Source organism: Sphingobacterium thermophilum (assembly GCF_039541675.1).
Taxonomy (GTDB): domain Bacteria; phylum Bacteroidota; class Bacteroidia; order Sphingobacteriales; family Sphingobacteriaceae; genus Sphingobacterium; species Sphingobacterium thermophilum.
The window spans coordinates 461,961-519,631 of record NZ_BAABGR010000006.1; the positions used below are offsets into that span (position 1 = coordinate 461,961).

Sequence of the window (57,671 nt, forward strand, 5' to 3'; positions counted from 1 at the left end):
ATACAGTTCAGGCTGAGGATGCCAATATAGCCTTTACGAATACCAGACCAGGCGGCACTTTATTGATGAAGAAATGGGATATGGGGCTTAATTTCCAACAGAGAGGAGAAGAGTTTACTCATTTAGTTCAAGCAACTATGAGCACCTCTAATTCCAGTGGAATAGAATATATCACAGAGTTTGTTAGTGGGTTAGAGTCGGATGGGTATTATGTACTATACAAGTCTGTTCGCTCAAAATATGCTAACACCTTAGTGTTAGGTCAATATGAATTGCAGAAAAATCATGGGTTAGCATACAATTGGAAAACAACCATTTATGCTGCATTAGAGAAGATGGCAAACAAATACCTAATTCCAGAATCTACCATGGAAACCGATAATTTGAAGTATGGAATAGGAATACATAAGTTATTTGACCTGTCATCTACTAGACGAGTGCAGCTGACTATTGGATTACAGGCTTTAAGAAAACAAAATCTTGCAGGAAAATACGATTATAATGGTGCAGATGCCGAAGAGCTTACGGTTAAAGACTTAGAAGAACGCAATTTTCAATACCTGATAAGTGAATCTACAACATATGAAGTACCGATGACTTATTCACAGCAGCTTAAAAGAGGAAGAGATACTGAAATGTTTATCAAGCTCATAGGCTATTACACCAATACCGAAAACTTTCACTTCAACAATAGAAAAAGCTTTAGAATAAGTATAGGTACTACTTTCTAAAAATCCGAGAAGGTAATAAATGGACCGAACATATTTTAGGGTTGAGCATATTTTCTTTTTTAATAATATGGGAGATGAAATTATATAAGAAGACACTATTTTTAATATTTATTGGTAGCTCGATATTTGGGCATGTTGCTCTTGGCCAGCAGATTACATATCCTACGCGGCAGATAAAAGACCGTTCATTTGCTATTATTGTAGATAATAGAACTTATGCTCAGTGCAAGGAGGAACTGACGCTGTATCGTCAGGTTGTAGAAAAGGAAGGGTTGCCTACTTTTATCGTATCAGGCAACTGGTCTTCACCAGAACAGGTTAAAATAGAAATCTTCAAGCTTTATAAAATCCATAAATTGGAAGGGATAGTACTTATAGGAGATATTCCTATAGTCATGGTTCGTAAGGGACAGCATCTTGCTACAGCATTTAAGATGCACGAAAAGCTTGATATAAGAGAATCATCCATTCCTTCAGATCGCTTTTACGATGATTTTGATCTTACTTTCGATTTTATAAAAAAGGATGAGAAAGATTCACTTTTATTTTATTACAATTTGGGAATAAATTCGGCCAATAAGATTCAAAGTGAAATATATTCGGCGAGAATTAAACCTATTGCTGCAGAAGGGAAAAATTCTTATCAACAAATAAGCCATTATCTTAAAAAGGTAATTACGGCCCACACGGAAAATAATAGAATTAGTAACGTGTTAACTTATTTGGGGGACGGAACATTATCAAATTCTCTTGCAGCATGGACACCTGAGTTATATCGTCTGGAAGAACAGTTCCCAAATACATTTAAAAGTGGTAAACAGGCCCAGTCCTTCAGATTCGACAGCTGGAACTATCCAAAAGATGAATTGATAAACCAGTTTAGAAGAAAAGATTTAGATATAGCCTTTATTCATGAGCACGGAATGCCGGAGCACATGTTTATCTCCGGCGATATTCCTTCACAATATTTGGAGGAGCATTTCCAAGCTTTGCAATACAGCTTAAAAAAATTGGCAGGAAGACTGATCAATGACAGTAAAGCCCAAGGGAAATTTTATGATACTTATGTGTCTAAGTATAACTTAGCACCATCTATTTTAGACGGCTATGATAGTAGAGATTTCAAGGAACAGGATTCTTTACGAAATAACCGTCAAGGTATAGTTGTGACCGAAGTGGATGAAATTAAGCCAAATGTTAGATTAACAATTTTTGATGCTTGCTACAATGGAGATTTTCGTGAGAAAGATTATATAGCCGGTCGCTTTATCTTCTCGCAAGGAAAGGCCTTGGTTGCATTAGCAAATAGTGTAAGTATATTACAGGATGTAAATACCACACATCTTATAGGTACACTTGGTATGGGAGTTTCTGTGGGTAAATGGGCGCAGCAAAATTATGTATTGGAATCCCATCTTATTGGAGATCCTACTTTTACCTTTGCTAAAAATAGTGGGGAAGATTGGAGTTGGGTATTTAGAGAAAAGAATAATAGGAAATTAGTTGCCGCCTTGCGAAAAGCTCAGAAAGCGGATGCAAGAAATATTATTTTTACTCAGCTATATAAAAATAACTTTGCTGGATTGCCGAAACTTTTGGCTAAAGAGTATCATCAATCCAATTATGTAACAACACGATATACATGTTTGCATTTGGCAAATCTTATAGGAGGTGATTTTCAACTTAATATGTTAAAAAGGTCCTGCAAAGATAGTGATGAGTTTATCCGTCGTCACAGTATCAATACTATGTCAAAAGTAGGACATCCTTCTTTGCTTCCATATATCTTAGAGGCTTATATTGAAAACCAGCAAGCATCTAGAGTTCTGTTTAGTATCAAGATGTCCTTATATTCTTTTAATCAAAAACTTATTAAGGAAGAAGCAGAAAAGGTTTTTGCACAGGCTCCTGTCGTTGACAAAACAAAATTTAAGGAAAAATTTTATGACGATCAGTTTCAGGGATTTTATCAAAATTTGGATTCTATAATTTTCGACAGTAAGAATTCATTACGTACTTTGGCGATATCTTCATTAAAAAATGTCAATTATCATCCTTCGGTAGATAAGTATCTAACCATGGTTAAAGATAATAAGGAGGATGTTACAATGCGTATAGCTATGTTGCAATCGTTGGCCTGGTTTGGGCAATCCTACCGTAAGATGGAAATCTTACAAGCATGTGAAGAAATAGCTAATGCTACCGATATTCCTGAAGAAGTAAAAACTCAAGCTTTACGAACTCTTAATATATTAAAATAATGAGTAAAATATTAAAAATAATAGCGCTATTTATTTCCTTAACATCATGGGTATACGCCCAAGTGAAAATCGAAAAGCCTACCGTTATTTCCAAAAACAAAGCCTTCGCAATTTTTATTGACATCGAAACTTACAAACATACTAGGGATGCTGTGAAAGCTTATCGAGATATAGTAGAAAAAGATGGACTTCCAACTTATATTGTTTCCGGTGATTTCAAAAAGCCGGAAGAAGTGAAGAATGAAATCCTCAAACTTTACAATGCAAAACAGTCTCTTGAAGGTGTAGTATTTATCGGAGAGATTCCCATCGTTATGATTCGCAATGCTCAGCATATGACTACAGCTTTCAAGATGAATGAAGATAAATTTCCTATTTATGAGTCCTCGGTACCTTCGGATCGTTTTTATGATGACCTTAATCTTACCTTTGATTATATCAAACAAGACGATCGTGAGCCTATTATTCATTATTATAAGCTTAGAGAAGACTCTCCACAGCACTTAAATCCTTCCATATATTCGGCTCGTATACGGTATCCTAAAGGACGTGGAGGAAACGTTTATCAAGCTATAAGTGATTATTTGTATAAAGTAGTTCGGACACCTCGTGATAATATCTTAGATTACTTTGTGGCTTTCACAGGTTCAGCATACAATTCAGAATGTTTAGTTGCATGGAAAGATGATGTCAAGGCGTATAGGGAGGATTTTCCTTACCTTGGAAAGACCAATACGCATTTCAAACACCTCAACTTTCGAATGGATGATTTTATGAAATTCAAACTTTTCGATGAGATGCAACGGCCGGAAGTTGATCTTCTGTTGATGCGTAAACATGGAACTCCAACACGCGAGCTTATAAACAATGAACCTAGCGGATTTTCGATAGAAACCCGTATTGAAGCAATACGTCGTGAACTTTACAATAATCTACGTAAAGCTATAAAAGCAAAGAAAAATGTGGATTCACTTAAAAAAGTATACCAAAAAAAATATCAGCTTACGGAAAAATTCTTCGATAGATTAAACGATATGGAGCTGGCAAAGCAGGATAGCGCTGTGAATGCAAACAACTCCATCCACACGGCAGATCTTAGAAAAATAAAAACAAATCCACTTTATGTAATTCTGGATGCCTGCTATAACGGCTCTTATCATGAGGATGATTATATTGCAGGAAATTATATTTTTAATGAAGGAAATACTATTGCAGCACAAGGAAATACACGTAACGTGTTGCAAGACAAATGGACGATGAACCTTGTCGGTTTGTTATCGTACGGTGTGCGTCTAGGTTTAGTGCATAATATGAATGTAACTTTGGAAAACCACCTTATTGGTGATCCAACATTCCATTTTGGCACAAAAGAGAATGAAAAACTTAACATTCAGCTTACCAAAAATAACAATTTGAATTACTGGAAATCTTTATTAAAAAAGGAGGACCCTATCTATCAGTCTGTTGCTTTACGAAAGATTGCTGAAAAGGAAAAAAATTTTTCTTCTACCTTGTTGCAATATTTTCTTACCTCAAGCTACAGAACCGTACGTATGCAAGCGTTGAAACTATTGTCAAAGTATGCCAACGCTGACTTTAAAGAAGCTGTAAAAAAAGGACTTAGTGATGAATATGAAATGATTGCACGTCAGTCAGCAATATATGCTGGAAGTATAGGTGATTCTGACTTGTTAGAAGCACTTGCTGAAGCCTGGGTGCATGATAAATCACGACAACGTGTGCAATATAATATAGAATCAAGCTTGCGAGTGTTTGATAAGTCAAAAGTAGAGACAGTGTTTATCGAAAGTTTGCAAAAAAGTAATAGAATAGACAAAGAAAAAGAAATTGCAGATCTGTTACTGTCTTTTCGCAAAAAGGGATATTACGAATTAGGTTTCGAAAAGATTATGGACAGAAATACTTCCTTAGAAGAGCGTATTGATAATATCAGAGTAATCCGAAATTATAATTTTCATCAGCATGTGGATAGCTATTTGGCGCTACTTCATGATTCCACTGAACCATTACAGGTTAGAGTATGTATGGCAGAAGCGTTAGGATGGTTTAGGTTTTCGGTTATGAGACCTTTGATTATTGAAAGTTTGACCAAATTAAGTCAATCTCCTTCAATTGAAAAAGAGCTTAAAGATGAAATTATACAATCCTTGATTAGATTGCAAGGATATAATGCTTTAGTGTCATTGTCCCCTAGAGCCTGATAGCCTTATCAGGCTTTTTCTGTTTAATTGGTGGTGTTTATATGATGTATGTTAAAGGTTTAAAACATAAAAAAAAGCCCGACCATGGTCGGGCTTTGAGTACCTAGGGCGGGAATCGAACCCGCACTCGCTTTAGGGCGAACAGGATTTTAAGTCCTGCGTGTCTACCAGTTCCACCACCTAGGCGACACTGGAGCGAAAGACGAGATTCGAACTCGCGACCCCAACCTTGGCAAGGTTGTGCTCTACCAACTGAGCTACTTTCGCTTATATTGTCTTTCAAAAGTTAAAGGATATCGCACCCTTCCGTTTTGATGATGCAAATATAGAGCTATAATCCAGTTTTGCCAAATGTTTTTGAAAATAAAAAAGCACTTTTTATTAAGGTACAATACATTTATTTGATTATCAAGGAGAATAAATTTTCTATAAAAATAGCCTACCTTAATAGCAGGCTATTTTATTTTGGTATATTCATTTCTATTGAAGTAAGCCAGCGCGACGCAACAGCGCGTCAACCTGTGGCTCTTTACCACGGAATTGCTTGTACAGTTTCATAGGATGTTCCGTACCTCCTTTGGACAAGATGTTATCCTTGAATTTGGTTGCTACCTCTTTGTTGAAGATGCCGTTCTCTTTAAAATATTCGAAAGCATCGGCATCTAATACTTCGGCCCATTTGTAGCTATAATAGCCGGAAGAATATCCACCGTTAAAGATATGTGAAAAGGAGGTGCTCATGGCAATGTCCTCAACATCCGGATAGAGCTGGGTAGAGGCAAATTGTTCCTTCTCAAAAGCTTTTAGGTCCGTAACGGATGAAGGATCTTTACCATGCCATCCCATGTCGAGAAGTCCAAAACTAAGCTGACGTAGAGTGGCCATGCCTTCCATAAAGGTTGCCGACTCTTTGATTTTTCTTACTAAATCCATAGGGATACTATCCCCAGTTTCGTAGTGTCTTGCAAAAAGTGTCAGAGCCTCTTCTTCATAACACCAATTTTCCATAATCTGACTTGGTAGTTCCACAAAATCCCAATAAACTGAGGTGCCCGAAAGGTTAGGGTAGGTGCTGTTGGCCAGCATGCCGTGCAGGGCATGGCCAAACTCGTGGAATAAGGTGGTAACTTCGTTGAAGGTTAGTAAAGAAGGTTTTGTATCCGTAGGGGGTGTGAAGTTACACACAATAGATACGTGAGGACGTTCGTTGATACCATCTTTGATATATTGAGGTTTGAACGATGTCATCCATGCACCTTGACGTTTACCCTTGCGCGGGAAAAAGTCAGCATAAAACACAGCCACCAAATTTTTGTTTTCGTCTTTAACTTCAAAGGTCCGTACATCGGGATGGTATTTATCGATATTATCAACCTCATTGAACTGTAAGCCGTAGAGTTTGTTGGCTACCATAAACACTCCCGCAAGCACATTTTCCAGTTTAAAGTAAGGTTTCAGCAGTTCGTCATCCAGTTGGAATTTCTGCTGTTTTAGCTTTTCGGAGTAATAGGCTCCGTCCCACTTTTGCAACTGATCTAGGCCGTCTCGTTGTTGGGCAAAGGCTGTTAGCTCTTCAAACTCTTTCCATGCTGCGGGCTTAGCCTTCTCCAGTAAGTCGTTGAGGAAATTCCATACTTTGGTCGGAGATTCAGCCATACGTTCTTCCAAAACAAAATCGGCATGTGTAGCATAACCCAACAGCTGCGCACGCTGATGACGCAATCGGACAATCTCGAGGACTATAGCCTCATTGTTGTTGGCATTGTTCTGAAAACCTTTTCTTCCTGCGGCCAGCGTTATTTCCTTTCGTAGTTCCCTATTATCCGCATATGTGACAAAAGGAATATAGCTAGGATAATCCAAGGTGAAAATCCATCCATCTTTCCCTTCCGCTTTTGCGAGAGCTGCTGCTGCTTCGATAACACTTTCAGGCAATCCGGAAAGATCTTGGATATCCATAATATGGAGACGGTAGGCATTGTTGTCTGCCAGTACATTTTCCCCAAACTTGAGTTTGAGCACCGACAGGCGGGCGTCTATCTCACGGAGCTGAGCCTTTTGCTCTTCATTAAGAAGAGCCCCGTTGCGGGTGAATGTTTTGTAGGATTTCTCCAACAGTGTTTTTTGCTCTTCATTGAGAGGAAGGGAGTCTTTCTGTTCATATACCGCTTTTATGCGGGCAAACAGCTCCGCATTCAGGTTGATGTCGTTGGCTAAGGCAGAAAGTTTAGGTGCTACCTCTTGTGCTATCTTTTCAAGTTCTTCGTTGGTATCCGCAGCGTGGAGATTAAAGAAGATATTACTTATGCGGTCTAAAGTCATTCCCGAGAAGGCTAGAGCTTCTACCGTATTTTCGAACGTTGGCGCTTCAGGATTATTTACGATGGCGTCGATCTCTTTTTTTGTCAAGGCAATACCTTCTTCAAAAGCGGGAAGGTAATCCTTCTCCGTAATCTTGGAAAAAGGTGCAGTATCGTATGCTGTGTTGAATTTTTCTGTGAGTATTCCCATGTAGATAAAGCTATAAATATTTCATAAAATATAAATCACAATTAAGTAAAGAGTATTAAACAAAAAATCCCTAAACAGATACGTTTAGGGATTTTATCGTACGACATCTAAAACTATTGGATTGGTGCAGGAGCTTCCTCATCGAAAAGAGGAAACTCTTTGATGATGTTGTACCAAGAGATAATTTTTTTGATATCCGAAATGTAAACTCTCGATTCATCATGACCTGGAGCTACTTCTCGGAAGAAGTTACGTAACTCTTCGTTGCTAGCAGTTTTAGGGTCAGGGGTGTTACCACCATTGGCTTTAATGGTTTCCAACACATCTAAAAGACGAATTTCATCTTCTTCGCCATAGATGGTGATGTCTTCCAATGTAGCCATTTTGGTAGTGTTTAGATTTACTACCGTCTTAATTTTAGCCTTATCCAAAGATTCCAAGATAAAGCCAGCTCTGTTTTGTCCGATTAATTTGTATAATCCCGGTTTACCGGTTACCGATACTAAAGCTCTTAAGTTCATTATGTTTTATGATGATTAGTCTTCAATAATTTCTACAGCTAATATTCTGTCACCCTGACGGATATCGTCGATGACGTCCACGTTTTCTACCACTTTGCCGAAGCAAGTATGATGACGGTCGAGGTGAGCTGTATTCTGACGGTTGTGGCAGATGAAGAACTGAGAACCTCCGGTATTTCTTCCGGCGTGAGCCATAGACAACACACCACGATCGTGGTATTGGTTGTCGCCATCCAATTCACAGTCGATTTTATAGCCCGGACCACCAGTTCCAGGAATTCCTGTAGCACCCTCACGGCTGTTAGGACATCCTCCTTGGATCACAAAGTCAGGGATAACACGGTGGAAAGCTAGTCCGTCATAAAAACCTTCCTTAGCTAATTTGATAAAGTTGGCTACTGTATTTGGAGCGTCGGCTGTATAAAACTCTACAGTCATGTCGCCTTTTTCTGTCTTAATAATCGCTTTACTCATTACTAAATAAATTTTGTAGGCTACAAATATAGTATTTTTATATAAAGAAAGGTCTTCAAAAGACGGAAGAGCTTAGGAAATGTTGGACGTAGGCCGGGAATTTTGTAAATTCAATTTTACCAATTATTTACTTTTTTTCGTTAGCTTTTCTATGAATAAGTTAGTAATCAGAGAGTGGTCGGCGGCGGACCGCCCACGCGAAAAGCTTATGGAACAAGGGCGACGGGCTTTGACCGATGCTGAGCTGCTGGCGATACTTATAGGTTCCGGCTCTGCGGAGGAAACAGCCGTAGAACTGTGCCGTCGTATCTTGAAAGATGTAAATAACAGCTTGGACCGCTTGTCAAAACTGGAAGTAAAAGATCTTTGTACTTACAAAGGGATAGGTGAGGCGAAAGCTATCACCATCATTGCCGCTTTGGAGCTTGGCAGAAGAAGGAAAGAGGAAGCTTTGACCGAGCGTCCTGTGCTCAACAGCAGTAAGCGTGTGTATGAGTATTTCCGGGCCAAACTGCAAGACCTTCCTCACGAAGAGTTTTGGGTAATATATCTCAACACGGCATGTAAGGTTGTTGAAAGTCAACTTATCGGAAGAGGAGGAAATGACTTTACACCTGTAGATGTACGCGTAATCTTACGATATGCTTTGCAGTGTAATGCACATTCCATGATTCTTGTGCATAATCACCCTTCCGGCTCCTTACAGCCTAGTCAAGCCGATAGAACGTTGACGCGTAAAGTATGTGAGGCCGCCACAGCAATAGATATAAAAGTTAACGATCACCTTATTTTTACGGACACGTCCTATTATAGTTTTCGTGATGAAGGATTGCTTTAAAAGTTGTTGTAACGCTGGTAGATGAGTCTTACTTTCTCTTGTTCATCTCCTCCTTGACGGATAGCCCGTAGACGACTGGGGTGATCTACAATACGCTTTTCGTTTTGGTGGGTTTTCCAGAAATTTATGATACCGAAACGGCCAATCTTGGTGTTGGGAAGCCCCAAGAGTTGGCACGAATAGTCACCCAACAGAAAATGGTTGTAAAAGAGATGTATCTCCCGCATCATTAACCGCATCACCTTATTAGTAGGGTAACCGGCATGTACAGGTTCATCTTTCAGGGCGGCAGCTAGCAGTTTGCTGTCTTCGTCTCCCTCACGCTGTGTCATTGTCCAAAGATATAGGGACTCTATAGCTTGTTCTTCGGTTTCTGGCAGAAGATGCAGTGGTATGCCAAGCAAGTGACCTACATATTTCCAAAAGTGGAAAAGTCCCTCTATTTCCTGATTGGAAGGTTGTATTCCCATACGTCGTAATCCTACCAAAAAGACCATTGAAAAGCCTAGGTTAGTAGCAAGCATATCCCATAAGTTTATCGGAACACCCCATTTGCTGCTATCCCAAGAGGTGTGCTTAAGAATATTGATACGAGAAAAAGAATGAATAGCTCTGGTCAGAAAAATTTGATAGAAACCTTCTGAGGATGGGTGTAGACCATTCTCTTGGGTGATATGTACCCAAAAATTAACGGTATCGGTAAGTCGTTTTACAGCACCTTTTTTCAAGGCTCCTGTATATATCAAAGGCTTGTTAATGGCGGCGGATTCATAACCTCCCATCAGACAATAGTCTCTCAAGACTATAAGGGCAGAAAGACCGGCTCTCCGACATAATTCAGCTCCGTATTGTAGCTTTTTTCTATCCAGCCATAGGGGAGAAAAATCTATTGAAGCAAAGAAGTCATCCCAAATCTGCTTTTGAAATATATCTGTTAACGAGCCTTTAAGATATTCACCTAAAGAGTGGTTACCTTGCTTGAAGCCTATCTTTTCGTGCAGGTCACTGACAAGTCTATCGCCCTGTTCATCCCAGGTAAAAAGATAAGGAATATAACTTTCGGCCTTAGCTATATCGGGTGTATAGCCCAGCTTTTGCAATAAAGCCACACCGGGCCCCTCTTTCCAATAATAAGAAAAGGAAGATTCGTTGATTTTATATCGGTAAGGAGTAGAAGTCATACGCATTAATTATTTAAACTCCAGTCGAAATATATGGTATGTGCTACAAGAATGTCATTATCGATTACAAAATCAAAGTCTAAATAATCCTCTTGACAGGACTTTGTGTCCGAACAGCAATACCTACGTTGTACGATAAAGGTTAGACGAAAAGCACCTTTTCGCTCTCCCTGATTATAGAAGAAGTTCTTCACTTTAAACAGGGTAGCTTGTGGGCCGCCATCTTTATTGCCAAGCCCGTCCAAAATATATTCTTGCAGCTCTTGTCTATGATTGCTATTCAGCAGCTCCGCTAAAAGCTGCTCATTTTTGGAGAGCTCTTGAATATCTATATTCGGGATTTTAATCTTCAATTCGCAGTTGTTCATATGCTATTATTTTATCATAATGCCTGTAATTAGCAACAAATTTTTGGACAAGATTTAAGGTGCTTTCCCGATCCAAAATTATTTCTATTGATTTTATAATTATATAAAATACAAACTGTTGTTCTTTTTCAATTAACTTTTTACTGTAAGTAATTTTATTCTTTTCCTTACTGATGGAAAAATAATTTTTCTTCAACGGCTTTATTGAAATTTGCGGCAAAAGATGATTTAACTCTTCTTCTAATGTAGACAAGCAGGAGTTGATAAAGTTTTGCAACAGAAGAAGTTTTATCTCTTCGCTATTTTTTTGTCTTAATACCATGCCTTCCGGCAGATATATTATGCCATCATGAAAGTAAGCTTGACTAATATGCTTGTATCGTATAGGGTATTTATTGCCGAAAATAGAAAAATAGGAAGAGGACGGATTACTCTTTGTGTAAGATTTTAACTCTTTAGGAAGGATGTTGCGGACATAAGCAGTAAGCATTTCCTGAGTGTAATGCGCTGGCACATCCAGATGGATAGTGTCATTGACAATCTTTCGGATTTTTATTCCTTCTTGCGCACTTTTGGGATAAATCTTATAATTTTTGTCCTCAATTTCTATTAACATACACAAAATAGTTACGTTAAAGTTAGCATGAAATAATTATGTTTGCATAACACACACAAGCTAAAGTTTATAAAGATGAAGAAAATTTTTGTATTGACTGCAACGATGTTGGCTTCCCAGTTCGTTTTTAGTCAGGAGTACAAAGCGATTAATCTGGATTATATGGATCAATCAGTACGTCCTCAGGATGACTTTTACAATTACGTAAATGGGAACTGGATGAAAACGGTAACTATTCCGTCGGATAGGGCGCGTTGGGGTTCTTTCGATGAGTTGCGCGAAAAGACGGATATTGCCGTATTAGAAATTTTAAAATCAACCCTTGAGGGTACACACCCTAAAGGTTCGGATGCTCAAAAGATTGCCGACCTTTATCGCTCGTACGTAGATTTTGAGGCACGTAACAAAGTAGGGTTGCAGCCTATCCAAAAACAACTAGCAGATATCAACAGTATCCGTAACCTTAAAGATCTTGAAACTTACCTCTTGAAGTATGGTAAAGAGGGAGGAAATCCATTCTATGGCGGGTTTGTAAGTGCACATCTCAAAAATTCCAAAATCAATGCCGTATATCTTGGTGGCGGTGGTTTAGGTTTGGGTCGCAATTATTACCAAAAAGAAGATGAGGCAAACAAGAAAACTTTAAATGACTATTCGGAATTTATCAATACTTTATATAGCAAGTTGGACCCTAAAACCAAAGATCTTAAAGGTCCTAAGGTGATCGCATTCGAGAAGGAAATAGCCTCTTACCTGAAAACCGTCGAAGAATCGCGTGATGCCAAGAAACGCTATAACCCTGTTGCTGTAAAAGATCTTAACAAACTCGTTAAGAATGTTGACGTAGCCGGTTATCTACGTAAGATGGGCTTCACCGCTGATACAGTAATTATCGGTGAAATTAAGTATTATGAAAACTTGGACCGCATTCTTAATGAAAAGAATGTTCCTGTAATCAAAGATTACCTTAAATTCCATCTTATCAGCGATGCTTCTTCTTACCTTACAGAAGAGCTTGACAAACTTTCGTTCGAATTTTTCGGTAAAAAGTTAAGAGGACAGCAAGAACAACGCAGCATCGACAAGCGCGGTTTAGAATATGTAAACGGCAATATTGGTGAGCTATTGGGAAAATTATATGTAGAGAAATATTTCCCTGAGGAGGCTAAAGCTGCTTGTGAAGAGTTGGTAAAATACCTTATCAAATCTTTTGAAATACATATCAAAAATTTGGACTGGATGTCCGAGGCTACAAAAGTTAAAGCTTTAGAAAAGCTGTCCAAATTTACTGTAAAAATAGGTTATCCTGACAAGTGGAAGGATTATTCTAAGCTGGAAATAGGCACTTCGTTGTACGAGAACGTCATGAACATTCAAAAATGGCGTTTTGAGGAAAACCTAGCAAAACAGGGACAGCCGGTGGATAAGGAAGTATGGGGTATGACACCACAGACGGTGAATGCCTATTATAGTCCTTTAAACAATGAAATCGTATTCCCTGCGGCGATTCTTCAAGCTCCTTTCTATGATTTCAGAGCGGATGCGGCAGTAAACTTCGGAGGTATAGGTGCCGTTATTGGTCACGAGCTTTCACATGGTTTTGATGACTCTGGCTCCCAATACGATGGCGACGGAAACCTCAACAACTGGTGGACCGACGAAGATAGAAGAAAATTTGAAGCGGCAGCCGATGCATTGGTTGCACAGTTCGAGAAATATGAGCCTGTTCCAGGAGTATTTGTAAATGGTCGTTTTACGTTAGGTGAAAACATCGGCGACTTGGGTGGTAGTTCGGTTGCTTTCGATGCTTTGAAAATGTATTTGCAGGACAAAGGTAACCCAGGATTAATTGACGGATTTACTCCTGAACAAAGATTTTTCCTTTCGTGGGCTACTATCTGGAGAACGAAAACTACCGATGCTTTCGTTATCAATCAGGTGAAGACAGACCCTCACTCTCCGGCACAGTACAGAGCTTTCGCGCCAATCATCAACTTAGATGGTTTCCACGAAGCGTTTGGCACTAAAGAAGGGGACAAACTTTATGTTCCTAAAGAAAAACGAATCAAAATCTGGTAGTCCAATTTTCAACAATAAAAGCAAAGCTCTCCATTTGGAGAGCTTTTTTGGTTTGTATGGATGTTTGATTAAGGATAAGTTGTCACAACTTTACTAATCTTCCAGCCGTTATCCGTCAACTTTAGCGTGACGAGGTCCACTCTCTGGAAATGATTGAAATCCATAGTGACTTTAGCTATACATGACTTTCCTGTCTGATCCAAAATCTGATAGTTTGTAGTACAATTGAACTTCAATCCTTTGTTGCTTTCAATTAGTTTGATGTAATTGCGCTTGTTCAAAACCAATTTATTGGCAACATTCTCATATTCAAAGTCATCAGTAAAAAGGTATTTGTTGAACATATAGTTGCCTGCAGTTACAGCTTCAGCATAGGCAATCATTACATCGGCTGAAGATTTATCTTTCAGAGGGTTAAAGGATCCCTTGGCAAATGAACTTAATGACACAATCATTAATAATGCCGCTGCGATAGATTTGATGATGTTTTTCATAGTTGTAAATAATTTTAATGTCTTTTATTGATGGTTAATTCCTTATTTCCTTTTGTCTACACTCCAAAATTAGGCAGGAGAGCGTCTTTATGAAATGGACATTAGATTAGTGGTGTATAAATCTCGGTAAAAGATTATTCTCTTTCGGTGAATTGATATGGAAAAAGTGGAATATCGGTGAAAGAAAGCACTTATCTATAACAGAAGTAATAAAGAGGGTAATTTTTTAAATCATTTTTAAATAGGCTTTTATTTGTTTTTTGTTATTTATAAAATAACAAACTTGATTTTCAGTTTATACTCGAATTAATTATAAAATAATACTTTTTGCCTAATTTATGCTCAATATTCTTTAATTTTATTACGAATACTTACAATAAAACAGATTTATATATCTACCTAAACTAAAAAAAAACTGTTTGTATACCTTTTGTACGCTATTTCATTGCGTATAGAAATTTTATTGCTGTAAAATTAATATTTATGGTTCAACCTAATTATAAACTAATGAGAAGCAACAATTTTTTTAGTGTATTGTGGCATTTGCTGTTGGTGCTCTTATTGACTAGTAACTGTCAATATGCTTTTGCGCAGCAGCGTCGTATTATGGGTAAGGTGCGTAATACCGATAACGTACCGTTAAGTAAGGTTTCGGTGCTCATTCGTGGTACCAATATTGGTACCCTTACGAACGAAAAAGGGGAATATGAGATTACTATTCCTCAGGAAGGAGTTTTGATATTTAGTAGTATAGGTTATGTATCGCAGGAAATTGCAACTGAAGGTAAGCAAACTATTAATGTCACCTTGGCTTTAGAAAGCAAGAATATTGACGAGGTAGTGGTGACGGGGTATTCACAGATAGACCGGCAGCACGTAGCTTCTTCGGTGGCGCAGCTGGATATGGATAAGACCAAAACTAGACCTATCCATAAGATGGAGGAGGCCTTCAGTGGTACTCTGCCGGGAGTGATGATGATGCGGAGCAGCAACCTGCCGGGAGAAGTGCCGGGAATCGTTAACATTCGGGGGATAAGTACCTTAAAAGATGCTGCGCCCTTAGTTATTGTGGACGGTATGGAGCAATCCATGACGGACCTCGATCCTAACCAGATTAAAAGTATAACGGTGCTGAAGGATGCGGCCTCGGCTTCCTTATATGGTTCTCGTGGGGCTAACGGCGTTATCATCATTGAAACTGAAAGAGGATATACCGGACAGTTTAAGGTGGATGTGAACACGTGGACAGCTTTTGACCGTCCTATCAAGCTGCCAGAGTTTGTCGATGCTGTACGCTACATGCGTCTACATAATGCGACGAGAGAGCATCAAGGACAGACACCTTTGTTTTCCGAAGAAGACATCCGAAAAGCAGAGAGTGGCGAAACACCTTCGGTAAATTGGTTGGATGAAGTTATACAACGTAATGCATATTCCTATAATACTAATGCTAATATTTCGGGGGGAGGTGGTGTAGGAACATTCAACCTAATGTTGGGACATAATAAAGAAAATGGACTCAATGATGTGGAGGGAACGCAGAAATTCTCTGCTCGTTTCAATACAAATATTAATATCGCAGACCGATTTGTGCTGCTTGCTGATTTTTACGCCCACCGTCTACAGGTAAATCGATTGATGGCCAATGATGACGGCCATGGCCTTTATCAGTTGGCGTGGCGAATGAATCCTACCCAACAAATTTACTATGATTCTGATCTTCCGGACCATTATATATTACATAATAATATCAATCCAATAGCGTCTATTGAAAAGGGAGGGATTAAGAATTATATGCATGACCGCAGTACTATCAATCTGCGACCTCGGTACAATATCAACAATAATTTGAGTGTTGAAGGTAATGTGTCTTATATGATTAACAAATCTGCCAATAAATACAAGCGTTCTACTTTTAAATTTTTCGATGGAGATGGCGCACCAAGTACGATATGGTCTAACAGTGTGGGAGCAGAGCAGGGCGTAAGTCAATCTCAGTTGACCGCCCGAGCGTTGATAAACTATACTAGAGGAATACGTCAGGATAAGGATAAATTATATTTTCTGTTGGGCTCTGAGGTGATGAGTCATGTTTATACCGACTACAGAGAAATCAATAAAGCTTCATTCTTCGGTAAGCTAAACTATTCTTTTGACAATAGATACATCCTAGAAGCCACAGGTCGTTACGATGGAAGCAGTAAGTTTGCACCAGGACACAAGTGGGGTTTTTTCCCCTCAGTTGCACTAGCGTGGAATGTGCATAATGAAGCATTCATGGAAGAGGTGAAAAGCTCCGGAGTTCTTACCAACCTTAAGTTTAGGGCTTCTTGGGGTAAAATCGGAAACGAAAACGTGGACCCTTACCTTTGGCAAGAGATTGTAAATAATTGGGGCTGGACCATGCGGGTACCTAATCCGCTGTTTACCTGGGAAAAGCAGAGACAATGGAACTTCGGAGTGGATATAGCAGCACTTCAAGACCGACTATCCTTCACGGCGGAGGTGTACAACAAGTATTCCTATGATCTGATATACGACAACTTCCCCGTACCTCCACTGACAGGTTCTTACTATCTTGAGTCTGCCGTAAATATAGGCGAAGTGGAGAATAAAGGTTGGGAAATTTCAGCAAAATGGTCCGATAAGATTGGAAACGTAGAATACAGCATTGGAGGAATGTTATATGATAATACGAACAAAATTATGAAAGCAGGATACACGGAGGCAGATACGTTGGTTTTCAAAGGAAATCCGGATAAAGTATGGTATAAAGGTATCTCACTGGATAATTACTATGGATTTCAGACAGATGGTTATTTCCAATCGCAAGCCGAAATAGATGCTACCAGTGCCAAGTTCCCAAACACCTTACCGGGAGATATCAAATATGTAGATCAAAATGGAGATGGTATCATCAACGATGCTGACCGTGTGAACCTAGGTGATCCGTATCCACATCTTAACTATTCCTTAAGTCTGGATTTGAAATATAAACGATGGGACTTTTCTTTCTTGGGACAGGGGGTCGGAAAGCGTAAAGTGCGTTTGGTTGGGCAAGAGGCTTTTCCGGTACTTATGGATGGAAGTAGTAACTCACTAGGAGCTCCGCGTACATATTATGATGACAACAGCTGGTCACCTGAGAATCCTAACAGCAGGTTCCCACGTCTGTGGCTTGGAAATACAACTAATGCATACCTGAGTGACCTATGGATGAGCAATGGAGCCTATTTCCGTGTAAAGATGTTACAGATAGGTTATACCTTCCCGATGGTAGGAAAGGCTATAAAAAATGTGCGCCTTTATTTTAATGCGCAGGATGCCTTTACTTTTACCAAATATGAGGGCTTGGAACCCGAAATAGGATGGGATGGAAGTACGCGAAACCGTGGAAATGGTGGTTATCCTAGAATGGCAACGTATAGTTTAGGCTTGAGAGCAACAATTTTATAAACTTAATCATGAGAATTATGAAAATAATAAGATATATCGCTACAGCTTTGATAGCTTTGGTAGGGTTTACTTCCTGCGAGAAATTCCTAGATAAAAGAGATCCCACAGCAACCAGTTTTGAGGAGTTTTATAATACGGAAGAAGATTTACGCCGTGTAGTGTATAGCAGTTACCTTGATGTTTTTACACATGCATCTGACCGTAAACTATTGTTTTATATGATGGATGGACGAAGCGACAACGCTTACGCCCGTAATACCGCAGATCACCACCGTGTGATTGCTGACGGAAGCATGAATAGTAACTCAGCTTTTGCAGAATATTACTGGTCTTTGCATAACAAACATATGGGACGTCTCAACACGTTTATCGACAAAGCCCATATCCCTTACGTAGAAAATGAAGCTGTGAGAGAACGTTATAAAGCGGTATTGGAAGGATTGCGTGTGTGGCATTATTTTAGGCTTACCTTCTATTGGGGAGATGTGCCCTTTGCCTTACAGCCTTTAGACTTAGAGACAGCCATCCAACCGGCGATGCCAAAAGAACAAATATTGGATTCTCTTTTCAAGATTTCCGAAGATATAGCACGCCGTTTACCAGAAAATGAAGGCACAACCAATGCCTATATGTTCAACCGCTACTCCTTTAAAGCCTTGGTGATGCGCTATGCTTTATTCAATCAACGTTATGAATTGGCAGCACGTCTGGCAAAGGAAATTATAGACAGCCACAAATATGAACTTCATCCCGTATATGGAGATTTGTTCAATTATAAGGCAGATAAAACAAACAAAGAGTTTATCATGAAGTTCGATATGGAAAGTCATGATAACTCCGCTACCAACTCATTTAGAGACTTGGCTCCTCAGTATCGCTCTGGGAACGGCCAATCCTATGTGGTTCCTACCAAGGCGCTTGTAGACTCATACTGGACTTTACAAGGAAGACCTATTGATCAATGTCCTTTGTATACTAAGGAGGAATATGAACTGAATCCCAAGCTAAACCGCGATCCTCGATATGCTATGAGCATTATGGGACACGGCGACTTATTTTATGGAGAAGAAATCAATATTTACAATCCGGATAATCCCATGTATCATGAAAATTTAAGGGCGAGTCGTTCAGGATATTGGTTTAGAAAGTTTGTGGATGAGGCCGATGCTTTCCGAAGTGGAGGAAATATGCATTTTCCTCTTTTGCGGTATGCAGAGGTACTCCTTACTTATGCGGAAGCTAAAATCATGCTCAATGATATCGACGATTTAGCCAAACAGTGTATTAATGATATTCGCAGACGTGCCGGCCTAGATATGACGGTGGCAGATGTGACCTTGGAAAACCGTACACAACAGGAGTGGCTCAAGCTGCTGCAAAACGAAAGAAGGATAGAATTGGCTGGAGAAGGCTTACGCTATGAAGATATCATACGTTGGAGAATAGCCGAAGAGGTGTTGAACCAGCCCGCTTTGGGACACACCCGAATGGTAAATGGACAGAAGGTGACTTTAAAAATTGAAGATCGCAAATTTTTGCCTCATCAATACTTATGGCCTTTCCACGAAAGTACATTGAAGGTAGAACCTGGCTTAAGGCAAAATCCTGGCTATTAAAAAAATAAAAGCTCTCCGTATAGAAATGCCCCAAATAAGTGTCTAACTTTTTGGGGGCAGTCCAGTATGGAGAGCTTTTTGATTTATGTTGATGTTTGATTAAGGATAAGTTGTAACGACTTCACTGATTTTCCATCCTTCCTCTGTAAATTTTAAGGTGATAATATCTACTCTTTGGAAGGTTTCGAAGTCCATAGTAACCTTAGCTACGCAGGACTTTCCTGTCTGATCCAAGATCTGATAATTAGTAGTGCAATCGAATTTCAGCCCTTTGTTGCTTTCGATAAGCTTCATGTATTTCTTTTTATCGAAGGTTTGCTGATTAGCTGTGTTCTCATAGGTAAAATCTTCTGTGAAAAGATATTTGTTCAGAAGACTATTACCTTCCACTACGGCTTCGGCGTAAGCTACCATTATATCAGCAGTAGATTTACCCATCAAAGGGTTTGCGTTGACTTTGGCAAAAGAGCTTAATGAAACTATCATTAATAAAGCTGTTGCGATAGATTTGATTGTAGTTTTCATGGTTCTAATTTTTAATGTCTTATGATTTAATTAATTGTTTTCCTTTTGTTTACATTCCAAAATTAGGATGAAATTGAGGGCTGAGAAATAACGTTTAGATGAAGAACAGAGATAATTCGGTGAACAATTATTTTGGGTCGGTAAATAAAGGCAAAAAAAAATCCTAACCGGCAAATGGCTAGGATTTATAAGGAGTCTTGTGTAGCTATGGCTTATCTATTTCTTTACCAAAATGATAACTTGCAAATCTACCTGCATCTTTTGCATGTACGAGGGCCGCTTCTTCCTGTCCCCAAGGCCATCCACCAAACTGCGTTCTTCTATATTCTCTAAAAGATTCTTCCAATTCTTGTTCTGTATTCATTACAAAAGGTCCATACGCAGCTACAGGTTCATTAATAGGCTCTCCTTCCAACAGAAGTAACTTTGCATCTCCATTTGTAATGTTTTTGATCACAATATCTTCACCGCCTTGAAGGTCTAGAAGATAACCTGCGTCGATGGATTGTTCTTCAATTTTTATAGCAGCATTGCCTTCATAGTAGAAAAGAAAGCGGTTCAAAGAAGCTGAAGACGCTTTTATGGTATAGGAGGCACCGGCATCGATGGTTATTAGAGCTACGCCTACACGATGATTAGGGTCTTTAGCCCAAGAGTAGGGTAGGCTTCCTAATGATTTAACACCTTCATATTCGCCTAGGATGACTTTAATACGTACATCACCAGTTGGTTTTGCAATAGGGATTTGTTCGTGCCAAAGCATTTTGTATTGGGGCTCGGTCATTTTGCTTGCTGCAGGAAGGTTCATCCAGATTTGAAACAAACGTAGGTGATTAGGTTTATCTTCATGTATCAAAGGAAACATCTCACCATGCAAGACGCCTGAACCGGCACTCATCAGTTGTACATCTCCTTCGCCGTAGCGTCCTTTGGAACCTTTGGAATCAAAGTGATCAGCATATCCTTCCTCTACAATTGTAATGATTTCAAATCCTCTATGCGGATGGAAAGGAAAGCCTGGAATGGACCTTCCATGATACATACGCCAAGGTAGATTATTATCAAAGTCATTACCTAGATTATGTCCTTCCAAAGAAGCTTTGGGACCAAATTTTCCATTTCCTTCGGGATACAAATCATAATGATAAGCGCCAAAAATAAAGGGATCACCAATATTCATACGCCCTGCGACTTTTTGGATGTTTTTAATTTTCATTTATAAGCCTTTCTTCTTATTATAAATTATCAAAGTCTATGCCGACATATAGCTCTAGCCGAGGAGCCCCTATTCAAGTCATGTTTAAATCGTTTTTCGTGATGAGCTTTATTAAATAGGAGATTAGATGTTATTGGGAACCAGTAATGCAACGTGCTAGAAAATAGGATATGGTATTAAATTACAAGTTTATTACAGCTATAGATTGGATGCTCATCAAAATCGAGTAAATATTGAAATAATAGATATAGTAGTTCCTAATGTACCTATAGAAACTAAAATTCTAACTTATTAATAATCGCAAAAAGGTTCTTTCGGTAATGTAAAGAACCTTTTTACGATGAAGGGTTATGAAATATTATCCCTCCTTTTTATTCAAGAAAACAAATTTACCGTCAAATACGTCTAACTCAATCACTGAATCGGACGTTACTTTTCCTGACAGGATTTCTTTAGAAAGCTCATTCAGGATACGTTTCTGAATGACACGTTTTAGAGGACGAGCACCATATACCGGATCGTAACCCAATTGAGCCAACCAATCTAGAGCATCCTCTGTCGCTGTTAGCATAATATTTTGTTCGGCGAGTTGTTGTACAACTTTGTTGAACTGCATCTTCACAATTTCCGCTATTTCGTTTCGGCTTAGCGGAGTGAACATGATGATCTCATCAATGCGGTTCAAGAACTCTGGCCGTATAGACTTTTGAAGGAGTTCAAAAACTTCTTCCTTAGTCTTCGCAATGATTTCATCTTTGTTGAACTCTGTCAACAGCGAGAAATTTTCTTGGATGATATGTGAACCGGTGTTGGAGGTCATGATGATGATAGTGTTTTTAAAGTTCACCGTGCGACCTTTGTTGTCTGTAAGATGTCCGTCGTCCAGCACCTGCAACAAGATGTTGAAAACATCAGGATGTGCTTTTTCGATTTCATCCAACAGAACTACAGAATAAGGTCGACGACGTACGGCTTCTGTGAGCTGACCACCTTCATCGTAACCTACATAACCTGGAGGCGCACCGATAAGTCGTGACACGGAATGACGCTCCTGATATTCCGACATATCTATCCTTACCAGGGCTTGTTCATCGTCGAACAGGAACTCTGCCAAAGCTTTTGCCAGCTCAGTCTTACCGACCCCGGTCGTTCCGAGGAAGATAAACGAACCTATAGGACGTTTGGCGTCACTTAATCCGGCACGGGATCTTCGTATGGCATCCGATATGGCTTCTATGGCTTCTTCCTGACCGGCTACACGTTTGTGAAGCTCTTTTTCAAGGTTCAACAGTTTTTCGCGTTCGGACTGCACCATTTTGCTTACAGGGATACCAGTCCAACGGGATACCACGTCTGCAATATCTTCTGCCGTAACCTCTTCTTTAAGCATACGGGAGCTTTTCTGCATCTCATTCAGTTGTGCTTTGAGCTTCTCTACCGTATCTTGGGCTTCTTTGATTTTGCCGTAGCGCAGTTCGGCCACACGACCGTAGTCACCCTGACGTTCCGCTTGTTCGGCTTCTATTTTATAGTTCTCAATATTTTGAACTTCTTGGTTTACACGGTCTACGAGTTCTTTTTCAGCCTGCCATGCTGCTTTCAAGGCGTCGCGCTCTGCGGAAAGATTGGCTATGGTTTCGGAAAGCTCTGCAACCTTTTTCTCATCATTTTCTCGTTTGATGGCTTCGCGCTCGATTTCCAGTTGCATGATGCGACGGTCTAGTTCGTCCACCGCTTCCGGTACGGAATCCATCTCCAGACGTAGTTTGGAGGCAGCTTCGTCCACAAGGTCTATAGCTTTATCTGGCAAGAAGCGGTCGGTGATGTAGCGTTGCGACAATTCCACGGCCGCGATAATTGCTTCATCTAGGATACGTACCTTGTGGTGGGTTTCATAACGTTCCTTCAAACCACGAAGGATAGAGATGGCATCCTGGGTGTCCGGCTCTTCTACCATGACCTTTTGGAAACGACGCTCCAAAGCTTTGTCTTTCTCGAAGTATTTTTGATACTCGTTGAGTGTCGTAGCTCCGATAGCACGTAATTCTCCACGTGCTAGGGCCGGTTTGAGAATGTTGGCAGCATCCATGGCGCCTTCACCACCGCCGGCACCTACTAAGGTGTGGATCTCGTCGATAAAAAGGATAATTTCCCCATCGGAATCAACCACTTCTTTTACGACAGCCTTAAGTCGCTCTTCGAATTCACCCTTGTATTTTGCTCCGGCGATAAGAGCTCCCATATCTAGCGAATAAACAGTTTTTGTCTTAAGATTTTCAGGAGCGTCGCCTTTGATAATACGATGTGCTATACCTTCGGCAATGGCGGTCTTACCAACACCTGGCTCGCCGACAAGGATAGGGTTATTTTTAGTACGTCGCGAAAGAATTTGCATCACACGACGGATTTCCTCATCACGACCTATCACAGGATCCAGCTTTCCGGATTCCGCAAATTCATTTAGATTACGTGCGTACTTATTCAAAGCGTTGTATGTCGCTTCGGCATTAGGGTCTGTAACTCTGTTTTTTCCTCTCAATTCTTTTATTGCTATTTTTAAATCTTTCTCATTTACTCCTTGATCTTTCAGTAGGTTGCCTACTTTATCCGAAGAAGCCTGCAATCCTAACAACAGATGTTCTATAGAAACATATTCATCGTTGAATTCTTTGAGGTAGCTCTGCGCTTTTTGTAGCACTGCGATGGTGTTGTTGCTCAAATAGATTTGGCTTCCTGTAACTTTAGGTAGGGAATCTACAATTTTGTTGACCTCAGTAGTTAGATAGCTGAGGTTGACGTTAAGCTTTTTGAGGAGATGAGAAATGACGTGCTCATCTACTTCAAGTAAAGCTTTAAGTATATGTGCCGGCTCAATGGCTTGCTGTTGATTTCCTGCAGCAATTTCTGAGGCCTTTTGTATGGTCTCCTGAGCCTTGATTGTATAATTGTTAAAGTTCATAAGCTAATCGATTTACACTCATTTAGTAACAAATTGAATGCCTGAGGGGTAGAAGAGCAGAAAAGCTGAAAAAATGTCTGTTTTGAATAAAAACAACTGTCTTTTTTGCAGTTTTAAAGGAAGGAATAAGAAATATTGACAAAAAATAAAGCGCAAGATGTTGTCTTGCGCTTTCCCTTAATTTAAATATGAACTTTTAAATTAGCCTAAATAAGATTTTAAAATTTTGCTTCGAGAAGTGTGACGTAAGCGTTGTAGAGCTTTGTCTTTGATTTGGCGAACGCGTTCTCTGGTAAGATTGAATTTTTCGCCGATCTCTTCCAATGATAGCGGATGATTAGAACCAAGTCCGAAGAATAGGACGATAATCTCTCTTTCTCTTTCTGTTAAGGTAGCAAGTGCACGTTTGATTTCCTCAGATAAGGACTCGTCGATCAATGCACTATCCGTATCAGGGTCTGAATTTTCCAACACATCCAACAATGTGTTTTCTTCTCCTTGTACGAAAGGTGCATCCATGGAGACATGTCTTCCTGAGTTACTCAACGTATCAGACACTTTGTCTACCGTAGTTTCTAAGATTTCGGCTAATTCTTCCGGAGATGGCTCGCGTTCGTACTCTTGTTCTAATTTTGAGAAAGCTTTGCTGATTTTACTTAGAGAACCTACTTGGTTAAGCGGCAAACGCACAATACGTGATTGTTCAGCGATAGCTTGCAAAATAGACTGACGAATCCACCACACTGCATAAGAGATAAACTTAAACCCTTTGGTTTCGTCAAAACGTTTCGCTGCTTTGATTAGGCCTAAATTACCTTCATTAATCAAGTCTCCTAAAGTAAGACCTTGATTCTGATATTGTTTAGCAACTGAAACTACGAAACGCAAGTTGGTTTTGGTCAACTTCTCTAATGCTTTCTGATCTCCCTCGCGAATACGTTGGGCTAAGATTACTTCCTCTTCGGCCGTAATCAAATCCACTTTACCAATTTCATGTAAATACTTGTCAAGAGATTGTGATTCACGATTCGTGATCGATTGTGTAATTTTGAGCTGTCTCATTAATTTTTATTAACCTTTCTTTTGGATGATGCAAAAATACTAAAATTCACCGTCTTTTTTTGTAATTAATTTGTAATTTAAATCCTCGTATTCAGGAAGTTACGAAAAACAGGTTGACTGCTTTGTTGCATCAAAAATCATTCCAAATTATCCTTTTCTGCCAAAATAAACTTTTCGTTATACTTAATGTCTAACCAATAAAAATTTTTCTTATTACAATAAAACATTTTTGGGGTACATTTGTTTTGTTGGTGTTAAACAATTAGTAAACATGAAAAAAATAGGTATCCGGTTAGACCAAATGATGGCTAAAAGAAAAATGTCACTTAATGAGTTGAGTGCACGTGTGGGTATTACGTTGTCTAATTTGTCAATTTTAAAGAATAATAAGGCTAAAGCTATACGTTTAAGTACGTTGGCAGCCATATGCGAGGCTTTAGACTGCCAACCGGGGGATATTATAGTTTACGAGGAGGAATAATTATTCGAATCGGTATCCTCGCAAAAATTCATCAACCTTCATTCTCTTTTTACCTTCAATTTGTACACTAAGCAAGTTGAGGTAGCCATCAGCCGTGGCAAATTTCAAATATGTTTTGCCGTCATATTTGAAAGAGCCTATAGGGTCATTATGTGTAGCAAGCTCATAAGTAGCTTCATAAATTTTAAGTACTTTTCCCTGCATCAATGTGAAGGCGGCTGGATATGGGCTTAATCCTCGGATAAGGTTGTAAATCTTTTCTGAAGAATTGTTCCAATCTATCAGACAGTCTTCTTTGAAAATTTTAGGTGCATGTTTGAGCGCTCCTGCATCTATCTGGTCCTGGGGAGTAGGGGTTATGCTGTTATTCTTTAATCCTTCCAAGGTGCGTATAAGCAGTTTAGCCCCTTCTACCATAAGTTTATCGTGCAATATGCCGGCAGTGTCTGTATCGGCTATGGCTACTTTACTTGACAGCAGTATATGACCTGTATCGATTTCGTGTTGCAGCTTGAACGTTGTGACGCCGGATTCTTTTTCTCCGTTAATGATAGCATGGTTGATAGGAGCAGCGCCTCTATATTGTGGTAAGAGGGAGGCATGAACGTTGATGGTGCCCATAGGAGGCATGTTCCATACTACCTCGGGTAACATGCGGAAAGCTACCACGACCTGTATGTCGGCATTGTAAGATTTTAGCTGTTCAAGAAATTCCGGATTGCGGAGTTTTTCTGGTTGCAATACAGGAATATTATGTTGGGTAGCAAAAACTTTTACCGGAGATTGATGAATCTTCTGTCCTCTGCCGGCAGGCTTATCCGGCGTGGTCACTACAGCAACTACATTATATCCTGATTCTAGCAGTGCCTTAAGGGATTCTACTGCAAAATCAGGGGTACCCATAAAAATTATACGCATAATTACTACAATTAAATTCTTGGAAATACTGTCTGCCACAGCATATCAATGACTAAGCTCAGTTTGTCAAGTGGCAAATTTTATTAACTTTGCGAAGTTACAAAATTTAATGTCGAGTTGAACTTTCCTTTATTATTAGCCAACAGAATCAATGTTAAGGGACAACGGACCTTTTCCAAGCTTATTGTGCGTGTCACGATAGGAGCTTTGTCATTGGCTATCATTGCTATATTACTTTCGGTGGCTATCCTTCGTGGTTTTAAAGAGGAGATTACGACCAAACAAAGGGGATTTTTCGGCGATATCATTGTAACGCGGCATGAGCTTTCTCCTACGGATATTACTCCCGTGCTGTTGGGAGAAGCACAGAAAGATTCTTTGCTGAAGATTCCCGGTGTACTATCTATCAGTCCTTTTGCCACACAGGTAGGGATAATCAATGTAAATGATGAGGTGGAAGGAATTATGCTTAAAGGAATTGACAGCCTTTATAATCAATCTTTCCTGAATAGTTGCCTTGTAGAAGGGGAGTTGTTGGATTTGAAAGCAGAAAGGGCTGATCAGCAATTGCTTATTTCCCATTATCTGGCCAATCGATTAAAGTTAGATGTAGGTGACAATCTGATTATGTCTTTTGTGCAGGACAAAAGGATTCGCAAGAGAAAATTTATTATCCAAGGTATTTTCCGTACGAATTCGGACGACTGGGACAAAAATTATGTGGTAGGCTCTTTGGACGTTATCCGTAAGCTGAACAATCTGTTGCCGAATGAGGCGGGAGCTTATGAAATACGGATTTCAGACTTTTCTCAGCTTACGCAGGCGACAGAAGCTGTAAACGATGCTTTGCCTATGCATCTTAAAGCTTCCAACGTAGTGGAATATTGGGCAGACGTCTTCAACTGGTTGGAAATGCTGGATATGAACGACGACATTATTTTCGTGCTTATGGTGATTGTAGCGGTCATCAACATGATTTCTTCCTTGTTGATTACCATATTAGAACGTACAAACATGATCGGTATTCTTAAAGCATTGGGAATGAACAACGGTGATCTTCGGAAGGTATTTATATGGAATTCATTATATATTATCGGTTATGGTCTGTTAATCGGTAATATCTTTGCCTTTGCAATATATATGTTTCAGCGAGCAACCCATTTTTTCAAGCTGGATCCTAGCATATACTATCTGGAGTTTGTTCCTATGAATATTGATATACTTTCGGTGTTGATTTTAAATCTTTCAGTGGTAGCTGTGGTACTTTTGACAACGATAATTCCTTCCATGCTGGTGACACGTATTTCACCGATTAAAACCATTCAGTTCAAGTAATCTATTTATCCTTTTACGAAATAAGCGTAAATTTTTGTAATTTACGAAACTAACGAAGGAGCTTTATAAGCTTCTAAAGAAAGTATTTATTGCAGAAGACTATGAGTAATAAAGTAATAGAACATTTGATACATGCGTTTCAAGCTCCTCTTACCAATCCGGTACTGATATTCTCTGTTGTATTACTTATTATTCTGTTGTCTCCCATACTACTCAGGCCCATACGTGTTCCGGGTATTATAGGTTTGATTTTGGCGGGTGTGGTCATAGGGCCCCACGGTCTTAACTGGCTGGAGAAAAATTCAGCAGTCACCCTTTTCTCGACCATAGGACTATTGTATATCATGTTTATTGCCGGTCTGGAATTGGATATGAATGAGTTCAAAAAATCCAGACATAAGAGCGTTGTTTTCGGTTTTTTTACATTTATTATTCCTATTCTTATCGGATTTCCTGTATGTTATTATATTTTGGGGTATGAAGTGCTTCCAAGTGTGTTGATAGCCAGTATGTTTGCTACACATACGTTGGTTTCATATCCTATTGTAAACCGTTATGGTATTTCCAAGCATGAGGCTGTAGCCATTACCATCGGGGGAACGATATTGACGGATACGGCTGTGTTGATTATACTGGCCTTGATTACAGGAGCTTCCCACGGTGAAATTAATCAGGAGTTTTGGGTGACATTAGGGGTATCCTTTGCGATATTCCTATTTATCATGTTCGGCATTATACCTAGGATTGCCAAATGGTTTTTCCAACGCTTAGATGCGGAGAAGACGGGACATTATATTTTCGTGCTTACGGTGGTATTCTTTGCAGCATTCCTAGCCGAGATGGCGGGGTTGGAACCCATCATTGGAGCTTTCGTTGCCGGTCTGTCGCTGAATAAACTCATACCGCATTCTTCGGCCTTGATGAACAGGATAGAATTTATTGGCAATGCTATCTTTATTCCTTTCTTCCTGATTTCGGTAGGGATGATTGTGGATATAAGTGTACTGACTAAAGGTCCTTCCGCGTTGATCGTTGCAGGTACATTGACCATCGTTTCCGTTTTTGGAAAATTCATTGCTGCTACCATCACCCAATATATCTTTAAATACAGCTCAAACCAGCGCAATCTTATTTTTGGTTTGAGCAATGCACACGCTGCAGCAACCTTGGCTGTGATAATGGTAGGATACAATAACAACATTATCGATGAAAATGTGCTGAACGGAACTATCCTTTTGATTTTGATCACCTGTATCATAGCTTCTATGGTAACAGAAAATGCATCCAAGAAGATAGTTTTGGAAGGACACCAAGATGATAAACATATCGAACGCGTAGAGGAGTCGGAAGAACAGATTATGATTCCGTTGGCCAACTTGAAAAATATGGAGCCTATATTGGATTTTGCCACGTTGATAAAATCTAAGAAGTCGCCCTACCCACTCAGTATAGTAAGTGTAGTTCCCGACGACGAGCAGGCAGAAATCAACGTGCAGGATGCCAAACGCAACCTAGAGAATATGGCCAAATATGCTTCGGGAGCAGAGACAGAAGTAGAGTTGCTGACCACCATAGACTTCAACATTCCGGCAGGAATCGCACGGATGTCGAAAAAAGTGATGGCCGATTGTATTATCATGGGCTGGCCAAGTGCTACGTCTATCGTCGAAAAAATTGTGGGAGAAAAGTCAGAAAGTATTTTGAACAACACGGATTCAACCTTGTTTATGCTTCGTCTGAATAAGCCTTTGATTTCGCATCGCTCTATAGTGGTGTTTGTACCACCTTTGGCAGAATCGGAGGTAGGTTTTGAGTATTGGCTTGAAAAGACTTTTAAATTGGCGCAAGAGTTGTCATTGCCTATCAGTTTTGTCTGTGAACCGCGTACGGAAGATAGTATCTCTTTAATATATAAAAAGTTAAAATCAAGCGTAAAAGTTAAGTTCGAAACATATGAAGATTGGGATAATATTTATGGTCTGGCGACTTTTAACAGTCCGGATGCCTTGCTGGTCTTTGTTTCATCACGTCAGGGAGAGGTCTCATATCGCGATTCGTTGGACGGACTTGCGAAGCGTGTAGGTAAGTATTATAAGAGTCAAAACCTGATTTTATTATTCCCTGCTCGTCAAGCAAACGAACATATTGACGAATACGAAACCATACAGACTTCACCTTTTATGAGAAAAATCTCAAGAGGACTTGGAAATATCTTTAATAAAGAAAAATAACCTAAAAGATGATGTTTAGTAAAATCACAATGGGTGATGACGGGAAGCTTAATGTTCCTACTCATCCTATTATACCATTTATTATAGGGGACGGTATAGGTCCCGATATATGGCGTGCCGCCGTGCGTGTATTTGATGCTGCTGTGGAGAGAGCATATGGTGGTACACGAGCTATTCAATGGAAGGAAGTACTGGCTGGAGAAAAAGCATTTAACACGGTAGGAGAATGGCTGCCGGAAGAGACTTTATCTACCTTTAGGGAGTATCTTGTAGGTATCAAAGGGCCTCTTACCACCCCTATAGGTGGAGGGATACGTTCCTTGAATGTGGCTTTACGCAAGGAGCTAGATCTTTACGTATGTTTAAGGCCGACACGTTGGTATGAAGGTGTGCCCTCACCGGTAAAAAGACCTCAAGATGTCAATATGGTCATCTTCAGGGAAAATACGGAAGACATATATGCCGGAATTGAGTTTGCCGGAAGTACAGCTGAATCTGGGAAGGTACAGCAATTCTTACAGAAAGAGTTGGGGGTAGAATACGATTTTAAGGATAATACAGGGGTCGGCATTAAGATTGTTTCAGAAGAAGGATCTAAACGCCTCGTTCGTGCTGCCATAGAATATGCTATCCAGCATAAGATGCCATCAGTAACCTTAGTGCATAAAGGTAATATTATGAAATATACGGAAGGAGCATTTAAGCAGTGGGGATTTGAAGTTGCTGAGAAGGAATATGCAGATAAAACCTATACTTGGGGACAATGGGAGCGCACCAAAGCTGAAAATGGTCAAGAGGCCGCTAATGAGGAGCAGCGACAGGCTGAGGCTGCTGAAAAGATTATTATAAAAGACATAATAGCCGACAACTTTTTACAGCAGATATTACTTGCCCCAAAAGATTATTCTGTAGTGGCTACTTTGAACCTCAATGGAGATTACATTTCAGATGCATTAGCTGCAATGGTAGGCGGCATAGGTATAGCTCCCGGAGCGAATATCAATTACAAAACAGGACATGCCATCTTTGAGGCTACGCATGGCACGGCACCTCGGTTTGCCAATACCAATACTATGAATCCTTCATCCGTAATATTGAGTGGTGTGATGATGTTGGAGTATATGGGTTGGCAGGAAGCTGCTGATAAGATCGTGGAAGCATTATCCCTCACCATCAAAGAAAAGACAGTGACAGTAGATTTCTACAATCTTATGGAAGATGCTACTTTGTTGAAGACGAGTGAATTTGCCGATAAGATTATTGAAAAATTATAAGCATGCTTTTTGAAGAATTGCCTAAAATAATCAGGGAATCCACCATCCTGAGCCAAGAAGACAAGCGACTTCTTGCGACTATAGAATGTATTCCTACGGATATGGAAATAGACCGTTTTCGGATAGATCCTTCCATACTGGAATTGACAAATGCTTTTATAGGAGATGAATCCACACGACACATTCATCTTCAAGAAATGGCTAAACAATACCTGGAAGAAGGGAATATCAATGCTGCATGGAAAGTGCTATTACTGTAAAAGGTAATAGCATTTTCCTTATTGAAACATATTGTCGGTATCTCTGAAAAAGAAATAATACACAATAGCGAGTAATATAACCGCTATTATTATTACAATCATTATATTTCTTCCTGCGGGTTTATCATCCGGCTCTTCTTTTACCACTTCGGGTACTTTGTTTTCCCATTCTTTGGGTTCGTGTTTGTCTTCTTGCATAACTCTAGCTGTATTGATCTTTCACAAGATGAACAGCGGAGCGGTAAAAACGTTTAATAAAAAGATTCATTTGTAGTTCAGGATAAGCTTATAGATATTTCCTCTTGATCCGGTGAGGTATATATTCTTGTTGTCCGAGCTTTTACTTATGGTATTGAAGCTTAACGTGGAGATGTTTTTCCAGTTGAGACCACCGTCATAGGAGATATCCGTGCCGGAGGTTCCTGTCGCTAAGACTATATGTTGCGTGATATAGAGTACATCCGAGCGATAACCGTTTACGGGCGTAGTGGGTTTGGTCCATGATTTACCACCGTCGTATGTCAGCAAGATGTTGTTTTTATTGTTCATATCTTCCATATAGTTGCCACCTACGACAATACCTTTTCTTTCATTATAAAAGTCAATGGCGAAAATTCCTGTTGTCGGTTCTCCCGACCAAATAGGGACATCGTACTTGTCTATCTTCAATCCTTTGGGGTTATAGCTGAAAAAACTAGAATACTTGCCTCCTGTGCCTATATAAAGCTTGTTTTTAAACATCTTCATCGAAGAACCTGATGCTGCAAAGGCGGCTTCACCTTCGTCGGCGAAAAGGATAAAATGAGAACTAACGTCATACCAGCTCTTCCCTTTATTGGTAGTTTTCAGCAGCTGGAAGGCGCCATCTATAGGGTCGGCGAGGATATATCCATTTTTCCCGTAAAAGACAATATCGTCGAAAAATATTTCCGGACGTACGTCTTCATACACCTTCTGCCAACTTTGTCCACCATCCGTAGTACGCAACACTACCGCGGGTGAGCCGGCGTTGATGATGATGGCTTCCTTTGCCGAGAAGGCGTGAATATCTCTAAAGTCGTATTGCTCATATCCTTGAGGATTAACCCATTGCCACGTTTTTCCTTGGTCTTTGGAATAGCCTACCGAGCCTTTGCTGCCACTAACCCATACGATATCTTTTCCGACAGTAGACATACCACGAAAGGAAGCATTTAAATTTTCCGCTAGAGGTACAAAGGTCTGTGTATAGGCTGTAGCGAGATATGCAAGTAGCAACAGCAGCAGGATAACATTTTTTTTCATGATTATTATGTTAGTTGTGCTAAAAGGTGGTCAAATTCCTCTCTCAATCGGGTAAGCTGGGTCTCTAATGCAGCTACTCGTTCTTCCAAAGCTATAATTTGTGTCTTCTCAACAGAGGGGTCTTGTTGGGATTTATCAAACTCCTCTGGGTCGAAAGCACCAAAAAGATGGATATAACGAGCTTCCTTCTGTCCAGATCTTTTGGGTAAAAGTTTTACGTACGGCTTTTCTCCTTCGGTCAGCTTGTTCAGGTAATACTGTACCTCTTCGATACTTTCAAATTCGTAAAGTCTTCCGGAATTGCTGTTTATTTCGCCTGCGGTTAGAGGTCCGCGGAGGAAGAGTAGGCAAAGTATGGCTAATTCAGCCGGTATCAATGGATATTGTATGGCCAAATTGTGTTTGTATTTGGTCACACGGGAGGAGCCACCCGTCACGGTAGAGACCAGTCCTATTTTTTTGAGAGAATCCAAAGTGTGGATGACCGTTTCTTCGTTGTAATTTACTACCGGCTTTCTGGATGTTTTTTGGTTGCATGCAGCCACTAGTGCGTTGACAGTCAAGGGATAATATTCGGGAGTAGTTTTAGATTTTTCCAGCAGACATCCCAACACGCGGATTTGTTCTTGATTAAGCTGAGGCAGTGTAATATTTTCTTCCATAGATTTCAGGTAGTCTTTGTGACCCTAAGATAAGAGATTTCTATATAGTTCTTTGTATTTTCGTGCGTCAAATACATATTGCTTTGTTGAAGATAGCTTATCATAATGCCTATATACATCCTTTGCGGGAGGGACATCGTTTCCCTATGATCAAATATGAGCTTATCCATGGTCAGCTACTATATGAAGGATTGGTAGAGAAGGAAAATTTTGTAGAACCACAGCTTGCGGATTTCGAAACTTGTTGTTTGGCTCATGACAGACAATATGTGAGTCGCTTGTTCGAGCTGACCTTGGATGAGAGGATGGTTCGCCGCATAGGCTTTCCGTTGAGTGAGTCTTTGGTAGATAGGGAACGGTTGATCTTGGATGGAACGATACGGACGGCCTTGAGTGCCCAAAGGTATGGTATTGCGTTCAATATAGCAGGAGGAACCCATCACGCAGGATTCGACTATGGGGAAGGGTTTTGCCTTATGAACGATCAGGCGGTGGCGGCCCGCTACCTGCTGAACAGAGGAGCAGCTCGCCGTATATTAATCATTGATTTGGACGTACATCAGGGGAATGGCACCGCTCATATTTTTAAAGAAGATCCCGACGTCTTTACCTTTTCCATGCATGGCGAGAAGAATTTTCCCTTCGTGAAGGAACGTTCCGACCGAGATATTGCATTGCCGGACGGTATTAGCGATGAAAGATACTTAAGTATTCTGGAGGAGGTGTTACCCACGCTCTTTGAGGAAGTGAATCCCGACTTTGTGTTTTACCAAGCAGGAGTAGATATTCTTCAGACGGATAAGTTAGGTAAACTTAAAGTTTCAAAAGAAGGGTGCAAATATCGTGATTACTTGGTTATTAAGTCTTGCAAGGAAAGAGATATTCCTCTTCAGATTTCTACGGGAGGGGGCTATTCGGTACATATACGTGACATCGTTGATGCGCATGTGAATACCTACAAGACAGCGATAGATATTTTTGATTTTTAGTACTTGTTCTGTTATATTTTATTCTAAAGAGATTGCGATTATGTTTTTTCATCAAGATGCGAGCTTTAAGCATATTTCCATCCATCATGTAGGCAATAAGGCCAATGATGAGTTTTATATACTGTCAGAGAGTCCATTGGACCTTTCGGGAGACGAGGTTCTGCCGGATTTGCTGATGCAATATTTTATGAAACCTTTTGGAAAGCTTACGGAGGTTTATCGCTTTTACCATCCTAATGAGGAGTTGGAATTGAATGAAGTTTATTACTTCAGCAAGCAATATTTTTCGGGAGAGATAGATTTTCATACATATTCGCAGCAGGTGACCAAGCATCTCTATGAGGTGTCTGACCATCCAAAGATTAAGTCGGGCGAAGTTTATGTGGTAGCCCTTAAGGATGTGCAGATGGAAGGAGAAGAACACAATGCTGTGGGCATTTTTAAATCGGAAAACAAAGAGGCTTATCTTAAAGTGTATCCGCAGCAGGGAGGCTTTCAGCTGAACTATGAACAAGAGGCTATCAATATCAATAAGCTTGACAAAGGTGTGGTGATTATCAATACGGAAGAAGAAGAAGGCTACAAAGTGTTGGTAATAGACCAGACCAACCAGTCCGAGGCCGTGTATTGGAAGGACAACTTTTTACAACTACGCACGCGCAATGACGCCTATCAGCAGACCGGAAACCTGTTGAAAGTGTATAAAAAGTTTGTGGACGAGAAGCTGGATGAAGTTTTTGAACTTGAAACCGCAGATAAGATAGAGCTGCTCAACCGCTCGATGAACTACTTTAAGAGCAAGGAAACCTTTGATAATGCGGAGTTTGAAGAAGAGGTGATAGGAAACCCTCAAGCCATATCGCTTTTCAAGGACTTTAAGGAGAATTTTGAAGAGGAGTATGATATGCCTTTTCAGGCAAACTTCGACATTGCTGCTCCGGCTGTGAAAAAGATGGCAAGTTCCTATAAATCTGTCATTAAACTGGATAAAAATTTCCATATTTATGTGCATGGAAAACGTGAATATCTCGAGAAGGGCTATGATGAAGAAAAGGGCTTAAATTACTATAAGCTTTATTACGAAAATGAATCTTAAAAGAAAGAGAATCAACCTAAATAGCTATTATATCGCGATAGGTGTATGTGCGCTTTTTATCATAGGAGTCTCCTTAATGAAGGATGACACATTATGGATTGAAAAGTATTATGCACAGACGATTTATCATGTGGTTTCCTATATCTATATTATTCTTTTTTCTTGGGTACCATTCAGCATAGGCGATGTAATATACGGAGGTATTTTAGGTCTTTTTATTTTCCTTATTACAGCCTTTCTTAAGTCTATCTTTCGTAGGCGTTTTTATGAAGTAAAAGTTCATCTGGTAAGAATAATAACTTTTATTTCAGTTTTATATGTTGTTTTTCTAGTTAATTGGGGCTTGAATTATTACAGACAGCCTGTAAGGGAAAGGTTGGGATTACAGGACAGTTCTTTCACTAAGGAGGAATATCTGAAAGTCGTTGAAAACTATATTCACCAGGCCAATGCCCTGAGGGCCAAGATAGATTGGAAGGAAAAGACCAAGTTGGGAGTGCGTGGAGATCTGGCAGAGATTGTAAAGCAGGACACCCTGCTGAGCGGCTATCTATGTAAGACCCAGGTGCATGTCAAAGAACCTGTATCGAGCTTATTAGCTTCATTTTTTATGGTTTCGGGGTATTTTAATCCCTTCACTTTGGAAGCACATGTCAACCAGCATATTCCAAAAGCATCTTATCCTTTTGTTCACGTACATGAATTGGGGCATCAGCTGGGGATAGGTTTTGAAGATGAATGTAACTTTTATGCTTTCTTGGTATTGCATGAGGATAAGGATCTTTGGTACAGATATTCGGCTTATTATTCGGCATTGGGGTATTTGTTAAGACCGTTGTATAGAGACAAGGTGCTGTGGGAAAAGTATAGAGCTATGTTGTCATCATTGGTGTTAGAAGATATGAGAGAGGAAAGCGATTTTTGGAGGGCACATCAAGGATGGTTGGAGAAAGTTTCAGGGACTTTTTATGACGAATATCTGAAGGCGAATAATCAGCCGGAAGGTATGGAGCGCTACAGTTTGATGGTAAAGCTTCTTGTCGCGTGGGAAAAACAACGACAAGAAGCTAGAAGATAATTTTATTTGACTTTCTTCAGTATGTCTAGAATAAGAGGGTAAGTGTTTTCCATGACTTTCGGTAGGTCTTTCTTTCCAAACCATACCGCTTGGGAAATATCTTCTTCAGTTTGCGGCACCAGTTTAGGAACTTTATTTACGCCCATCTCATACCAGTTTGTTTTCTTAAGTACCAATTTTCCTTTCAGCTGATAGGTATGGTAGGTGGACATGATTTTTTTGCCTAGGTAATCCACTTTTATGCTGCATTCTTCTTCTACTTCCCTTACAGCAGCTTCACGCATTTTTTCACCTTCATCAACTTTTCCTTTCGGTAGATCCCATTTTCCGAGGCGGTGGATGAATAAAATTTTACCTTTTCCGTTTTTCACTACGCCACCAGCAGCGAAGATGGTCTTTATGCCGTCTGTAATCTTTTTGAAGATATCTTTGATATCGGGATGAACGTAGAGATAAGTAGTCTTTCCGTTCTTTGTAGAACTATCAAAAAGTTTTTCTAAGTCAATGTCTTGTAAACCAATCGTTTGGCTGTTTTTAGGAGCTTTAGGAACGAAATCTGCTAAAATAAGCAGGCTGTGGTTCATATAAATTTTATAAATTTGTGCCATGAATAATTTAAATGAGGTTGAACAAAAAATTGCTGAATCCTTATTGCAAATTAAAGCAATAAAATTGCAACCTAAAAGTCCTTTTACATGGGCGTCGGGTTGGAAGTCTCCAATTTATTGTGATAATCGTATCACTTTATCGCATCCAGCTATCCGTACCTATATCCGTCAGAAATTAGCTAAGTTGATTCAAGATGAATTTGGAGCGGTAGAAATGATTTCGGGAGTGGCTACTGCCGGAATTCCACAAGGGGTATTGGTAGCACAGGAACTGGGGCTGCCTTTCACATATGTGCGTAGCAGTGCCAAAGACCACGGCCGTCAGAACCTTATCGAGGGAGAGGTAGTAGAAGGTCAGCGTGTAGTAGTAATCGAAGATTTGATTTCTACCGGTAAGAGTTCGTTGCAAGCCGTTCAAGCTTTACGTAATGCAGGCTGTAATGTTGTAGGTTTGGTTTCAATCTTTACTTATGGTTTCGAAGAGGCAGCTAAAAATTTTGCGGAAGCAAAATGTACTATGTACAGCTTGTGTAACTACGATGCTTTGATAAAAGTAGCTGTGGAAAACGGATATGTGTTGGAGTCGGATGTAGATTTCTTGAAAGCTTGGAGAAAAGATCCAGCAAACTGGAAACCTGAAGAATAGTCACCATCAATATTTCACTACCTATATGACCTTGATTCAAAACAGCACAACATTAAACAAACCTGTAGAGGATGTGTATGCTTACCTAAGTGATTTAAACAATCACGAACAGCTTATGCCTGAGAACATCTACAATTGGTCATCGACGAGTGATGAGGCTCGTTTTACGATTAAAAACATGGCTAAGCTGGCCTTGAAAGTAACGCAACGTGTAGAGAATAAGGAAATAGTGTGTGAGCCTAGTGAGGAGGCACCTTTCAAGGTTAGATTGTCTTGGAAGCTGGATCAGCTATCAACACAAGAGACGAAAGCTACCTTTGTCATCGAAGCCGAATTGAATATGATGATGAAGATGATAGCAAGCGGTCCTCTGCAAAAACTGGTGGACTATCAGGTAAGTCGGTTAAAGGAGGTTTTGGCATAAAAACTATATTATAAATGAGTAAGGGCTTCAACTTTAAAGTTGAAGCCCTTACTTTTTAGAAGGTGAAAGTAACATGCATTCCTACCTTTTGAATAAGTTCGGTACGATGATTACTGATATTTTGCTGAAGAGGAGATTGGTAGAAGACTCCCACCGCCAGTTTGTGTATAGTGGCTTCTGCACCTACATTAAGGTTAAGGTTGTATCCTCCGGTTTGATCCAGTATATACCCTAAAGTCCTATCTTTCGTTTGATATTCATATTGGATTCCTGCATGAGGACGTATGTTACTCTTCTCTGAAAAAGCATGAAGGTAGTAGAGACTGGCATTCAGTGTAGTCTTATTTCCATAGCGGTACTTTTCACTATTTTCTGTATTCCATTTATAACTTAGGTTGGTATTCAGGCCCATATTGTCTAAACGGATGTCGTAGCTGGCGCTGGCAATAAGGTCTAAGCTTCCTGTTCCTAACTGATAGATGTTAGGTGAATTGGTGTCTAAGTCTTCTTTACGATATTCTCCCGTAGGTAGCTTAACCCCGATACCCAGCCAGACATTATGGTTGCTGTTATTTGAGGTGTTCAGTAGATTATAGTAAGTACTAACATTAATGTCTCCTAATCCAGATTTATTGATTTCAGATGTAGTACCATAATTGTATTTGAATATTTTGCTGTAAGGAATAATAGCCATCACCCTCCACTTGGGATGGATATTCCAAGCAGACCAAATCTCGGCGGTATGGTACTTCTCTTTATTACTCAAGGCCGTAATATTTCCATGAATATCCAGCTGCGTGTAAAGTTGATTAAAGTGATAGCGAACTCCAACGAACCTCTTGTTGAAGTTGGTAAGGAGCCCATTGTATGAATTTCCGAGACCTCCGCCACAGATATCACAGGCATAAGCACCTGTTGCAGCGAAGTAGGCTATGATGAGTGCAGTTAATTTTTTCATGGTTGTATGAAGTTTTTGTTTTGAATGAAAGATTCGTCGTCCAGCGTTTTGAGGAAGCTAAGAAGAGCCTCCATTTCTTCCTTCGTCAGGGGAATACCTTTGTTAATCCTCAAGAGAGGATCAAGATTGTCTGTCAAGACCACTTCCTTAGCGTAATGATTCAATACAGCGTGTAAGGTGTAAAATCTGCCGTCATGCATATAAGGCGCTGTATAACTCAAGTTGCGCAGTGTAGGAACTTTAAAGCGAAGTTTATCTTTTTCGTTTAAGGTCACTTCAAATCTTCCCAAATCATTTGCAGGGTTAATGCCTAGACCGTTGTCGCGGAAGCTGTAATCCGTGAATAGAGGTTCTGTATGACAGCTATTACATTTGGCTAAGAAAAGCTGATAGCCTTTTTCTTCTTCTTCGGTGAAAGAATCTTCTCCTCGCTTGACCTTGTCGTATTTGGAATTGTCAGAAACTAGAGTGGTCATGAAATGTGCCAATGCTTTTAGTACCTCATTTCCCGAAAATTCACTTTTGCCGAATGCCTTTGTGAACATATCGGGATATTTAGCGTCGGCTTTCAGTTTGACCAGTATATTGTTCATGTTTTCATCCATCTCCACCTCATTCACAATGGGAGCCAAGGAGACGAGGTCCAGCTGTGGCACACCTCCGTCCCAGAAGAAGGATGTAGCCCATGCAAGGTTGGCAAGGGTAGGAGCATTGCGTATGCCCAATTTATCGTCTATGCCGTGACTAACATCGTGTCCGTGGTGCGTGAAAGCATTCTGGCTGATGTGACAGCTTGCGCAAGAGATAGTGTTGTTGCGCGACAGACGTTCGTCATAAAATAACTTGCGCCCCAATTCCACGGTTTCTTTTGTGAGAGGTGTGGTGGCAAAATTATATACAGGATCCGGAAAGTGTGTAGGTTTCCGGAAGCCTATAAATTCTTCAAAGTTAAGATCTTCGCTTTTTTGACATGCCACTATCACTAGAAGGATTATAGCGAAGACTGACCATCTTTTTCTGTTTACCATCAGTTGATTTTTTGGAAGTTATGGGTATGATCATGTGTAAACATAGTGGCGTAATTATCCGCCATTTGCTCGTGAGGACCCTGCGTCATGATGGTAGGATACTCACTTATAGAGATAGTATGTACAGCATCGAAGATCTTTCCTATATCTACCATGAGGTGGATATCTGAGGATAGGTTTTCCTGAACCTTGCTGATGCCAGCCTTTGATAGATCGAGCGTTATAATCCTATTGTTATTAGGTGTAGGGCTGCTATATCCTCCGAAGAAACCTATATGGTACTTAAATTGATTGTTTACGGTATTGGCTTGAGGAGAGGCTCCTTCGATTTTGAAGTGTATATAACCGGAATTCCAGGTCCAATACATGTCGTGTTTTGACACATCCAAAACGCCGGTTCTTTGTTCTGCAGGTAAGGTGTTGGTAAGGCTGTCAACACCCAAATTAAACTGCAGATAACTGTATTCCCCTTCCGGGGCACTGATGATAGGATATAGGCTTTTATTATCTTGGGCGTCAATCAGAAAGAAAGACTCCATTTTCGGCACGGTGTAGGTTTCACCATTAGGCTTGCCTAAGACGATATTGCTGACATAGAATTTCAGTAGGGAGATGTTGAAAGATTCTCCATTGCTATTGGTATAGGTATAATCATTGAGAACGAGCTTTTTACCGTTGACGATAAGGTCAAATTTAAGTTTTACCTGACCGTTTTTATTGCTGTCCGTTTCGATAGATTCTGTTTTGTTACAATTAGTAAATAAAAACACTATGGCTACTAAAGCCCCCAATAAATTTTTCATGTTGACTTATCTATTCTTTATTTAATTAAAACCAAATACAATTAATGCTACTCCCATCTGTACGGATGGATGCAACATAGGAGTAGGGATAATACAAGTGTTAGGAATAATTAAATAAAGAGAGGGGGATGATCTATCGAATAGATATAATCTTGCGGATTTAAATTACAAAAGTATAGAGGGTATGTTTTTGCAAGCTCCGTAACGGTTGTACATAAATCGACCTCATTTTGGAAGTGATCCACAGCTAAGCCCTCTTGGAAGTTTACCTTGAAATTTTTCTGTTCATTTTCCTGCTGTGCTTTCAGCTTCTTCATTAGGTAACACTTTCCATGACAGGTGTTGTGTTCCATATTGCGCTGTACACAGAGGTATTTTTCGATGTAGTTTTGATTATAGTAAAACGACGTACATATCACTAGCGTCATGTTGCATTGGATTAACATGACAGGAATAAGTAGATATGTAAGCCACTTTTTCATGCATCGCAAAGTTACAACATTCTTCTATATTTCAAAATGAGGGTAGTTATACTTGTTGAATTTTATTTGGATTAATTCTTAATAAGCTATATCTTTGTTTGCGTCAAGATTATTGAAGATGATTTGTCCATTAGCAAACGTAGAGGAAGTATTTAAGACATCGGAGGGAGCTGTATACCAATGCAGCCGCAAAAACTGTTATTGGTTAGAATTTCAAAATACGACAACATCCTTCAGTGTAAGTGATTTTTTCAAATTCAAAAAGCGCATAGACAGTATCGATATAGAGAAGATGATTTGTGATTCATCTCGCAGTGCGGATGTAGAAATTGTGATGCCTTTTCGTACCGAGCGCTGTTTTGTACTTACTGTGTCGGATATTCTAAATCTTCGAGAAATCTTGGACGGGGCTAAATTTGTCATTGAACTGAACGGACAGATTAAGAGCATCCTACGTGAGGGAGCTATGTTGGCTCGCTAATTAAAATTATACTGATTCTAAATAGGTTACAGATTCAAAGTCTAATTTAGACTGAATTTGTATTACACTTTTTTCATCTTTTTCCCATCTCTTCTGTATATTTTTGTTAGAGCAAATAAGCGGTATGAGTTTTGCTTATTTATGCTTGTACATAATTGTAAACAAAAAAATATTCATCATATGAAAGACTTATTGAAACTAAAATCATCTTTATCAGAAGAGATCGAAAATATTTTGAACGCACAGATTAAAGTAGAAGCGCATTCTTCGGCACTATACCTTTCTATGTCGGCATGGTGTGAAGATCAAGGGTTGGACAATGCGGCAAAATTCTTTGCGAAGCAGTCGGATGAAGAGCGTCAGCATATGTTGAAGCTTTTTCATTATATCAGCAGCCGCGGAGGTAAACCTATTTCACCGGAGATAACTAATATTCCTTCGGAATTTGAGTCGTTCAGAGGTGTTTTCGAGCAGACATTAGAGCAAGAGATGTTTGTAACTGAACAGTTCAACAAAATTGCTGACACCTGTGTGAAGGCAAAGGACTATGTTACTTTTAACTTCTTACAATGGTTCTTAGAGGAGCAAGTGGAAGAAGAGTATGTTGCAAGACGCATCTTGGAATTGTTTGACGTTATCGGTGAAGAGGGTACCGGCCGTTGGGAAATTGACAGACATTTGGTGAAAGTTTCTTTCGATGGAGAATAAGAAAGAAAGCTAATAATTAATAGCGAAGCGAGATATAAACTTTTATATCTCGCTTTTTTTTATACTAATACTTATTATTTTACGTTAAATATAGGGTAAAAGTTGCCGGTGTAATTTTTTGAATCTACAATATTTATTATCTTGATTGCTGTATAAGCTAGTTTGAGTTGTGCGAAGTTTATTAACAAAGACAGGGTGTTTTTTTATGCTGGTTGTATGTATTACAACTCAAATAGTTTTTGGACAGGAACACTTCAGCGGGGTGGTCTTGGATACTGCGGGCTATCCTATTAAAGATGTAAACGTACGTCTTTATACACCTAAAGACACGCTGTTTGCTATCACCAACGGTAGGGGGATTTACAGCTTTACTCTTCCAAGGGAAACCTATACCATTCATTTAGGGTTTTCGATCTTAGGGTATGCCTATGAAGAGTTTTTCTTTACACGTAAAGATTTAATCAACAATAAACTTCCCAATGTAATATTGAGTAGGGCAGCTTTTATCATAGAAGATGTCACAGTGACCAAGGTAATTCCTATTGTGGTCAATGGAGATACGATTCAGTATAATATGGGAGCGTTTACGTTCGGTAAGCACGCCCTTCTGGAAGATGGTCTTAAGAAACTCCCCGGCTTTCAGGTGTTGCGCGACGGATCTGTATATTTTAATGGTACCCATATACGGAGGGTTAGGGTAAATAATAATGATTTTTTTGGTGGAGACGTACTTACGGCGACAAAAAACCTTCCGGTGGATTATATCAACAATATTCAACTTATAGAAGTTCGCAATGAGAATGATGCCACCGACAACGGCATTGTGGACAATCAGGCCACCGAGAAAATATTGAACATAAACCTAAAAGAAGACCGTAAAATATTCCATTTTGGACAGCTCACTTTTGGAGCAGGAACCAACCAACGCTACCTAGGAAGCTTCGGCATCAACAGATTTGACGATGGTAACGAGATCTCTATCCTTGGATCTATCAATAATACCAATACGAATTTATTTTCTTTCGGCGATATTATGGGAGGGAGCCGCAATACTAAATCTTTTGATATTGATGAATATATTGATCCTACGGACGGCATCAATACGACTTACTCCATAGGAACTAACTGGGTCAAAAAAATTAATTCCCGGACCAGACTAAGTGGAGCTTATAATTTTATACATAAGAATAGTCAGGTTACAGGTTTTTCAAACATGAAGTCAGCCTATACAGGCAATACCATCACTAAGACAGAAGATTTTGATATCATACAAAACGACTATAATCATAATCTCAGGTTTTTGCTGGATAAAAAATTTGAGAATGAGGACTTGCTGAAAATAGAAGGTAACTTCACTTTACATAATAAATCCTATATGAATGAGCGAAAAACAGAATTGAGTAACTCATTCTTACAAAATAAAGGTAACAATACAGACTCTACCAAACAGGTTCTTCCTATGGGAAATGTCGAAATGACCTTTGTGAAGAATTTCGAGAACAAGAATCGGAAGTTTGTGGGTAAGATGGGCTTACGTGCCCACAAACTTACCGACAGAGAGTACGTTGACGAGGAATATACGGTAGCTTATCAGATGTCATTAGATACGGTGATGGAGCTAAATCATCAGTTTGTGGATATGAAAAATTATAACGATTCCAAAAATCTGATGATGTCTTATGTAGAACCTTTTCTGAATAATGGATTGTTTGAATTCAAGTATGAATTCGAACACAACAGAATTGACGCTAGCCGATATACATACAACTGGATTAATAATCAACCTCGAGGAATTATTGACTCTTTGACGGTAGATTATGGTTATCAATATTTCACCAATAAGATGGGCATTACTTACCAATATAACCTTCCGAAGAAACTGAAGTTTAACATAGGTTTTGCCGTACAACCTATTAAGATGCTGGGGGAAATTCTGAACGACACCTTAACATACAGCTACGACAACATCAATTTGGTACCTACATCAAACCTTACATATAAGATTTCGAATAATCTGGATTTCCAGTTGAGCTATAAAGGTAAAAATAACGAGCCGAGTTTTTTCCAAATTGCCCCTGTAAGGAATAACACGAACTCGAGGAATATCATCATCGGTAATCCGGAGTTGAAGTCGGAGTTTACTCATAGTTTTCTCAGCACGGTAAGAGCGTTTTTTCCGGTACGCATGCAATATCTAGAAACCAGCTTTATCTTCAACAAGGTAAAAGATAAAATTGTTAATGACAAAAAGCCTTTAGAAAACACTACCATCCAGCAGACTACATTCCGCAATACCAATGGATATTACGATTGGAAGTTAAATTATATTTTCAATACGCCTTTGGGAGGAGACAGCTGGCAACTCAACCTAGATGGAAGTGTAAACTATTTCAATAACCTTTCATTCATCGAAGATCGTAAGAGAACCACCAAACAGTTTTTGTTCCAACAGGCATTGAAATTGAAATATTCTTTGGATGAATATGTTGAATCTTCATTGAATGCCGTCTATTCCCAAAATTATGCCCGCTATGATATTCCTTTCCGAACAAGAATCAATGTGCAATCTTTGTTTTTGGGATTGGGGATAAAAGGTTATGTAAAGGACAATTTCTCTATGGGGGTGGAAATGTCGCAACGTAACAATGATGGGTATTTCAATAATTTCATGAATGTAAACCAGACATTGATGAATGCATTTATAGAATATTCCTTTTTGCAAAATAGGACAGCCATGCTACGCATCCATGCATACGATATCTTCGATCAGAATACTAATATGGGAATTTATTCGGAATATATTGGAAATGATCTATATGAGGAGCGTAAAAGCCGCTTGGGCAGATACATTATGTTGGCTTTAAATATCCGACTTCAAAAATAAATGATGAAAGCAGTAGTGATGACAACAGCCGGTGGTCCGGAAGTATTGCAGGTTCAGGAAAGAGATATACCTACCATATCGGCAGATGAGGTGCTTATCAGGGTGCATGCCGCCGGAGTTAATAGACCGGACGTATTGCAACGTTTAGGGAAATATCCTGCCCCGCAAGGGGTAGTACAGGATGTTCTTGGCTTAGAGGTGGCGGGTACCATAGCCGCAATAGGAGAGAACGTAAAAGAGCTGAATTTGGGCGATCGTGTCATGGCTTTGGTAGCCGGAGGCGGTTACGCCGAATTTGTTGCAGCTCACAGCGGCGTTTGTATTCCATTGCCGGAAAGCCTAACATTTGAAGAGGCTGCCGCCATGCCCGAGACAATATATACGGTATGGCATAATGTCTTTCAGAGAGCCAACCTTACTAAGGGTGAAAGGATTTTAATCCATGGCGGTGCAGGAGGTATAGGTAGTACTGCTATATTGCTTTCAAAGCTTTGGGGAGCAGAAGTAGCGACAACCGTTCGTGGTGCTGCCAAAAAAGAATTTGTGAAACAATTGGGAGCCGATATAATCATTGATTATTCGACTTCTGATTTTGAAATGGGACTGAAAGATAAAGGGGTAGATGTCGTACTCGACTTTATAGGAGGAGAGTATTTCGAAAAAAACATTCATGTACTGCGTGAAGAAGGAAGATTAGTGTACATCAATGCCATGCAAGGCGTGAAGGTCACGCTAAATATCCTTAAGCTTATGCAGAAAAGACTAACCATCACCGGTAGTACTTTACGCAATAGAGACAGCGCTTTTAAAGAGGCTCTTACAGCAGATATCAAAGCCCATCTTCTTCCACTCATTAACGAAAGAAAATTGATTCTTCCTATCTATAAGGTAGTGCCGTTTGTGGAAGCTTGGGAAGCTCATCGACTGATGGAAAGTAGCGAGATTTTAGGGAAGATAGTCCTCTCTTTTTAAAGAGCTAAAATAATTTAGCTTTGGAAGTATGAATAATTATTTACATCTTTAGGTAAATAATTGTAACCATTATGAAACTTAAATTCCTTGTATTTTCCATACTTCTGTTGTCCGCAAGTGTTGGTCATGCCCAGCGAATAAGTCAGGTTGGAAAGCCGTTGGATTATGTAAGTACTTTAGTAGGAACGCAGTCAACATATTTTTTGTCCAGTGGCAATACATATCCGGCTATTGCTGTGCCTTGGGGGATGAATTTCTGGAGCCCTCAAACCGGAAAGATGGGAGATGGATGGATGTATACCTATACGGCGGAGAAAATCCGAGGTATCAAACAAACCCATCAGCCTTCGCCCTGGATGAACGACTATGGTCAGTTCAGTATTATGGCTATGGTGGGAAATAAAACCTTCGATCAGGAAAAAAGAGCCAGCTATTTCTCCCATAAAGCAGAAGTTGCTAAACCACATTATTATTCGGTATATCTGGCAGATTATGATACGAAGGTAGAAGTGACACCTACATCCAGAGCTGCTTATTTCCGCTTTACCTTTCCGCAAACGGAAGAGGCTTACGTGCTGTTGGATGCTTTCGATAAAGGATCTTATGTGGAAGTTTTGCCTCAAGAAAATAAGATTATTGGTTATTCGACAAAAAATAGTGGAGGAGTTCCAAGCAATTTCAAGAATTATTTTGTTTTGGAATTCAATAAGCCTTTTAAAGATATTTCCACCTTTGCAGACTCTGTGCTGGAGGATGGAAGGTATAGTGTTAAGGCAGAGCATGTAGGAGCTCTGATAGGCTTTTCCGTGAAAGGCAAAGATGATCCTCTTTTGATGAAGGTAGCTTCTTCTTTTATTTCGAACGAACAGGCGGAGCGAAACCTTAAGGAGATTGGTGATAAAACCTTTGAAATAGTAAAAAGTGAGGCAGAATCCATATGGAATAAGGAGTTAGGCAAGATAGAAGTGCGCGGTGGTACAATCGATCAGTTACGAACTTTCTATTCTTGCTTATACCGTTCACTGTTGTTTCCAAGGACATTTTATGAATACAACGAAAACGGGGATATCGTTCACTATTCACCATATAATGGTCAGGTACTACCCGGATATATGTTTACAGACACGGGGTTTTGGGATACATTTCGCTGTTTGTTCCCTTTCCTGAATCTCATGTACCCGGAGATGAGTCTTAAGATGCAAGATGGCTTAGCCAACGCTTATCGTGAGGGAGGATGGCTGCCGGAATGGGCTAGTCCAGGCTATCGTAATGTTATGGTTGGCAACAATTCAGCTTCTGTGGTGGCTGATGCATGGATAAAGGGGGTGCGAAGCAAGGATATCGAAACCCTATATGAAGCTGTAGTAAAGGGCTCCAAAAATGCAGGACCTCTTCCTGCTGTTGGAAGAGCCGGAGCGGAGTATTATAATGAGCTGGGCTATGTTCCTTACGATGTTAAGATCAACGAAAATGCTGCTCGTACACTGGAATATGCGTATGATGATTTCGCAATTTATCAGCTGGCCAAAGCTATAGGTAAAGGAAAAGACGATTTACAATTCTACAAGGATAGATCGTTCAATTACAAAAAACTTTTTGATCCCGCGACAGGACTGATGCGAGGAAAGAATAAGGACGGTTCCTTCCAATCTCCATTTAATCCGTTTAAATGGGGAGACGCTTTTACTGAAGGTAACAGCTGGCATTACAGTTGGTCAGTATTCCAAGATTTTGCAGGGCTAGCCAAGCTGATGGGTGGCAATAAAGCGATGGAGAATAAGTTAGATTCTGTGTTCATTTTGCCTCCTATATTTGATGACAGCTATTATGGTTTTCCTATCCATGAAATCCGTGAGATGCAGATTGTCAATATGGGACAATACGCACACGGCAATCAGCCTATACAGCATATGGCATATCTATATAATTATGTCGGGGCACCTTGGAAAACCCAGTTCTGGGTGAGAGAAACCATGGACAGGATGTATTCTCCTAATCCGGATGGCTACTGTGGTGATGAAGACAACGGACAAACTTCCGCCTGGTATGTTTTCTCTGCTTTGGGATTTTATCCAGTAACGCCAGCGGTGGACGAATATGTTATAGGCTCGCCGCTCTTCGATGAAGTCAAGCTGCATCTTAGTAACGGTAAAACAATAGAAATCCGTAGCGTGAACAATAGCGCAGAGAATAGATATATCAAAGATTTGACACTCAATGGCAAGAGCTATAGTAAGAATTATTTAAAGCATTCCGAGCTTATAAAAGGAGCAAAGTTGAATTTTACTATGGATAATAAACCGAATACAAAAAGAGGTATCCAGTCATCGGATTTTCCGTATTCGTTAAGTACTCATGATTAATGTTCTAGGAAAAATAAAGCCTTCCACTTTCATGGATGATAAAATAAGATAAGTATTGGGTAATATGGTTTACTTTTATTCGCTGAAATGCCGGTATTTTAGTATCACAGATACTAACCGGTATTTCTGTTTATTACTCAGTAACCTAACAATACTTAATAGTCTTATTTTATAATTTATAGACAATGAATTTTTTGTGTCATGTCAATTGGAGATATTGTTTAATTTTTCTCCTTTTCTTCAACTTTTATAATCTTCGAGCTCAGAGTGATCTCCTCTTGTGGTATAAACAAGCGGCCAAGAATTGGAATGAAGCACTGCCAATAGGCAATGGACGTTTAGGTGCGATGGTATATGGGGGAGTGCAAAAAGATATTATTCAACTTAACGAAGAAAGCCTGGTCGGAGGTTCCAATTTTGATAATACTAACCCACAGGCAGGTCAGCATATCGATGAGATACGACGATTGTTGTTGGCAGGAGACAACGATAAGGCTCATGAGTTAGCAAAGCAATATCTGTTGGCCACCCCTGCGGACTTTCGTTCATATCAGACTTTAGGAAACATATATTTAGACTTTGCACATGAAGGACCTGTTGCTAGTTATCGTCGCAGCTTGAATTTGGAAGAAGCTATAAGTGAAGTCAGTTATTCCGTTAATGGAGTACGCTATAAAAGAGAATATTTCATTTCTGCTCCACAAAATGTAATGGTCATTCGACTCAGCAGTGATAAGGCGAGAGGACTTAGTTTCAAAGCCACACTGGCAAGGCAATATGATGCCACAGTACAAGCTGAAGGCCAAGGAATGTTACTCATGCAGGGACAGCTTGTCGATCTCCCTTCGGAGAGTATGGGACCTGGTGGACTGCATATGAAGTTTGCTGCCGCCTTACGCATTATTCCGCAAGGAGGAGAAATGCATAGTCTGAACAATACCGTGATAGTTACCGACGCAGATGAGGCTTTATTGATTTTTACGGCAGCGACGGACTACGACCTTTCACAGCTTAACTTTAATCGAGACATTGATCCTTATGACATATCCAAAAAATTAATCCGTCAAGCTGAAAGTTATTCGTTTGAAAGGTTAAAACAAAATCATCTGGCAGATTATCAACCCTATTTTAAGCGCGTATCATTGCATTTGGGAAATGAAGATAACCAAAATCTTCCGACGGATGTACGCCTACAGCGTGTGAAGGAAGGTAAAGCCGATTTGGGGTTGGTAAGCCTTTATTTTCAATATGGGAGATATCTTCTGCTTTCTAGCTCTCGAGCTCCCGGCGTTTTGCCTGCTAATCTGCAGGGCATATGGAATGAGCATTTTGAAGCACCATGGAAGTCGGATTACCATACCAACATAAATGTACAGATGAATTACTGGCCTGCTGATGTGACCAATCTTTCGGAGACGGTACGTCCGTATGTGGAGTTTGTGGATCGCTTGCGGGTGCCGGGACGTATCACTGCGCAGAAGATGTATAAGGCCAAAGGATGGACCATACATCATGCTACGGACGTCTTCGGAAAATCAGGCATTATTTCAGGAATACATTGGGGTACTTCACCACTATCGGGGGTATGGCTTTGTCTCAACCTTTGGGAAAACTATCTTTTTACTCAAGATAAGCAATATCTTAAAGACAAAATTTATCCTATAATGCGGGAGGCCGCAGAGTATGTAGAGAGCTTTTTGATTGAAGCTCCCAATGGTTATTTGGTTACCGCGCCATCAATGTCACCCGAAAATAGTTTCCGTCTGGCTAACGGCAAAGCAGAACAATTAACATATGCACCAACTATAGATAACCAACTCATCACCGCTTTTTATCAGGCCTGTATAGACGCTGGAAATATAGTAGGTGAAGATCCTCAATTTTTGAAACAGCTTAAAGCTACGTTAAAAAGAATACCACCTACAAAGGTGAGCCAAAAGTATGGTATAGTCCAGGAATGGATAGCGGATTATGAGGAAGTAGAGCCGGGTCATAGACATATGTCTCAGCTCGTAGGATTATATCCTGCCAATCTTATTACTCCGGCGACACCGGAGCTTTTTGAGGCGGCCCGTCATACACTGACAAGAAGGCTTACTCATGGAGGAGGACATACGGGATGGAGCAGAGCATGGATTATCAACTTTTATGCCCGTCTGCTCGATGGAGAGGAAGCCTGGAAGAATGTTCAGGACCTGTTGGCAAAATCGACATTAAACAACCTTTTCGATACACATCCTCCTTTTCAGATTGATGGAAATTTCGGAGGAACGGCAGGCATAGCAGAGATGCTACTACAAAGCCATGAGGGCATAATACATGTGCTACCGGCGGTACCTGAAGCATGGAATGAAGGGGCCTATTCGGGACTGGTGGCGCGTGGTGCTTTCGAGGTTAACGTATCCTGGAAAGCAGGAAAACTGGAAAAACTTCTTTTACATTCCCGAAATGGAGGTGAAGCTGTAGTGCAGTATAAAGGCAAAAAAATTAAGGTTAAAACAAATAAAAATCAGACCTATGATCTAAGTAACCGTTTCTAAAAGGGTTATTTAAGTATGTTGTTAGCTTTTAGTTTAATGAAAAAAGAATAGGCAAACAGCCTATTCTTTTATTTTTTTGTATGCTTCGGCAAGCTTTTGGACGCTAATAGGTTTAGTGATTATCCCATCAAAAGCATGGTTGGATGAAGAGTGATTATTTTCGGCCACCGCTTCATCTGCCGTATTAGCAAATACAAGTATATGTTTCAACTTTGCAGAAGACTTGATGGCATCTAACAAATCCCATCCCGACATATGAGGCATTATGACATCTGTAACAACAATATCCGTTTTGTATTGCTTTATGAAGTTGAGTGCATCTGCAGCATCCTCAAAGAAAGATACATGCTCAAAATCTTTAAACATTTGTTTTGCCAGCAAAAGATTGATTTTATTATCGTCAATAAGTACTATAGATAGGTCTTTCGATAGGTCTGTCTTTGACGATGGCATTGAATCTTTCTTCTGGTTTTTCTGACCTTGCGCTAGCTTCAAAGGAATTTGAAGAGTGAAGGTCGATCCCTTTCCAAGCTGACTTTTTACTGAAAGTTTTCCGTTTATCTGATTAGCTAGTAACTGCGAAATATGCAATCCTAGTCCGAAGCCTGTCTTCTTGTTTTCTACTATATAGTATTTACGGAAGATTTGCTCCTGCTTACTTTTTTCGATACCTATTCCTGTATCTTCTACATCGACGAAAATCTGATTGTTGCTAATATAAGCACGGATGGTCACCGATCCTTTCTCTGTATATTTGATGGCGTTGGATATCAGATTAGAGATAATTTGACGTAATCTAAATTCATTAGAGATAATTTTGAGATTATGTTTCAGGTTATTTTCTTTATTCAACTTCAAACCTTTGTTGCTTGCCTGAAACGTATGGAGGCTATATGTATCTTCAATGATTTTGGCTATATATACTTCATCCATGACAACCTCCATGTTGCCAGATTCGATTTTGCTGAGACTCAAAATATCATTGATACTGTTGTTGATGACACTGATATCTTGGTCAATATTGTTAATAAGAGTTCTATCCAACTTCTCCGGAGTAAATTCATTGTTTTTCAATAACTGAACAACACCTTGCAGAGAAATCAATGGCGTTCTTATTTCGTGACTTATATTCGCTAAGAGGTTGGTTTTTTCTTCTGCAACGTTGGCTGCATATTCTTTTTCCTTAATGATTTTACTTTCGTAATTTGCAACAAGATATTGATAATAAACAATAAATATCAGCATAAGAAAGATTATTCCCAATGCCATCATGGCATAGATGCCGAACTTATGGGAATTCTTCTGAAGTAGAAAATAATCAGATTTTTCGGATTCCCGAAGAAGTTGAGCTTCTTGCTCCTTGATATCGTCTATAGTCTTTTTCAAGTCGCTGAGTAAAGAGTAATTGGAGGTGATGAGGTTACGCTCCTGTTCCTTAGAAAGAAGATATATGCGTTGCAGTTCTCTGAAATTTCTGTTATAGACTCTTTCATTAGCCTGAACAAGATTTTCAACATTTTTTTCGATGATGTTTAGCTGATTTACATTAAACATCTCTTTTTTAACCTGATTGAAAGTGGTATCGTCTTTGGCGTTGAAAATCCGTTTGAACAGACTTTGCTTTTTACGCACTATAGTGTCCTGCATCACATCCTTGTAAGAGGTGTCACGCATGATATTCTTCATCAAGGAGTCTGTAGTCATCCTTGAACGACTTAATCGTCTGCTGTTCAAGTCCGTAGTGTTGTTTGCCAGCTTTTCGTCTGCAAAGGTAATGAGGTCGTCAATCCTCTTTTTGAGCTGGACATATTGAAGGGCTATATTTTGATCAATAATATTGTTTGTGGCACTTATTTTTAGCTGTTGTATGCTGTCTACTCTCGTGATGATATCATTCAACGTATCCAGTTTATCTTGATAAGCTTTTAGGTTATCCTTATCAAAGGACACCGCATATAGTCGGAATAAATTGTCTACTTCACTGAAAGTAGTCATCAGCTCATAGATGATAGGAGAAGAATTTGTCTTAGTCTCGTATGCTTTATTAAGCCTAGCTTCGACTTCCTTATATTCCTTGTATTGAAAAAAGAAAATTACACATAGGATTAAGCTTGTAACTATTACTGTTCCCGGTAACAGAAGCCTTAAATAGAATGTATTTTTCTCCGCCACGACAAAAAGATGATTAAATGTTAAAATCCTACACCAAAGTTACTAAATAGTATGTAAAGATAAATTTATCGTAAAACAAATATTTTAGAATCATCTAAATTCTATAAAAACTTTATGAGAGATAAATGGTTATCTCATCATGCAGATTATTCAATTTCGGCACGAAGGAATATATTGTGTGCCCGGCAAATTCTATATAGACCCATGGAAGCCTGTAGAGAGAGCATTAATTACCCATGGACATGGAGATCATGCACACCGGGGGATGAAAAAATATTTATGTCATCATTTTAGTGTTCCTATCCTTCAAAGTCGATTGGGGCCGGATATAACGGTGGAAGGTATTGGCTTTAATGAAACCATAGTCATCAATGGCGTTCGTGTTTCCTTTCATCCGGCGGGACATGTGGTGGGCTCCGCGCAAATCCGCATGGAATACAAAGGGAAGGTAGTTGTGGTTTCGGGAGATTATAAACTTCAGGACGACGGACTATCTACGCCTTTTGAACCCATACGATGCCATGAATTTGTTAGTGAGAGTACCTTTGGTCTTCCTATATACCAGTGGAACGATATAGATAAGCAGGAGGAGGAGTTACGTCAATGGATAGCACATAATCAATCTTATGGCCGGACGTCGGTATTTGTAGGTTATTCATTAGGTAAGGCGCAACGTATATTGAAGGCTGTAGCAGATGTGGCACCTACATATGTTCATCATTCCATTCATAGGATTAACCAAGTATATGAAAGTATAGGCATAGAACTTCCAAAGTATGAAGTATTAGATTTTCGGGAAGATATAAAGTATGTTGACCAAGGCATTGTGGTGTTGCCACCGGCGATGATAGAAAGCAAGGTTATTAAAAAGATTCCCAACATGTCATACGCCATCTGTTCGGGTTGGATGACAGTGCGCGGTGCCCGTCGTTGGCGTAGTGCCGATGCAGGTTTTGCTCTTAGCGATCATGCGGACTGGAACGACCTTTTAAAGGCAATCAGAAGTACAGAAGCAGAAAAGATATATATCACACATGGACAGACGACTATTTTCCGCAAGTATCTTTGCGAACTAGGGTATGAGGCAGAAGAAGTGATGACAGCTTATGGTGAAGAAGAGAGTAATGCTATCGAACTGGAGGGAAACGTATGAAAGCTTTTGCCCGACTGGTGTATGCGTTAGATAGCACCAATAAGACAAGTCAAAAGATGATGGCTGTTCATGTTTTTTTGAATGTAGCTGACGACAAAGATAAACTTTGGTTATTAGCCTTATTTTCAGGAAAAAGACCTAAACGTACTGTCTCAACAAAACTGATGAGAGAATGGGTACTTGAAACGACAGGCTTACCTGAATGGTTGTTTCAGGAATCTTATAGTTCCGTAGGTGATTTGGGTGAGACATTATCCCTATTACTTCCACCTCCAAAGGGATATTGGGATTACTCGCTGGCAGAGTGGATGCATCGGATTCGTGCCCTTGAGTTCACATCTGAAGAGGATAAAAGAAACTTTGTATTGCAAGCTTGGGATAATTTACCGCATCAAGAACGCTTTTTGTTCAACAAGCTTTTAGGAGGAAGTTTCCGCTTAGGTATATCGGCAAAAGGACTTATCAACGCTATTTCCTCGTATTACGGTCTAGAGCCTAGCGCAGTGTCTCATAGCATTATGGGAGAATGGGAAGTGGAAGAATCTGCTTTCGAAGAGCTCGTTCATGGACATTATGTAGATAACAACCTTTCCAAACCCTATCCTTTCTGCTTAGCCTATCCTATAGAAGATGTGGAAGAAACTTTAAAGGACCTTTCACAATGGCAGATTGAATATAAATGGGATGGCATTCGCGGTCAGCTTATTAAAAGGAAAGATGAAATTTTTATTTGGTCGAGAGGCGAAGAGCTCGTCACCTCGCAGTTTCCCGAAATAGTGGAGGAAGTCGCCCAATGGAAAGGAGATTTTGTATTGGATGGTGAGATATTGGCTATATCTAATGGTGAAATATTAAACTTTACAGCCCTACAAAAACGGCTTAACCGCAAAGTACTATCAAAGAAAATTTTGTCTGAAGTGCCGGTAGGCATGTACGTGTACGATATTTTAGAATATCGAGGGGTTGATTTAAGGGAATGGGCAATGGATAGGCGCAGGGCTTTGCTGGAAAAACTTATCCGGAATAATCCTTCTACCCAAATCCATCTTTCGCCTGTCATTGCGGAAAAGTCATTAGGACAACTAAAAGTAATAAGAGAAGAAGCTCGGCAAATCAATAGTGAAGGTTTGATGCTTAAACATAAAAAATCGGTATATCATGTAGGCCGCAAAAAAGGAGATTGGTGGAAATGGAAGATAGACCCACTGACCATTGATGCCGTGCTTATCTATGCACAGAAGGGTAGTGGCCGTCGTAGCAGCTACTACACGGATTATACATTTGCTGTGCGGGATGGCGATAAGCTGGTCACCATTGCCAAAGCTTATTCAGGATTGACAGATAAAGAAATCCAAGAAGTAAGCCGTTTTGTGAATAAAAATGCAATAGAAAAGTTTGGTCCCGTACGTACAGTGAAGCCCCTATTGGTTTTCGAGATAGCTTTTGAAGGTATAGGATGGAGCAGTAGACATAAGGCGGGGGTGGCACTGCGCTTTCCTCGAATAGTACGTTGGCGTAAAGATAAGACGGTAGAAGAAATCGATGATTTGGCATCCATTAAGAAATTAATTCATTAATTTAATCCTAAAAATAGAACGTTGAATTCTTTTGAACAGTCATACGGTTTTCGGACAGTCTTGACTTGGCTGCAACAGCAGACGAGGGAACCTTTTTCCTTTCAGCTTCAGACGTGGAAAAAGATAGCTCAGGGATATAGCGGTATGGTCGTAGCTCCTACAGGTTTCGGAAAGACATATTCCGTTTTCATAGGAATATTGATAGACTATATGAATCATCCCGAGCATTATAAAAGCGGTCTGAAAGTGATATGGATAACGCCTCTACGATCTTTAGCCAAGGACTTAGCGCGTGCCATGCAGGAGGTGGTGGATCAGATAGGTCTGGACTGGGTGGTAGAAGTACGCAATGGAGATACCGATGTGAAAGTAAAGCAGCGGCAAAGCCGTCAGATGCCTGATGTTTTGCTGCTAACTCCGGAAAGTTGGCATCTTCTACTCGCGCAAAAAGGAAGAGATAAATTTTTCCGTACGTTGAAAGCTGTGGTAATCGACGAATGGCACGAGCTTCTTAGCACGAAAAGAGGGGTGATGGTAGAGCTTGCAGCATCCTATCTAAAGCATAGAAACCCTTCGCTGTTAATATGGGGGATCACGGCAACCATAGGTAATCTCAATGAAGCCTTACAGGTCTTATTACCTCAAAGCAACAAAAGAGCAAAAATCATAGCCAAGGAAAAGAAAGAGATGGAAATCATCTCCGTATTTCCTCCGGATGTGGAGATTCTCCCTTGGGCAGGGCATCTGGGGGCAAAGTTAGTGGAACAGGTGGTTCCCATTATCCTCCAAAGTAAGTCTACAATTATCTTTACTAATACGCGTAGCCAGAGCGAATATTGGTATCAACTTTTGCTAGATGCTTATCCCGCTTTTGCTGGACAGTTGGCCTTACATCATAGCTCTATAGATGCGGACATCCGCAACTGGATAGAAGAGGCTTTGAGTATGGGAAAGCTGAAGGCTGTAGTGGCAACTTCTTCGTTAGATTTAGGAGTCGACTTTAAGCCAGTAGATACAGTAATACAAGTAGGGTCAAGTAAAGGGGTGGCTCGCTTCATGCAAAGAGCCGGGCGAAGTGGCCATTCACCTTTCGAAGTATCCAAAATTTATTTTGTACCTACCCATTCTTTAGAA

The 57,671-nt window shown here is 39.8% G+C and carries 47 protein-coding genes and 2 tRNA genes (2 of these 49 cut by a window edge); 26 read left to right on the forward strand and 23 right to left on the reverse strand.

What is annotated here, in order from left to right:
* The 3 genes from ABD873_RS04135 to ABD873_RS04145 form a co-directional block, all read left to right on the forward strand.
* Nucleotides 1-731, forward strand: the 3' portion of a protein-coding gene (locus tag ABD873_RS04135; RefSeq protein ID WP_345065002.1) for a DUF6850 family outer membrane beta-barrel protein. It extends 748 nt beyond the left edge of the window; only the last 731 of its 1,479 coding nucleotides appear in the window; the start codon falls outside the window, past its left edge; its stop codon occupies nt 729-731.
* A gap of 74 nt (nt 732-805) precedes the next feature.
* Nucleotides 806-2,992: a hypothetical protein gene (locus ABD873_RS04140; RefSeq protein WP_345065005.1), complete on the forward strand. Its 2,187-nt coding sequence runs from the start codon at nt 806-808 to the stop codon at nt 2,990-2,992.
* A complete protein-coding gene (locus ABD873_RS04145) occupies nt 2,992-5,214 on the forward strand; it encodes a HEAT repeat domain-containing protein (protein ID WP_345065008.1) in 2,223 nt (740 codons plus the stop codon). The genes ABD873_RS04140 and ABD873_RS04145 overlap by 1 nt, the downstream gene beginning before the upstream one ends.
* Nucleotides 5,215-5,314: 100 nt before the next feature.
* On the opposite strand, the gene ABD873_RS04150 is transcribed toward ABD873_RS04145, so the two are convergent.
* From ABD873_RS04150 to ABD873_RS04170, 5 genes are all read right to left on the reverse strand, one after another.
* Nucleotides 5,315-5,400, reverse strand: a tRNA-Leu gene (locus ABD873_RS04150).
* A gap of 5 nt (nt 5,401-5,405) precedes the next feature.
* Nucleotides 5,406-5,481, reverse strand: a tRNA-Gly gene (locus ABD873_RS04155).
* 213 nt (nt 5,482-5,694) lie between these two features.
* Nucleotides 5,695-7,725 (reverse strand): M3 family metallopeptidase, encoded by a 2,031-nt coding sequence (locus ABD873_RS04160; protein WP_345065011.1) that lies wholly within the window; start codon nt 7,723-7,725, stop codon nt 5,695-5,697.
* Nucleotides 7,726-7,838: 113 nt separating this feature from the next.
* The gene (locus ABD873_RS04165) at nt 7,839-8,246 is read right to left on the reverse strand and encodes a DUF5606 family protein (protein WP_345065014.1); all 408 of its coding nucleotides are present in this window, start codon (nt 8,244-8,246) and stop codon (nt 7,839-7,841) included.
* Between the two features lie 15 nt (nt 8,247-8,261).
* Nucleotides 8,262-8,720 (reverse strand): peptidylprolyl isomerase, encoded by a 459-nt coding sequence (locus tag ABD873_RS04170; RefSeq protein WP_345065017.1) that lies wholly within the window; start codon nt 8,718-8,720, stop codon nt 8,262-8,264.
* A 151-nt stretch (nt 8,721-8,871) separates the two neighbouring features.
* Between ABD873_RS04170 and radC the strand changes: the two genes are divergently transcribed.
* On the forward strand, nt 8,872-9,558 hold the full coding sequence (gene radC, locus ABD873_RS04175; protein ID WP_039053794.1) for a RadC family protein: 687 nt from the start codon (nt 8,872-8,874) through the stop codon (nt 9,556-9,558).
* On the opposite strand, the gene ABD873_RS04180 is transcribed toward radC, so the two are convergent.
* The 3 genes from ABD873_RS04180 to ABD873_RS04190 are packed head-to-tail and all read right to left on the reverse strand — an operon-like array spanning nt 9,555 to nt 11,723.
* A complete protein-coding gene (locus ABD873_RS04180) occupies nt 9,555-10,739 on the reverse strand; it encodes an oxygenase MpaB family protein (protein WP_345065021.1) in 1,185 nt (394 codons plus the stop codon). The two genes, radC and ABD873_RS04180, sit on opposite strands and share 4 nt — an antisense overlap.
* A gap of 5 nt (nt 10,740-10,744) precedes the next feature.
* Nucleotides 10,745-11,107 (reverse strand): hypothetical protein, encoded by a 363-nt coding sequence (locus tag ABD873_RS04185; RefSeq protein ID WP_345065024.1) that lies wholly within the window; start codon nt 11,105-11,107, stop codon nt 10,745-10,747.
* Nucleotides 11,082-11,723 (reverse strand): DUF45 domain-containing protein, encoded by a 642-nt coding sequence (locus tag ABD873_RS04190; protein WP_039053791.1) that lies wholly within the window; start codon nt 11,721-11,723, stop codon nt 11,082-11,084. The genes ABD873_RS04185 and ABD873_RS04190 overlap by 26 nt, the downstream gene beginning before the upstream one ends.
* 75 nt (nt 11,724-11,798) lie before the next feature.
* Between ABD873_RS04190 and ABD873_RS04195 the strand changes: the two genes are divergently transcribed.
* Nucleotides 11,799-13,802, forward strand: coding sequence for a M13 family metallopeptidase (locus ABD873_RS04195; RefSeq protein ID WP_345065032.1), 2,004 nt, complete (start codon nt 11,799-11,801; stop codon nt 13,800-13,802).
* A 68-nt stretch (nt 13,803-13,870) separates the two neighbouring features.
* On the opposite strand, the gene ABD873_RS04200 is transcribed toward ABD873_RS04195, so the two are convergent.
* Nucleotides 13,871-14,296 (reverse strand): nuclear transport factor 2 family protein, encoded by a 426-nt coding sequence (locus tag ABD873_RS04200; RefSeq protein ID WP_345065035.1) that lies wholly within the window; start codon nt 14,294-14,296, stop codon nt 13,871-13,873.
* A gap of 507 nt (nt 14,297-14,803) precedes the next feature.
* Between ABD873_RS04200 and ABD873_RS04205 the strand changes: the two genes are divergently transcribed.
* Both ABD873_RS04205 and ABD873_RS04210 read left to right on the forward strand, forming a co-directional pair.
* Nucleotides 14,804-17,752, forward strand: a complete 2,949-nt coding sequence (locus ABD873_RS04205) for a SusC/RagA family TonB-linked outer membrane protein (protein ID WP_345065038.1) — start codon at nt 14,804-14,806, stop codon at nt 17,750-17,752.
* Between the two features lie 17 nt (nt 17,753-17,769).
* The gene (locus ABD873_RS04210; RefSeq protein ID WP_345065042.1) at nt 17,770-19,368 is read left to right on the forward strand and encodes a RagB/SusD family nutrient uptake outer membrane protein; all 1,599 of its coding nucleotides are present in this window, start codon (nt 17,770-17,772) and stop codon (nt 19,366-19,368) included.
* 99 nt (nt 19,369-19,467) lie between these two features.
* Here the strand turns inward: ABD873_RS04210 and ABD873_RS04215 are convergent, their stop codons facing one another.
* The 4 genes from ABD873_RS04215 to ABD873_RS04230 form a co-directional block, all read right to left on the reverse strand.
* Entirely contained in the window at nt 19,468-19,893 is a 426-nt protein-coding gene (locus ABD873_RS04215) for a nuclear transport factor 2 family protein (protein WP_345065045.1), read from the reverse strand.
* 205 nt (nt 19,894-20,098) lie between these two features.
* The gene (locus ABD873_RS04220; RefSeq protein WP_345065050.1) at nt 20,099-21,109 is read right to left on the reverse strand and encodes a pirin family protein; all 1,011 of its coding nucleotides are present in this window, start codon (nt 21,107-21,109) and stop codon (nt 20,099-20,101) included.
* A 358-nt stretch (nt 21,110-21,467) separates the two neighbouring features.
* A complete protein-coding gene (clpB, locus tag ABD873_RS04225) occupies nt 21,468-24,068 on the reverse strand; it encodes an ATP-dependent chaperone ClpB (RefSeq protein ID WP_345065053.1) in 2,601 nt (866 codons plus the stop codon).
* A 201-nt stretch (nt 24,069-24,269) separates the two neighbouring features.
* A complete protein-coding gene (locus ABD873_RS04230; protein WP_039053618.1) occupies nt 24,270-25,130 on the reverse strand; it encodes a sigma-70 family RNA polymerase sigma factor in 861 nt (286 codons plus the stop codon).
* A 301-nt stretch (nt 25,131-25,431) separates the two neighbouring features.
* On the opposite strand from ABD873_RS04230, the gene ABD873_RS04235 reads away from it, so the two are divergent.
* The gene (locus ABD873_RS04235; RefSeq protein WP_231561271.1) at nt 25,432-25,611 is read left to right on the forward strand and encodes a helix-turn-helix domain-containing protein; all 180 of its coding nucleotides are present in this window, start codon (nt 25,432-25,434) and stop codon (nt 25,609-25,611) included.
* Here the strand turns inward: ABD873_RS04235 and fmt are convergent, their stop codons facing one another.
* Nucleotides 25,612-26,529: a methionyl-tRNA formyltransferase gene (gene fmt, locus ABD873_RS04240; protein WP_345065061.1), complete on the reverse strand. Its 918-nt coding sequence runs from the start codon at nt 26,527-26,529 to the stop codon at nt 25,612-25,614.
* Between the two features lie 117 nt (nt 26,530-26,646).
* On the opposite strand from fmt, the gene ABD873_RS04245 reads away from it, so the two are divergent.
* The 4 genes from ABD873_RS04245 to ABD873_RS04260 all read left to right on the forward strand — a co-directional run bounded on the left by ABD873_RS04245 (nt 26,647) and on the right by ABD873_RS04260 (nt 31,629).
* Nucleotides 26,647-27,864, forward strand: coding sequence for an ABC transporter permease (locus ABD873_RS04245; RefSeq protein WP_345065064.1), 1,218 nt, complete (start codon nt 26,647-26,649; stop codon nt 27,862-27,864).
* 101 nt (nt 27,865-27,965) lie between these two features.
* Nucleotides 27,966-30,095, forward strand: a complete 2,130-nt coding sequence (locus tag ABD873_RS04250; RefSeq protein ID WP_345065066.1) for a cation:proton antiporter domain-containing protein — start codon at nt 27,966-27,968, stop codon at nt 30,093-30,095.
* An 8-nt stretch (nt 30,096-30,103) separates the two neighbouring features.
* Nucleotides 30,104-31,369 carry an NADP-dependent isocitrate dehydrogenase gene (gene icd, locus ABD873_RS04255; protein ID WP_425568685.1) on the forward strand — a complete coding sequence of 422 codons (1,266 nt, stop codon included), beginning with the start codon at nt 30,104-30,106 and terminating at the stop codon, nt 31,367-31,369.
* Between the two features lie 2 nt (nt 31,370-31,371).
* Nucleotides 31,372-31,629: a hypothetical protein gene (locus ABD873_RS04260; RefSeq protein WP_039053621.1), complete on the forward strand. Its 258-nt coding sequence runs from the start codon at nt 31,372-31,374 to the stop codon at nt 31,627-31,629.
* Nucleotides 31,630-31,647: 18 nt separating this feature from the next.
* Here ABD873_RS04260 and ABD873_RS04265 read toward each other — a convergent pair whose 3' ends face one another.
* From ABD873_RS04265 to ABD873_RS04275, 3 genes are all read right to left on the reverse strand, one after another.
* Nucleotides 31,648-31,827: a hypothetical protein gene (locus tag ABD873_RS04265; protein ID WP_039053622.1), complete on the reverse strand. Its 180-nt coding sequence runs from the start codon at nt 31,825-31,827 to the stop codon at nt 31,648-31,650.
* A 66-nt stretch (nt 31,828-31,893) separates the two neighbouring features.
* Nucleotides 31,894-32,913 (reverse strand): WD40/YVTN/BNR-like repeat-containing protein, encoded by a 1,020-nt coding sequence (locus ABD873_RS04270; protein WP_345065071.1) that lies wholly within the window; start codon nt 32,911-32,913, stop codon nt 31,894-31,896.
* Between the two features lie 5 nt (nt 32,914-32,918).
* Nucleotides 32,919-33,575: a YceH family protein gene (locus ABD873_RS04275; protein ID WP_345065074.1), complete on the reverse strand. Its 657-nt coding sequence runs from the start codon at nt 33,573-33,575 to the stop codon at nt 32,919-32,921.
* 62 nt (nt 33,576-33,637) lie between these two features.
* Here ABD873_RS04275 and ABD873_RS04280 point away from each other — a divergent pair, with 62 nt between their 5' ends.
* Genes ABD873_RS04280 through ABD873_RS04290 form a run of 3 tightly spaced genes read left to right on the forward strand, consistent with a single transcriptional unit; the run spans nt 33,638 to nt 36,738 of the window.
* The gene (locus ABD873_RS04280) at nt 33,638-34,564 is read left to right on the forward strand and encodes a histone deacetylase family protein (protein ID WP_345065077.1); all 927 of its coding nucleotides are present in this window, start codon (nt 33,638-33,640) and stop codon (nt 34,562-34,564) included.
* Between the two features lie 40 nt (nt 34,565-34,604).
* Nucleotides 34,605-35,660, forward strand: coding sequence for a nucleoid-associated protein (locus tag ABD873_RS04285; RefSeq protein WP_345065080.1), 1,056 nt, complete (start codon nt 34,605-34,607; stop codon nt 35,658-35,660).
* A complete protein-coding gene (locus tag ABD873_RS04290; RefSeq protein WP_345065083.1) occupies nt 35,650-36,738 on the forward strand; it encodes a DUF3810 domain-containing protein in 1,089 nt (362 codons plus the stop codon). The genes ABD873_RS04285 and ABD873_RS04290 overlap by 11 nt, the downstream gene beginning before the upstream one ends.
* A gap of 2 nt (nt 36,739-36,740) precedes the next feature.
* Here ABD873_RS04290 and ABD873_RS04295 read toward each other — a convergent pair whose 3' ends face one another.
* Entirely contained in the window at nt 36,741-37,346 is a 606-nt protein-coding gene (locus ABD873_RS04295) for an NUDIX hydrolase (RefSeq protein WP_345065086.1), read from the reverse strand.
* Here ABD873_RS04295 and pyrE point away from each other — a divergent pair.
* Together pyrE and ABD873_RS04305 are read left to right on the forward strand one after the other, a co-directional pair.
* Complete coding sequence (pyrE, locus tag ABD873_RS04300; RefSeq protein ID WP_039052837.1) at nt 37,345-37,992, forward strand: orotate phosphoribosyltransferase; 648 nt, start codon at nt 37,345-37,347, stop codon at nt 37,990-37,992. The two genes, ABD873_RS04295 and pyrE, sit on opposite strands and share 2 nt — an antisense overlap.
* A gap of 25 nt (nt 37,993-38,017) precedes the next feature.
* On the forward strand, nt 38,018-38,416 hold the full coding sequence (locus ABD873_RS04305) for an SRPBCC family protein (protein ID WP_039052836.1): 399 nt from the start codon (nt 38,018-38,020) through the stop codon (nt 38,414-38,416).
* Nucleotides 38,417-38,471: 55 nt separating this feature from the next.
* Here ABD873_RS04305 and ABD873_RS04310 read toward each other — a convergent pair whose 3' ends face one another.
* The 4 genes from ABD873_RS04310 to ABD873_RS04325 all read right to left on the reverse strand — a co-directional run bounded on the left by ABD873_RS04310 (nt 38,472) and on the right by ABD873_RS04325 (nt 41,687).
* The gene (locus ABD873_RS04310) at nt 38,472-39,374 is read right to left on the reverse strand and encodes a transporter family protein (RefSeq protein WP_345065091.1); all 903 of its coding nucleotides are present in this window, start codon (nt 39,372-39,374) and stop codon (nt 38,472-38,474) included.
* Nucleotides 39,371-40,402, reverse strand: coding sequence for a cytochrome-c peroxidase (locus ABD873_RS04315; protein ID WP_345065094.1), 1,032 nt, complete (start codon nt 40,400-40,402; stop codon nt 39,371-39,373). Before ABD873_RS04315 ends, ABD873_RS04310 begins: the two co-directional genes overlap by 4 nt.
* Entirely contained in the window at nt 40,402-41,205 is an 804-nt protein-coding gene (locus ABD873_RS04320; protein ID WP_345065097.1) for an MbnP family protein, read from the reverse strand. The genes ABD873_RS04315 and ABD873_RS04320 overlap by 1 nt, the downstream gene beginning before the upstream one ends.
* 110 nt (nt 41,206-41,315) lie before the next feature.
* Complete coding sequence (locus ABD873_RS04325; protein WP_345065100.1) at nt 41,316-41,687, reverse strand: hypothetical protein; 372 nt, start codon at nt 41,685-41,687, stop codon at nt 41,316-41,318.
* A gap of 118 nt (nt 41,688-41,805) precedes the next feature.
* Here ABD873_RS04325 and ABD873_RS04330 point away from each other — a divergent pair, with 118 nt between their 5' ends.
* From ABD873_RS04330 to ABD873_RS04355, 6 genes are all read left to right on the forward strand, one after another.
* Entirely contained in the window at nt 41,806-42,168 is a 363-nt protein-coding gene (locus ABD873_RS04330) for a DUF6686 family protein (RefSeq protein ID WP_345065103.1), read from the forward strand.
* A 180-nt stretch (nt 42,169-42,348) separates the two neighbouring features.
* Complete coding sequence (locus ABD873_RS04335; RefSeq protein ID WP_345065106.1) at nt 42,349-42,876, forward strand: ferritin; 528 nt, start codon at nt 42,349-42,351, stop codon at nt 42,874-42,876.
* Between the two features lie 205 nt (nt 42,877-43,081).
* Nucleotides 43,082-45,760, forward strand: a complete 2,679-nt coding sequence (locus ABD873_RS04340) for an outer membrane beta-barrel protein (RefSeq protein ID WP_345065109.1) — start codon at nt 43,082-43,084, stop codon at nt 45,758-45,760.
* On the forward strand, nt 45,761-46,732 hold the full coding sequence (locus ABD873_RS04345) for an NAD(P)H-quinone oxidoreductase (protein WP_316929715.1): 972 nt from the start codon (nt 45,761-45,763) through the stop codon (nt 46,730-46,732).
* Between the two features lie 71 nt (nt 46,733-46,803).
* Nucleotides 46,804-49,095, forward strand: a complete 2,292-nt coding sequence (locus ABD873_RS04350) for a GH92 family glycosyl hydrolase (protein ID WP_345065114.1) — start codon at nt 46,804-46,806, stop codon at nt 49,093-49,095.
* 278 nt (nt 49,096-49,373) lie between these two features.
* Nucleotides 49,374-51,635, forward strand: a complete 2,262-nt coding sequence (locus ABD873_RS04355) for a glycoside hydrolase family 95 protein (protein WP_345065117.1) — start codon at nt 49,374-49,376, stop codon at nt 51,633-51,635.
* 60 nt (nt 51,636-51,695) lie between these two features.
* Here the strand turns inward: ABD873_RS04355 and ABD873_RS04360 are convergent, their stop codons facing one another.
* Nucleotides 51,696-53,630 carry an ATP-binding response regulator gene (locus tag ABD873_RS04360; RefSeq protein WP_345065120.1) on the reverse strand — a complete coding sequence of 645 codons (1,935 nt, stop codon included), beginning with the start codon at nt 53,628-53,630 and terminating at the stop codon, nt 51,696-51,698.
* 316 nt (nt 53,631-53,946) lie between these two features.
* Here ABD873_RS04360 and ABD873_RS04365 point away from each other — a divergent pair, with 316 nt between their 5' ends.
* The 3 genes in view from ABD873_RS04365 to ABD873_RS04375 are tightly spaced (at most 21 nt apart) and all read left to right on the forward strand, a layout consistent with a single transcriptional unit that may run on beyond the window.
* Nucleotides 53,947-54,960, forward strand: coding sequence for a ligase-associated DNA damage response exonuclease (locus ABD873_RS04365; RefSeq protein ID WP_345065123.1), 1,014 nt, complete (start codon nt 53,947-53,949; stop codon nt 54,958-54,960).
* Nucleotides 54,957-56,537 (forward strand): ATP-dependent DNA ligase, encoded by a 1,581-nt coding sequence (locus ABD873_RS04370; RefSeq protein ID WP_345065125.1) that lies wholly within the window; start codon nt 54,957-54,959, stop codon nt 56,535-56,537. The genes ABD873_RS04365 and ABD873_RS04370 overlap by 4 nt, the downstream gene beginning before the upstream one ends.
* A gap of 21 nt (nt 56,538-56,558) precedes the next feature.
* A protein-coding gene (locus tag ABD873_RS04375) for a ligase-associated DNA damage response DEXH box helicase (RefSeq protein WP_345065128.1) crosses the window boundary here: on the forward strand, nt 56,559-57,671 show its 5' portion. 1,347 nt of this gene lie beyond the right edge of the window; 1,113 of the gene's 2,460 nt are visible here — the first part of the coding sequence; it begins with the start codon at nt 56,559-56,561; its stop codon lies beyond the right edge, outside the window.

What these genes read in the sequence shown, in the direction of transcription:
- ABD873_RS04140 (WP_345065005.1), top strand. Translation starts at nt 806, where the DNA reads ATGAAATTATATAAGAAGACACTATTTTTAATATTTATTGGTAGCTCG.
- ABD873_RS04145 (WP_345065008.1), top strand. Translation starts at nt 2,992, where the DNA reads ATGAGTAAAATATTAAAAATAATAGCGCTATTTATTTCCTTAACATCA.
- ABD873_RS04160 (WP_345065011.1), bottom strand. Translation starts at nt 7,725, where the DNA reads ATGGGAATACTCACAGAAAAATTCAACACAGCATACGATACTGCACCT.
- ABD873_RS04165 (WP_345065014.1), bottom strand. Translation starts at nt 8,246, where the DNA reads ATGAACTTAAGAGCTTTAGTATCGGTAACCGGTAAACCGGGATTATAC.
- ABD873_RS04170 (WP_345065017.1), bottom strand. Translation starts at nt 8,720, where the DNA reads ATGAGTAAAGCGATTATTAAGACAGAAAAAGGCGACATGACTGTAGAG.
- radC (WP_039053794.1), top strand. Translation starts at nt 8,872, where the DNA reads ATGAATAAGTTAGTAATCAGAGAGTGGTCGGCGGCGGACCGCCCACGC.
- ABD873_RS04180 (WP_345065021.1), bottom strand. Translation starts at nt 10,739, where the DNA reads ATGACTTCTACTCCTTACCGATATAAAATCAACGAATCTTCCTTTTCT.
- ABD873_RS04185 (WP_345065024.1), bottom strand. Translation starts at nt 11,107, where the DNA reads ATGAACAACTGCGAATTGAAGATTAAAATCCCGAATATAGATATTCAA.
- ABD873_RS04190 (WP_039053791.1), bottom strand. Translation starts at nt 11,723, where the DNA reads ATGTTAATAGAAATTGAGGACAAAAATTATAAGATTTATCCCAAAAGT.
- ABD873_RS04195 (WP_345065032.1), top strand. Translation starts at nt 11,799, where the DNA reads ATGAAGAAAATTTTTGTATTGACTGCAACGATGTTGGCTTCCCAGTTC.
- ABD873_RS04200 (WP_345065035.1), bottom strand. Translation starts at nt 14,296, where the DNA reads ATGAAAAACATCATCAAATCTATCGCAGCGGCATTATTAATGATTGTG.
- ABD873_RS04205 (WP_345065038.1), top strand. Translation starts at nt 14,804, where the DNA reads ATGAGAAGCAACAATTTTTTTAGTGTATTGTGGCATTTGCTGTTGGTG.
- ABD873_RS04210 (WP_345065042.1), top strand. Translation starts at nt 17,770, where the DNA reads ATGAAAATAATAAGATATATCGCTACAGCTTTGATAGCTTTGGTAGGG.
- ABD873_RS04215 (WP_345065045.1), bottom strand. Translation starts at nt 19,893, where the DNA reads ATGAAAACTACAATCAAATCTATCGCAACAGCTTTATTAATGATAGTT.
- ABD873_RS04220 (WP_345065050.1), bottom strand. Translation starts at nt 21,109, where the DNA reads ATGAAAATTAAAAACATCCAAAAAGTCGCAGGGCGTATGAATATTGGT.
- clpB (WP_345065053.1), bottom strand. Translation starts at nt 24,068, where the DNA reads ATGAACTTTAACAATTATACAATCAAGGCTCAGGAGACCATACAAAAG.
- ABD873_RS04230 (WP_039053618.1), bottom strand. Translation starts at nt 25,130, where the DNA reads ATGAGACAGCTCAAAATTACACAATCGATCACGAATCGTGAATCACAA.
- ABD873_RS04235 (WP_231561271.1), top strand. Translation starts at nt 25,432, where the DNA reads ATGATGGCTAAAAGAAAAATGTCACTTAATGAGTTGAGTGCACGTGTG.
- fmt (WP_345065061.1), bottom strand. Translation starts at nt 26,529, where the DNA reads ATGCGTATAATTTTTATGGGTACCCCTGATTTTGCAGTAGAATCCCTT.
- ABD873_RS04250 (WP_345065066.1), top strand. Translation starts at nt 27,966, where the DNA reads ATGAGTAATAAAGTAATAGAACATTTGATACATGCGTTTCAAGCTCCT.
- icd (WP_425568685.1), top strand. Translation starts at nt 30,104, where the DNA reads ATGATGTTTAGTAAAATCACAATGGGTGATGACGGGAAGCTTAATGTT.
- ABD873_RS04260 (WP_039053621.1), top strand. Translation starts at nt 31,372, where the DNA reads ATGCTTTTTGAAGAATTGCCTAAAATAATCAGGGAATCCACCATCCTG.
- ABD873_RS04265 (WP_039053622.1), bottom strand. Translation starts at nt 31,827, where the DNA reads ATGCAAGAAGACAAACACGAACCCAAAGAATGGGAAAACAAAGTACCC.
- ABD873_RS04270 (WP_345065071.1), bottom strand. Translation starts at nt 32,913, where the DNA reads ATGAAAAAAAATGTTATCCTGCTGCTGTTGCTACTTGCATATCTCGCT.
- ABD873_RS04275 (WP_345065074.1), bottom strand. Translation starts at nt 33,575, where the DNA reads ATGGAAGAAAATATTACACTGCCTCAGCTTAATCAAGAACAAATCCGC.
- ABD873_RS04285 (WP_345065080.1), top strand. Translation starts at nt 34,605, where the DNA reads ATGTTTTTTCATCAAGATGCGAGCTTTAAGCATATTTCCATCCATCAT.
- ABD873_RS04290 (WP_345065083.1), top strand. Translation starts at nt 35,650, where the DNA reads ATGAATCTTAAAAGAAAGAGAATCAACCTAAATAGCTATTATATCGCG.
- pyrE (WP_039052837.1), top strand. Translation starts at nt 37,345, where the DNA reads ATGAATAATTTAAATGAGGTTGAACAAAAAATTGCTGAATCCTTATTG.
- ABD873_RS04295 (WP_345065086.1), bottom strand. Translation starts at nt 37,346, where the DNA reads ATGGCACAAATTTATAAAATTTATATGAACCACAGCCTGCTTATTTTA.
- ABD873_RS04305 (WP_039052836.1), top strand. Translation starts at nt 38,018, where the DNA reads ATGACCTTGATTCAAAACAGCACAACATTAAACAAACCTGTAGAGGAT.
- ABD873_RS04310 (WP_345065091.1), bottom strand. Translation starts at nt 39,374, where the DNA reads ATGAAAAAATTAACTGCACTCATCATAGCCTACTTCGCTGCAACAGGT.
- ABD873_RS04315 (WP_345065094.1), bottom strand. Translation starts at nt 40,402, where the DNA reads ATGGTAAACAGAAAAAGATGGTCAGTCTTCGCTATAATCCTTCTAGTG.
- ABD873_RS04320 (WP_345065097.1), bottom strand. Translation starts at nt 41,205, where the DNA reads ATGAAAAATTTATTGGGGGCTTTAGTAGCCATAGTGTTTTTATTTACT.
- ABD873_RS04325 (WP_345065100.1), bottom strand. Translation starts at nt 41,687, where the DNA reads ATGAAAAAGTGGCTTACATATCTACTTATTCCTGTCATGTTAATCCAA.
- ABD873_RS04330 (WP_345065103.1), top strand. Translation starts at nt 41,806, where the DNA reads ATGATTTGTCCATTAGCAAACGTAGAGGAAGTATTTAAGACATCGGAG.
- ABD873_RS04335 (WP_345065106.1), top strand. Translation starts at nt 42,349, where the DNA reads ATGAAAGACTTATTGAAACTAAAATCATCTTTATCAGAAGAGATCGAA.
- ABD873_RS04340 (WP_345065109.1), top strand. Translation starts at nt 43,082, where the DNA reads ATGCTGGTTGTATGTATTACAACTCAAATAGTTTTTGGACAGGAACAC.
- ABD873_RS04345 (WP_316929715.1), top strand. Translation starts at nt 45,761, where the DNA reads ATGATGAAAGCAGTAGTGATGACAACAGCCGGTGGTCCGGAAGTATTG.
- ABD873_RS04350 (WP_345065114.1), top strand. Translation starts at nt 46,804, where the DNA reads ATGAAACTTAAATTCCTTGTATTTTCCATACTTCTGTTGTCCGCAAGT.
- ABD873_RS04360 (WP_345065120.1), bottom strand. Translation starts at nt 53,630, where the DNA reads ATGACTACTTTCAGTGAAGTAGACAATTTATTCCGACTATATGCGGTG.
- ABD873_RS04365 (WP_345065123.1), top strand. Translation starts at nt 53,947, where the DNA reads ATGCAGATTATTCAATTTCGGCACGAAGGAATATATTGTGTGCCCGGC.
- ABD873_RS04370 (WP_345065125.1), top strand. Translation starts at nt 54,957, where the DNA reads ATGAAAGCTTTTGCCCGACTGGTGTATGCGTTAGATAGCACCAATAAG.